General features: G+C 67.0%; 48 protein-coding genes, 1 other RNA gene, 1 pseudogene and 1 riboswitch. Of the genes and pseudogenes, 22 read left to right on the top strand and 28 right to left on the bottom strand.

Annotation, left to right across the window (positions count from 1 at the left end):
• The 5 genes from O1Q03_RS22020 to O1Q03_RS22000 all read right to left on the bottom strand — a co-directional run.
• Positions 1–822: DUF6708 domain-containing protein (locus O1Q03_RS22020; RefSeq protein WP_269506087.1), on the bottom strand; the 822-nt coding region annotated here is incomplete at its 3' end.
• Positions 823–826: 4 nt separating this feature from the next.
• The gene (locus tag O1Q03_RS22015; RefSeq protein ID WP_269506086.1) at positions 827–1690 is read right to left on the bottom strand and encodes a hypothetical protein; all 864 of its coding nucleotides are present in this window, start codon (positions 1688–1690) and stop codon (positions 827–829) included.
• A gap of 4 nt (positions 1691–1694) precedes the next feature.
• A complete protein-coding gene (locus tag O1Q03_RS22010; RefSeq protein ID WP_269506085.1) occupies positions 1695–4727 on the bottom strand; it encodes a T6SS effector BTH_I2691 family protein in 3033 nt (1010 codons plus the stop codon).
• 1 nt (position 4728) lies between these two features.
• Positions 4729–5673 (bottom strand): DUF4123 domain-containing protein, encoded by a 945-nt coding sequence (locus tag O1Q03_RS22005; RefSeq protein WP_269506084.1) that lies wholly within the window; start codon positions 5671–5673, stop codon positions 4729–4731.
• Positions 5670–7796: a type VI secretion system Vgr family protein gene (locus O1Q03_RS22000; RefSeq protein ID WP_269506083.1), complete on the bottom strand. Its 2127-nt coding sequence runs from the start codon at positions 7794–7796 to the stop codon at positions 5670–5672. The genes O1Q03_RS22005 and O1Q03_RS22000 overlap by 4 nt, the downstream gene beginning before the upstream one ends.
• A gap of 182 nt (positions 7797–7978) precedes the next feature.
• On the opposite strand from O1Q03_RS22000, the pseudogene O1Q03_RS21995 reads away from it, so the two are divergent.
• Positions 7979–8173 (top strand): annotated as a pseudogene (locus O1Q03_RS21995) (IS5/IS1182 family transposase); the annotation flags it as partial.
• A 268-nt stretch (positions 8174–8441) separates the two neighbouring features.
• Here O1Q03_RS21995 and O1Q03_RS21990 read toward each other — a convergent pair.
• The 5 genes from O1Q03_RS21990 to apbC form a co-directional block, all read right to left on the bottom strand.
• A complete protein-coding gene (locus tag O1Q03_RS21990) occupies positions 8442–9272 on the bottom strand; it encodes a lysozyme inhibitor LprI family protein (protein ID WP_269506082.1) in 831 nt (276 codons plus the stop codon).
• Positions 9272–11551: an arginine/lysine/ornithine decarboxylase gene (locus tag O1Q03_RS21985; protein WP_269506081.1), complete on the bottom strand. Its 2280-nt coding sequence runs from the start codon at positions 11549–11551 to the stop codon at positions 9272–9274. Before O1Q03_RS21985 ends, O1Q03_RS21990 begins: the two co-directional genes overlap by 1 nt.
• A gap of 81 nt (positions 11552–11632) precedes the next feature.
• Positions 11633–12202, bottom strand: coding sequence for a dCTP deaminase (gene dcd / locus O1Q03_RS21980; RefSeq protein WP_006398615.1), 570 nt, complete (start codon positions 12200–12202; stop codon positions 11633–11635).
• Between the two features lie 268 nt (positions 12203–12470).
• Positions 12471–13007 (bottom strand): superoxide dismutase [Cu-Zn], encoded by a 537-nt coding sequence (gene sodC / locus O1Q03_RS21975; RefSeq protein ID WP_269506080.1) that lies wholly within the window; start codon positions 13005–13007, stop codon positions 12471–12473.
• Positions 13008–13140: 133 nt separating this feature from the next.
• Positions 13141–14232 carry an iron-sulfur cluster carrier protein ApbC gene (gene apbC / locus O1Q03_RS21970; protein ID WP_269506079.1) on the bottom strand — a complete coding sequence of 364 codons (1092 nt, stop codon included), beginning with the start codon at positions 14230–14232 and terminating at the stop codon, positions 13141–13143.
• 355 nt (positions 14233–14587) lie between these two features.
• Here apbC and O1Q03_RS21965 point away from each other — a divergent pair, with 355 nt between their 5' ends.
• Positions 14588–15229 (top strand): OmpA family protein, encoded by a 642-nt coding sequence (locus O1Q03_RS21965; protein ID WP_014896346.1) that lies wholly within the window; start codon positions 14588–14590, stop codon positions 15227–15229.
• Between the two features lie 374 nt (positions 15230–15603).
• Positions 15604–17766 carry a methionine--tRNA ligase gene (metG, locus tag O1Q03_RS21960; protein ID WP_269506076.1) on the top strand — a complete coding sequence of 721 codons (2163 nt, stop codon included), beginning with the start codon at positions 15604–15606 and terminating at the stop codon, positions 17764–17766.
• Positions 17767–17960: 194 nt separating this feature from the next.
• Here the strand turns inward: metG and O1Q03_RS21955 are convergent, their stop codons facing one another.
• Together O1Q03_RS21955 and O1Q03_RS21950 are read right to left on the bottom strand one after the other, a co-directional pair.
• The gene (locus O1Q03_RS21955; RefSeq protein WP_269506074.1) at positions 17961–22040 is read right to left on the bottom strand and encodes a translocation/assembly module TamB domain-containing protein; all 4080 of its coding nucleotides are present in this window, start codon (positions 22038–22040) and stop codon (positions 17961–17963) included.
• 28 nt (positions 22041–22068) lie between these two features.
• Positions 22069–23898 carry an autotransporter assembly complex protein TamA gene (locus O1Q03_RS21950; RefSeq protein WP_269506072.1) on the bottom strand — a complete coding sequence of 610 codons (1830 nt, stop codon included), beginning with the start codon at positions 23896–23898 and terminating at the stop codon, positions 22069–22071.
• Between the two features lie 245 nt (positions 23899–24143).
• Between O1Q03_RS21950 and O1Q03_RS21945 the strand changes: the two genes are divergently transcribed.
• The 4 genes from O1Q03_RS21945 (at position 24144) to panD (ending at position 26712) form a co-directional block, all read left to right on the top strand.
• Entirely contained in the window at positions 24144–24332 is a 189-nt protein-coding gene (locus O1Q03_RS21945) for a DUF3460 family protein (RefSeq protein WP_044849219.1), read from the top strand.
• 4 nt (positions 24333–24336) lie between these two features.
• The gene (locus O1Q03_RS21940) at positions 24337–25209 is read left to right on the top strand and encodes a segregation and condensation protein A (RefSeq protein ID WP_269506071.1); all 873 of its coding nucleotides are present in this window, start codon (positions 24337–24339) and stop codon (positions 25207–25209) included.
• 235 nt (positions 25210–25444) lie between these two features.
• A complete protein-coding gene (gene panC, locus O1Q03_RS21935; protein ID WP_269506070.1) occupies positions 25445–26284 on the top strand; it encodes a pantoate--beta-alanine ligase in 840 nt (279 codons plus the stop codon).
• 41 nt (positions 26285–26325) lie between these two features.
• Entirely contained in the window at positions 26326–26712 is a 387-nt protein-coding gene (gene panD / locus O1Q03_RS21930; RefSeq protein ID WP_040141426.1) for an aspartate 1-decarboxylase, read from the top strand.
• A gap of 197 nt (positions 26713–26909) precedes the next feature.
• Here the strand turns inward: panD and O1Q03_RS21925 are convergent, their stop codons facing one another.
• From O1Q03_RS21925 to O1Q03_RS21910, 4 genes are all read right to left on the bottom strand, one after another.
• Positions 26910–27569: a ParA family protein gene (locus O1Q03_RS21925; protein ID WP_269506094.1), complete on the bottom strand. Its 660-nt coding sequence runs from the start codon at positions 27567–27569 to the stop codon at positions 26910–26912.
• Positions 27570–27694: 125 nt separating this feature from the next.
• Positions 27695–28108 (bottom strand): DoxX family protein, encoded by a 414-nt coding sequence (locus tag O1Q03_RS21920; protein WP_269506068.1) that lies wholly within the window; start codon positions 28106–28108, stop codon positions 27695–27697.
• A 163-nt stretch (positions 28109–28271) separates the two neighbouring features.
• On the bottom strand, positions 28272–28412 hold the full coding sequence (locus O1Q03_RS21915) for a hypothetical protein (protein ID WP_269506067.1): 141 nt from the start codon (positions 28410–28412) through the stop codon (positions 28272–28274).
• Positions 28413–28495: 83 nt separating this feature from the next.
• Positions 28496–30004, bottom strand: a complete 1509-nt coding sequence (locus O1Q03_RS21910) for a cobyric acid synthase (protein WP_269506066.1) — start codon at positions 30002–30004, stop codon at positions 28496–28498.
• Between the two features lie 75 nt (positions 30005–30079).
• Here O1Q03_RS21910 and cobU point away from each other — a divergent pair, with 75 nt between their 5' ends.
• Genes cobU through O1Q03_RS21890 form a run of 4 tightly spaced genes read left to right on the top strand, consistent with a single transcriptional unit; the run spans position 30080 to position 33504 of the window.
• Positions 30080–30640: a bifunctional adenosylcobinamide kinase/adenosylcobinamide-phosphate guanylyltransferase gene (cobU, locus tag O1Q03_RS21905; RefSeq protein WP_269506064.1), complete on the top strand. Its 561-nt coding sequence runs from the start codon at positions 30080–30082 to the stop codon at positions 30638–30640.
• Positions 30634–31578, top strand: coding sequence for an adenosylcobinamide-phosphate synthase CbiB (gene cbiB, locus O1Q03_RS21900; protein WP_269506063.1), 945 nt, complete (start codon positions 30634–30636; stop codon positions 31576–31578). Before cobU ends, cbiB begins: the two co-directional genes overlap by 7 nt.
• Positions 31571–32590: a threonine-phosphate decarboxylase CobD gene (cobD, locus tag O1Q03_RS21895; protein ID WP_269506062.1), complete on the top strand. Its 1020-nt coding sequence runs from the start codon at positions 31571–31573 to the stop codon at positions 32588–32590. The genes cbiB and cobD overlap by 8 nt, the downstream gene beginning before the upstream one ends.
• Positions 32587–33504, top strand: coding sequence for a cobalamin-binding protein (locus O1Q03_RS21890; RefSeq protein WP_269506061.1), 918 nt, complete (start codon positions 32587–32589; stop codon positions 33502–33504). Before cobD ends, O1Q03_RS21890 begins: the two co-directional genes overlap by 4 nt.
• A gap of 78 nt (positions 33505–33582) precedes the next feature.
• On the opposite strand, the gene cobC is transcribed toward O1Q03_RS21890, so the two are convergent.
• The 6 genes from cobC to O1Q03_RS21860 are packed head-to-tail and all read right to left on the bottom strand — an operon-like array spanning position 33583 to position 38027.
• Positions 33583–34167: an alpha-ribazole phosphatase gene (cobC, locus tag O1Q03_RS21885; RefSeq protein ID WP_269506060.1), complete on the bottom strand. Its 585-nt coding sequence runs from the start codon at positions 34165–34167 to the stop codon at positions 33583–33585.
• Positions 34152–34928 (bottom strand): adenosylcobinamide-GDP ribazoletransferase, encoded by a 777-nt coding sequence (locus O1Q03_RS21880; RefSeq protein ID WP_269506059.1) that lies wholly within the window; start codon positions 34926–34928, stop codon positions 34152–34154. The genes cobC and O1Q03_RS21880 overlap by 16 nt, the downstream gene beginning before the upstream one ends.
• Entirely contained in the window at positions 34918–35973 is a 1056-nt protein-coding gene (gene cobT / locus O1Q03_RS21875) for a nicotinate-nucleotide--dimethylbenzimidazole phosphoribosyltransferase (protein ID WP_269506058.1), read from the bottom strand. The genes O1Q03_RS21880 and cobT overlap by 11 nt, the downstream gene beginning before the upstream one ends.
• Positions 35974–36025: 52 nt before the next feature.
• A complete protein-coding gene (locus O1Q03_RS21870; protein WP_269506056.1) occupies positions 36026–36838 on the bottom strand; it encodes an ABC transporter ATP-binding protein in 813 nt (270 codons plus the stop codon).
• A complete protein-coding gene (locus O1Q03_RS21865; protein WP_269506054.1) occupies positions 36835–37833 on the bottom strand; it encodes a FecCD family ABC transporter permease in 999 nt (332 codons plus the stop codon). Before O1Q03_RS21865 ends, O1Q03_RS21870 begins: the two co-directional genes overlap by 4 nt.
• The gene (locus O1Q03_RS21860; RefSeq protein ID WP_269506053.1) at positions 37830–38027 is read right to left on the bottom strand and encodes a hypothetical protein; all 198 of its coding nucleotides are present in this window, start codon (positions 38025–38027) and stop codon (positions 37830–37832) included. Before O1Q03_RS21860 ends, O1Q03_RS21865 begins: the two co-directional genes overlap by 4 nt.
• 220 nt (positions 38028–38247) lie before the next feature.
• Between O1Q03_RS21860 and O1Q03_RS21855 the strand changes: the two genes are divergently transcribed.
• From O1Q03_RS21855 to O1Q03_RS21830, 6 genes are all read left to right on the top strand, one after another.
• Positions 38248–38472: a hypothetical protein gene (locus tag O1Q03_RS21855; RefSeq protein WP_269506051.1), complete on the top strand. Its 225-nt coding sequence runs from the start codon at positions 38248–38250 to the stop codon at positions 38470–38472.
• Positions 38473–38519: 47 nt separating this feature from the next.
• Positions 38520–38772: riboswitch (cobalamin riboswitch) on the bottom strand.
• A gap of 165 nt (positions 38773–38937) precedes the next feature.
• Positions 38938–39288 carry an ATPase gene (locus O1Q03_RS21850; protein ID WP_269506050.1) on the top strand — a complete coding sequence of 117 codons (351 nt, stop codon included), beginning with the start codon at positions 38938–38940 and terminating at the stop codon, positions 39286–39288.
• Positions 39285–39599: a cell division protein ZapA gene (locus O1Q03_RS21845; RefSeq protein ID WP_011885730.1), complete on the top strand. Its 315-nt coding sequence runs from the start codon at positions 39285–39287 to the stop codon at positions 39597–39599. The genes O1Q03_RS21850 and O1Q03_RS21845 overlap by 4 nt, the downstream gene beginning before the upstream one ends.
• An 80-nt stretch (positions 39600–39679) precedes the next feature.
• Positions 39680–39861: non-coding RNA, 6S RNA (gene ssrS, locus O1Q03_RS21840), on the top strand.
• Positions 39862–40211: 350 nt separating this feature from the next.
• Positions 40212–40673, top strand: a complete 462-nt coding sequence (locus O1Q03_RS21835) for an EVE domain-containing protein (protein ID WP_269506049.1) — start codon at positions 40212–40214, stop codon at positions 40671–40673.
• A gap of 180 nt (positions 40674–40853) precedes the next feature.
• Positions 40854–41594 carry an SIMPL domain-containing protein gene (locus O1Q03_RS21830; protein WP_269506048.1) on the top strand — a complete coding sequence of 247 codons (741 nt, stop codon included), beginning with the start codon at positions 40854–40856 and terminating at the stop codon, positions 41592–41594.
• 139 nt (positions 41595–41733) lie between these two features.
• On the opposite strand, the gene lgt is transcribed toward O1Q03_RS21830, so the two are convergent.
• Together lgt and O1Q03_RS21820 are read right to left on the bottom strand one after the other, a co-directional pair.
• Positions 41734–42624 carry a prolipoprotein diacylglyceryl transferase gene (gene lgt / locus O1Q03_RS21825; protein WP_269506047.1) on the bottom strand — a complete coding sequence of 297 codons (891 nt, stop codon included), beginning with the start codon at positions 42622–42624 and terminating at the stop codon, positions 41734–41736.
• 89 nt (positions 42625–42713) lie between these two features.
• Positions 42714–43631 carry a LysR substrate-binding domain-containing protein gene (locus O1Q03_RS21820; RefSeq protein ID WP_269506045.1) on the bottom strand — a complete coding sequence of 306 codons (918 nt, stop codon included), beginning with the start codon at positions 43629–43631 and terminating at the stop codon, positions 42714–42716.
• A 135-nt stretch (positions 43632–43766) separates the two neighbouring features.
• Between O1Q03_RS21820 and ilvD the strand changes: the two genes are divergently transcribed.
• Both ilvD and O1Q03_RS21810 read left to right on the top strand, forming a co-directional pair.
• Positions 43767–45440 carry a dihydroxy-acid dehydratase gene (gene ilvD, locus O1Q03_RS21815; RefSeq protein WP_269506043.1) on the top strand — a complete coding sequence of 558 codons (1674 nt, stop codon included), beginning with the start codon at positions 43767–43769 and terminating at the stop codon, positions 45438–45440.
• Positions 45441–45565: 125 nt separating this feature from the next.
• On the top strand, positions 45566–45895 hold the full coding sequence (locus O1Q03_RS21810) for a c-type cytochrome (RefSeq protein WP_269506042.1): 330 nt from the start codon (positions 45566–45568) through the stop codon (positions 45893–45895).
• 123 nt (positions 45896–46018) lie between these two features.
• Here the strand turns inward: O1Q03_RS21810 and O1Q03_RS21805 are convergent, their stop codons facing one another.
• From O1Q03_RS21805 to O1Q03_RS21795, 3 genes are read right to left on the bottom strand one after another with little or no spacing between them, the layout of a single operon-like run.
• The gene (locus tag O1Q03_RS21805; protein WP_269506041.1) at positions 46019–46777 is read right to left on the bottom strand and encodes a DUF2486 family protein; all 759 of its coding nucleotides are present in this window, start codon (positions 46775–46777) and stop codon (positions 46019–46021) included.
• Between the two features lie 25 nt (positions 46778–46802).
• Positions 46803–47219 carry a DNA polymerase III subunit chi gene (locus O1Q03_RS21800; RefSeq protein WP_269506040.1) on the bottom strand — a complete coding sequence of 139 codons (417 nt, stop codon included), beginning with the start codon at positions 47217–47219 and terminating at the stop codon, positions 46803–46805.
• 34 nt (positions 47220–47253) lie between these two features.
• Complete coding sequence (locus tag O1Q03_RS21795) at positions 47254–48765, bottom strand: leucyl aminopeptidase (RefSeq protein ID WP_269506039.1); 1512 nt, start codon at positions 48763–48765, stop codon at positions 47254–47256.
• Positions 48766–48887: 122 nt separating this feature from the next.
• On the opposite strand from O1Q03_RS21795, the gene lptF reads away from it, so the two are divergent.
• From lptF to O1Q03_RS21780, 3 genes are read left to right on the top strand one after another with little or no spacing between them, the layout of a single operon-like run.
• A complete protein-coding gene (gene lptF / locus O1Q03_RS21790; RefSeq protein WP_269506038.1) occupies positions 48888–49979 on the top strand; it encodes an LPS export ABC transporter permease LptF in 1092 nt (363 codons plus the stop codon).
• Positions 49980–49982: 3 nt separating this feature from the next.
• Complete coding sequence (gene lptG / locus O1Q03_RS21785) at positions 49983–51131, top strand: LPS export ABC transporter permease LptG (protein ID WP_269506037.1); 1149 nt, start codon at positions 49983–49985, stop codon at positions 51129–51131.
• Positions 51132–51156: 25 nt separating this feature from the next.
• Positions 51157–51540, top strand: coding sequence for a sirohydrochlorin chelatase (locus O1Q03_RS21780; protein WP_269506036.1), 384 nt, complete (start codon positions 51157–51159; stop codon positions 51538–51540).
• A gap of 137 nt (positions 51541–51677) precedes the next feature.
• On the opposite strand, the gene cobA is transcribed toward O1Q03_RS21780, so the two are convergent.
• A complete protein-coding gene (gene cobA, locus O1Q03_RS21775) occupies positions 51678–52427 on the bottom strand; it encodes a uroporphyrinogen-III C-methyltransferase (RefSeq protein WP_269506035.1) in 750 nt (249 codons plus the stop codon).
• Positions 52428–52540: the final 113 nt, after the last annotated feature.

The following is a 52540-nucleotide window of genomic DNA, read 5'->3' as shown; positions in this document are numbered from 1 at the left end:
GCTCCGCACGTTGAACAGCCGGCAAACGGCGTACCAACACAAGGCCGAGAACAGGTTGTAAGGGAAGAGAATCAGCCACATCGGCAGCAGCCAGTTCTTCTTGCCCTGCCACTCGCCAAGCTCACCGCTGCGCCACGGCGCGTAGTGGCGCCAGGCTTCGGCCGGGGTCAGGCAAATGCGGTGCAACGGCACGTACCACCAGTTGCGTTCGCCAGGCGGCGGCAACTGGTCCGGTCCCTGCTCCATGAACTGACGGATGTATTCCCACACCTGGGCGATGTAGCGCGGATCCGGATCGTTAGGCGCGTTACTGTCGACCCACAGGACGGTGCGATTCTTCTCTTCGCCGGGTGCCGGGCGTGGGCCAAAGGCCAACGCATAGCTCGTGCTGAAGGAGCGGCCGCCAAATTCCGTGCGTGAAAATACACCACCCTCGGTCTGCGCCCAGTCAAAGGTGATCAGGGTCTTGTTGCGCTGATAATAAATCTTTCGGGTCGTGCGATTAAAATAGAAGTTCGACAGTCGTTTGATTAAAAAAATACGATACCCGGTAAAAGCAGCCGTGAAAATACTGAAAATCATGGCGCAAGCCAGAAGTGTCCAAAACAGAATATCGAAAGTCTTTTGCTCCATTAGGACCCGACAAAGATACCCGAGCATCGGGATGTTAAGGGATGTATACATTTTGCCCGCGAACACCGAATCTGCTATCCAAGGGTTGCGCAGGCACAGCTCATCCCGGTCGACACTGACCAATTGATCTCGGATATTCGGGACCAAGCCAGTACGTACCCGACTCGAAAACTGCCAGTCAATCGCCATGAGTTCAGCCCCTCGCCGCCTGCAGCGCTTCCGCTGGCGGTGGTGTGCTCCGCACGTTGAACAGCCGGCAAACGGCGTACCAACACAAGGCCGAGAACAGGTTGTAAGGGAAGAGAATCAGCCACATCGGCAGCAGCCAGTTCTTCTTGCCCTGCCACTCACCAAGCTCACCGCTGCGCCACGGCGCGTAGTGGCGCCAGGCTTCGGCCGGGGTCAGGCAAATGCGGTGCAACGGCACGTACCACCAGTTGCGTTCGCCAGGCGGCGGCAACTGGTCCGGTCCCTGCTCCATGAACTGACGGATGTATTCCCACACCTGGGCGATGTAGCGCGGATCCGGATCGTTAGGCGCGTTACTGTCGACCCACAGGACGGTGCGATTCTTCTCTTCGCCGGGTGCCGGGCGTGGGCCAAAGGCCAACGCATAGCTCGTGCTGAAGGAGCGGCCGCCAAATTCCGTGCGTGAAAATACACCACCCTCGGTCTGCGCCCAGTCAAAGTTGATCAGGATCTTGTTGCGCTGATAATAAATCTTTCGGGCCGTACGATTAAAGTAAAAATCGGATATTCTTTTGATGAGAAAAATTCTACGCCAAACGATGAAGCCCACAAACACTGGAAAAGTAAAAATTATTGCGTAGATCAACAACAAGAACTCATCAATATCACCATTCAATAATAAAATCAATGTAATCATAAAAACGAAGATAGAAGTCATGGAAATATACATCTTCGCCATAAACACCGAATCAGCGACCCACGGATTACGCAGACATAATATGACTCGATCAACGCTTATCAGTTGGTCACGGATGGCCGAAGCTTCGCCGCTTTTTGCCTGACGGAAAAACTTCCATACAATCGCCATTAGGTCAGCGCTCCAGTTCGAATTGGGCGGCGGCATCTGCACCTTCGTCCAATCCTTGATTGGGCTTGTAATCGACATTCAAGGCCAGCTTGTAGATCTCCGTCGTGACTTCTCGCTTGAAATTAAGCACTAGGCCACCAGCAACAAGGTAACAGGTTGGCGTGCCGGCGATTCGTTCGCCATTTTTTCCAGAGCCATGCTTATTATTTAGGAACGCGGACCAGTTGCTTTGCCCCATGATGTACCCGCGCAACAGCACGGTGAACTCTACTTCAGTTGCGAGCATCGGAGTCTGGTTCGAGGTAATCGCCCCCCAGATCGGGGGCGACCAAGCCAACAAGTTGCGGTGCCACGTACTGTCGAGGCCTTTCAGGCCGAGAGACTTCGCATCACTGTCGGTCAACAGCACCGGGGCATAGTAGCTGGCATACCACGCTTTGATTTCTTCGTTGACGCCACCGAGATATGGCGGCAGCCTCTTATCAGGTCCCAACACAATGCCGGGGCGTTGTTCGCCATCGTTCTCGCGCTTGCCAAAGATACCCCGCGCCGCCCAGAGTTCAATGGGGCTATGAATGCGAGCGTATGCTTTGGATTGGAGGTAAGCGCCAGTGGAAAGCACACCGGCACCAACAAGCACAACGGCCGCGGCGGCCCAGCCAGCAACGGGAATTACCGACGTTGTGCCTGCAATCGCCATCCCACCCTCTAGAATTGCAGCGCTTCCAAGCATAACAAGCAAACCGCCTCCGGCTGTGTAGGCGGCGGCTATTTCATCCCCGTTTCTGGATTGCCTTTGAACCTTACCTATATCCGACGCAAATCCTGCCAAAATCGCCGGATATCCCACCAACCTACTAAACAAATTACCGGTGACGAATCTCGTCACTCCGTTACCGAATGCGATGCCGGGCGCGCTGGCGGTATAGCGCAGCACAAGGATCTTATAGACTGACCTCGCGCTCGCTCCCGTTGCGACCACGGCCCCGATCACAGCAAAAATCGCGGAAACAAAGGCCGCCGCATACTCAAACGACGGGTCGCTACGCAAGCTGGCGTAAGCGCTTTTGAGCGCGATCACGTTGAAGTAAAGCATGGCGACGTTCAACGCACCGCCAACGCTCGTGGTCAACAGCGAAGCGACGTTGGGACGCACCCGCCTCATCAACGTCGCTTCGACAGTCACCTTGCGGCTACCACTGACACGCACGCGCTTGATCTCTTCGAAGTCCGCCATACCAGACTTCACGAACTGCTCGATCTCCTTGGTGAGAGGATCAGCGAGAGACTTGGTATTGGTAACGTTATAGCGCGCACCTAGCAACCCGAGGGCCTTCTCAGCGTTGGCCTCACTCGCTGCGGCAAGCACCTGCTGGCGCAGATTGCGGCTGGCGTCCCAACGCGCCTTGCCCTTCATGCGTTTGAGCGTCACGGTAGTCACCGCTTCAGCCGTAAGATCGGTGATGCCGGCAGCAGCCGGAAAGCGCCCGGCCAGGCCCTCGATGACGCCGTCGCCAGCGCCCAGCAACACGCCCACGGCGTCCGCCTTGTCCTTGAAGGGATTGAAGGGAGCCAGCGCGAGGTACAACGGACTGTCGTGCTTGTCCAGCCATGCACTGAGGCGCTTGAAGCGCGGGTCGTCATCCTCGGTACCCGGCAGGCTCTGGCCCATCGGGTGAATCATGAGCGCCAACGAGGCTTCCAACCCACCCGCAGAAGATTGCTCGTTTCGATCATAGGATGCCAACGCGGCGGCCAAGCTGGTAGGCTCATCGCGATGCTCCGGCTCGGCCGTCGCCAACCAGTTATCGTGATCGGTGCAGGCCTGCAACGCAGTATTCAGATGGCTACGCAACTGCGCTGCGTGCTGGTCACGCTCGGCCAGAAAGGCTTGGTACTTGACGGTGTCGATGCGCTTGCCCAAGCGTCCGCCGACCGGTGACACGCCTTCATCGGTAAGCACTTCATACCGTCGTTGCGATGGACTGAGCTGGCGTGGTGGGCCCCCGCGTTGTTTGCGCTGTTGCTCGTCACGTAGTTTGGCCAAGGTATCCGGCGCAGGTTTGTTTGCGGGATACATGCTTTGCAGCGTCTGCTCAAGCAACGTCGCGATCAAATTCTTGTGGTGATAATCCTTGCTCTTGGCGCTCAAGTTCTCCACGTCGAGACGGAAGCAAGCCGGAATGCTGTACGCGTGGCCCTGATCCGTCTCATTGCCTTGGTTCGTTGCACTTCCGCCCCGGGGTACGGGCGAAATATCGCGCAGTTGATGCTGATACGCGGCAACGGATAAACCGAGATCCAGACTGATGCCTTCGGCGTCGTTGAGCACCACCACGACCGGCACGCGTGGCCGGGTAAAGCGGTAGTTGTTGGCTTGTGCCAAAAAGGTGCTCAGGCTCAGGTTGTCCTTGCTGTGATGGCTACTCCAGTCGAGGGGAAGGCGCTGGTCGCGCGGCTTGAAGTCTTCCACCCAGGAACTCACGGCGGTGGCAGGCAGCACATGCTGCTGACGCGAAGGCGACTGCTCTCCCGACGTCAGTTCGGCCATGTCTAGCTGGCGCATGTGGCGCTTACGCATCGCCAGGTCGCTCGTAATGTGGGTGGTCATGGCATTGGTCCACAAGTGTGGGCTATAGCCGATCCAGACTTCCTTGGCGGTGTCAGGGCTGGTATCAGCCCAGACCCAGCCCATACTGCTCCCGGTTTTGTAGCGATCCCTGCGATGGTACTGCTCCAGGCCGCGATATTTCAGTTCCTTGTAGTGACCCTCGCCGTCATATTCGTGGATAACCAGTTGTTGGCCACGCCCCCCTTTCATGAAAATGTAGACGTAGCCCGGACGCAATGCACGCAGGGTATAGGCAGAACGCGCGAGCGGCTTGAAGCCTTTTTCCAATGCAAATCCGGCGTCGGTATAACGATAGAGTGGCGCCTTGTCGTCGCGCGGCACGATGGCGTAACGAATTGGCAAGATAGGTACACGCGAACTGCATGAGGGGGCAGAAACCGCGCTGCCGGCAGCGGGATTCGTCATCTCAAGATTCCTTATCTTTCACTAAGGCCGCGAGCAGATGCAGACGCGCCTGCGGCGATTCGGTAAGGTCATTCAGGATTGCACTGGCTTGCCTGCTCTCGAGCAACCAGGGATGACGTGCCACCAGATCGACATAGTGCGTGGCAACCTCGTCATCCGTGATGTAAAGCCGTTCAGCCACCTCCAACAACTGAGTGGTCCACGTGCGGATTTCGTCGAGTGAGCGATGTGCGTGCTGCGGCAGTGCCTGTACGTCGTAGCTGCGGCTAAGCAGAAAGTGCTCGCAGGTGTTGGCATCGAAGCGGTCCAGTTCATGCGAACGCAAGACGAACGGCTCAGCAGTGCTATCGCGAGCGGCTGTAGCTTCGTGATCCATGCGCATCCACGCCCGAACCGGGCCCCAATGGGTGCACCAAAGCAGGCTCGCCATGGGACCGAGCCAATCATCGCGCTGGTCCTGGTCCAGAGCATCAAGCCACCCGATGAGGTGATGAGGTTCAATGTCGAGATGCGCCCGGCTCCCGTCCGGCAGGCTGATCTGCACGAGACTGCGGAGATGATCGGCGAGCGAGTCCAGGTCCGCCTCAGCGCCGATCACAACGGCACCGCCAATGGGTGCCCATTCCGCCAGCGCATGCTGTAGCAGAGTCGGCTGATGGGTGGCGTCCACCAGCAGGGGGCCCTGGTCATAAATGTCATCAAGCGAGCCGCGCTGCCAGATCCAGGCACGATGCGGCAGGGAATCCCATTCCTGGACCAAATCCAGTACCCCCGGTGCATACGCAGGGCGCCATACCCCCTCTTGCGGCGGCGGGCGGAAAGCCCAGTTCTGCAACGTAATAGTGAAGAGCAAAAGATGACGAAAGGAGCTATCGGGTAACGCTTCATCCGCACGAAGATTTTGGCGCTGCCACGTGAGCAACGGCGACACCGGTACGTCGATCATTTCGCTCGACCTCGCAGGCAGGTGCAATCGGCCAGCGGGCAAGTACCATCCGGGCGGCGACCGCACAGCCGATCAACCGGCTTGCCCGAGGCCGGAGCGCCTTTAAGAGCAAACGGATTGCTGGCTCCCCCGCTTTGCTGGGTCATCGGCCCTTTGATGCGAATCGCGACGCCATCCAGCGTGATGCCTCCTTGGTCGATGCGCACAGTACCGCCCGGCCCCTTGACGACGACCTTCTCGGATGCACGGATTTCGTAGATCTTGGTGCGATGCTGAATGGCTTGTCCCGCTTCGACTTCTACTCGCCCTTGCACCCGCTGTTCATAGTGGCCGCCGATATCCACCGTGTGGTTGGCGACGGTCTTGTCTCGGCGGTGGTTGCCCACCTCTTCGGTGCGATCCTTGCCCGTCGTGATGGTGTGATTGCGACCGATCGTCAGGAAGTCGTCCTGGCCAATGTCATGCCGACGGTCCTGACCGATCGTGACCTGCTCGTCGTGGCCCACCGTTTCCTTCCGATCGTTGCCGATGACGATTGTTTCGTCGTGCTCGATCTGTTCACTGCGGTCATTGCCGACGAACGTGGTTTCGTCGTGGTTGACGTGGATGTTCTGGTCGCGCTGCGCGTGAACATAGATTTCCTCCTGCCCGGCCTCATCCTCGAAGCGCAGTTCGTTGAACCCGTCTCCCTTGTGCGTCTGACTTTTGATCGTCATCCGCGTCTTGTGCCTGGGCAACTCGTACGGCGGTAATTGCAGGCGGTTGTATGCCCTCCCCAGGATGAACGGCTGGTCCACGTCGCCATCCAGGTAGCCGACGATGACTTCCTGTCCGATGCGCGGGATCGCCATATGGCCCCACAGCGCACCCGCCCAGTTCTGCGCGACCTGAATCCAGCACGAACTGTGTTCGTCGTATCGGCCCTGACGATCCCATGGGAACTGCACCTTCACCCGGCCATATTCATCGGTGTAAATCTCTTCGCCTTCCGGCCCGACCACGGTGGCCGGCTGCGGACCGTCGATACGTGGGCGCGGCAACGGCTCGGCCCGCCATTCGGTGTCGTCCGGCACCAGCACCGCCTCGTAGCGGTAGTGGGTGCCCTGTTGCGCGTCGGCACTGTCCTCGGCCTGGCTCGTGAACTGCTTGCCGTGATGGACCATATTGACCGGGCGCCAACTTCGGTTCATGTCTTCGCGCGGGTGGCCGGTGAGTTCGAAGGCGATGCCCGGTTGCAGGCGGGCGTCGTCGCCGCTCACCCGTGCGATACGCGCATCGCGCCGGTGGCCGCGCAAACGGTCCTGGGTGAACGCGTTGCCGCTGCCTTCGTGCTTGTAGCGGCCCGGGTAGTCGTAGCGCGTGTAGCCGCGACCTTGATGATCGAGATCGGTGCCGTCGCGCGGATACTCGTGATTGAAACGAGGATTCTTGAACGTGTAGTCGCGCTGCACCTGACGCGCGGTGCGCACGTTTTCCGTGTAGGCGAAGGCATGCAGGCTGGGCTGCGGCTGATCACCACCCGGCGTCGGGTTGTACAGCACCGGCTCGCCCGTCTGCCGCTCCAGGATGAACAAGCGGTCGCTATGAATCAGGCGATGACCGTCGACGCGATGCTGGAACGCATAGAGGAAACCTTCCTCGCGCAAGATGCGTTCGACAAAATCGTAGTCGGTGTCACCGGCCTGTACGCAATACTCGCGCGGCAAGTGTTCGTTGGTGATGCGCTGCTCATAGTCCAACGTCAGGCCGTGCGCCTTGAGCACCGCGCTCGCGATCTCGGTGACGTTGAGCGTCTGGAAGATGCGCCAGTCCGACGACAGCTTCAGGCGCGCCAGACGCGGTTCCATCACGGCCGAGTAACGCGTGCGCCGGAAGCCGGTGTCCCCCTGCTCGAACGACGACACCGTGCCATGCACGTAGCGCACCGGCCGGGCGCCTTGCCAGATCGTCAGCAGGCCGTTGTGGTCGAGCACCTGAGCGAAGTCGATCGCGGCGTTGCGGCTGGCCAGTTCGACCTCCAACAGGAAGGTCTCGGACAACCCCTCATGCAGCGTGAACTCGACGACCTCGAACGACTCGTCGCCAACGGTGAAGGTAAAGCGCAGATCGGATTGGATAGCCATAGTCGGGCTGCTCGCTGAATGCCAAGCAGCAACGATTGACTATTGCGAAATCGATGTCTATTGGACGAATCCGAAAGTAGAGTGCCTTGGCGACTGCTTTCGGATGAAACGTTGCCGGGTATTCACGTTTGAGGCCGGAGCACCGGATTCCCATCCGAGAATCTGCGCGAGATTGCGATCGTTGGCGCAGGTCAGCATTCGACGGTTTTTCAGGCGGCGTGCGGGATTGCTTGTGCGAGTTACTGCTTGCAGAGTTGCGCGCAGCGAATCAGATCGACTTCGCACGCGCCGCCGTCGATTCATCATCGATTCGTGCGTTAGGCCAGCCCAAAAACCGGGCCAATCCTGCCGATCGCGCGGCCGCAGGTTCCAAGCATCTTCGGCGAGCCCGCTAGTCTTTTTGAAGCTGTCTCTAAGAGAGGGAGAGGTTGATCATTCACTGAATGATCAACGATTTGACCGAGCCCGAGCCGCATCGTCGGGCGGGCACATGCCATTCCGGGCACATGCCATTCCGAGCGCCGTCCAATAGCACGGGCCTGCCAGCAAAATAGCGCATGTCCAGCCAAGGGGCTACCGCACGTCTATCAAGACGCACGCACGATACCGACGGCAATCCGCAGCCTGAACCGCGCCGTTGCGCCGCTACTTGTTCCCACCCGTCTCCGACAACCGCTTCATCGTCGCGATGCGCGCGCCGATCAGGTCGACGCGCCCGTCCTCGCCGACGAGCGGCGCCGTCGCATCGCGGAACGCCACCCACGCGCGCTGCGCGCGCACGAGCGTTGCGGCCGAATGCGCGGGCATCTTGCGACGCAGCTTCTGGTAATACCGATTCAGGTCGAATACCGCGTGCTCGCACGCAGCATCCTGCACGCACGGCCGCACACGCTGGATCGCGGGATCGCGCGCGGCGTTCGCCGGCTTGCCGCCGGCTGCCGCCGCAGCGCCTTGCACCACGCCCGTGCCGCCCTGCGTACCGCTCGTCGCCGCGACCGGCACAGCAGCCGGCGGCGGCGCATACCGGTCGGCCGCCGCGCGCAACGCAAGCGCGCGATCGCGTACCGGCTGCAACTGCATGTCGGCGCTCGACATCGCATACGACGTGCCGCGCGTCGTGTCGTACACGGCCGTCAGCAGCTGCAGTTCATCCTTGCGCCACGTGACCCATCGGCGCTGACTGTCCTGCCAGCCGCGCTTCGCGTCGGCCGGCGCATCAGTCGACAGGCGCTGGTATGCGCCGTCCATCACGGCCTGCCACTGCTGCTGCGCTTCGCCCATGCACTGGATCTGGCCGGCCGTCGACGACCGGTCGCGCCGCGCGAGACACTGCCGCATCGCGACGTCGATCGGGTCGGCAGCGGCGACTTCGGCATGCGCGACCGTCACGCCCGCTGGCCCCGCCGACCACGCCGCCCAGGCAACGAGCGCGGTCGCCGCCGCGCGCATCGTCCGGATTCGTCCACGCGTCGCCATCAGTCGCGCACGCAGTCGACGAAGTATTCGACGCGGCCGTTCACCTCTTCCGCGACGAGGCCGTGGATGTCGGTGTGGAAGCCCGGGAAACGCTCGTTGAAGTCGCGCGCGAACCGCAGGTAGTTCACGATCGTCTTGTTGAAGCGCTCGCCCGGGATCAGCAGCGGGATGCCCGGCGGGTACGGCGTGAGCAGGATGCTCGTCACGCGGCCTTCGAGCTCGTCGAGCGGCACGCGGTCGATCTTGCGGTGCGCGAGCTTCGCGAACGCATCCGACGGCTTCATCGCCGGTTCCATGTCCGACAGGTACATCTCGGTCGTCAGGCGGGCGATGTCGTTCGCGCGGTACACGTCGTGGATCTGCGTGCACAGGTCGCGCAGGCCGACGCGCTCGTAGCGCGGATGCTGCGCGACGAATTCCGGCAGCACGCGCCACAGCGGCTGATTGTTGTCGTAGTCGTCCTTGAACTGCTGCAGCTCGGTCACCATCGAGTTCCAGCGGCCCTTCGTGATGCCGATCGTGAACATGATGAAGAATGAGTACAGGCCGGTCTTCTCGACGATGATCCCGTGCTCGGCCAGGTACTTCGTGACGATCGCGGCCGGAATGCCCGTCTCGCCGAACTCGCCGTCGACGTCGAGCCCCGGCGTGATGATCGTCGCCTTGATCGGGTCGAGCATGTTGAAGCCTTCCGCGAGCGGGCCGAAGCCGTGCCAGTGGTCGTTCGGCTTCAGCATCCAGTCTTCGCGCGAACCGATGCCTTCTTCCGACAGCTGATCCGGGCCCCACACGCTGAAGAACCAGTCGTCGCCGTATTCGGCGTCGACCTTGCGCATCGCGCGGCGGAAGTCGATCGCCTCGGCGATCGATTCCTCGACGAGCGCGGTGCCGCCCGGCGGCTCCATCATCGCGGCCGCGACGTCGCACGACGCGATGATCGCGTACTGCGGGCTCGTCGACGTGTGCATCAGGTACGCCTCGTTGAAGCGGTGCTTGTCGAACGTGCGGTTCTCCGAATCCTGCACGACGATCTGCGACGCCTGCGAGATGCCCGCGAGCAGCTTGTGCGTCGAGTGCGTCGCGAACACGAGCGCGCCCGTGCGCGGACGGCCGTCGCCGATCGCGTGCATGTCGCGGTAGAACGGGTGGAACGTGGCGTGCGGCAGCCACGCTTCGTCGAAGTGCAGCGTGTCGAGCAGGTCGCCGAGCAGGTCCTTGATCATCTCGACGTTGTAGACGACGCCGTCGTACGTGCTCTGCGTGATCGTCAGGATGCGCGGCTTCAGGTCCGGGTTCTGGCGCATCGCCTCGCGCGCGAACGGGTTCGCCTCGATCTTCTTGCGAATGTTCTCCGGCTTGAATTCGTCGCGCGGGATCGGCCCGATGATGCCGAAGTGGTTGCGCGTCGGCGTGAGGAACACGGGGATCGCGCCCGTCATCGTGATCGCGTGCAGGATCGACTTGTGGCAGTTGCGGTCGACCAGCACGATGTCACCGGGCGCAACCGTCGCGTGCCAGACGATCTTGTTCGACGTCGACGTGCCGTTGGTCACGAAGAACAGGTGATCGGCGCTGAAGATGCGCGCCGCGTTGCGCTCGGACGCCGCGACCGGCCCCGTGTGATCGAGCAGCTGGCCGAGTTCATCGACCGCGTTGCACACGTCCGCGCGCAGCATGTTCTCGCCGAAGAACTGGTGGAACATCTGGCCCAGCGGGTTCTTCAGGAACGCGACGCCGCCCGAGTGGCCCGGGCAGTGCCACGAGTACGAGCCTTCGTCCGCGTACTTGACGAGTTCCTTGAAGAACGGCGGCGCGAGCGAGTCGAGATAGACCTTCGCCTCGCGGATGATGTGGCGCGCGACGAACTCCGGCGTGTCCTCGAACATGTGGATGAAGCCGTGCAACTCGCGCAGGATGTCGTTCGGCAGATGGCGCGACGTGCGCGTCTCGCCGTACAGGAAGATCGGGATGTCCGCGTTGCGGCGGCGCACTTCGGTGACGAACGCGCGCAGCTCGATGATCGCGGTCGCGAGTTCCGGCAGCTCGCCGTCCGGGCCGGTTTCGCCGAGCATGAGTTCGTCGTCGTCGATCGACAGGATGAAGCACGACGCGCGGCTCGATTGCTGCGCGAACGACGTCAGATCGCCGTAGCTCGTGAGACCGAGGACTTCGACGCCCTCCTTCTCGATCGCTTCGGCCAACGCCCGGATGCCGGAGCCCGAGATGTTCTCGGAGCGGAAATCTTCGTCGATGATGACGACGGGAAAACGAAACTTCATGGGCGATTCTCCAAAAAGAACGACCGCGGCGCGTCACGCGCAGCGGTCACCCGGAAACTGGTGAGACGTTATGCAACCAGATCAGGTTTTCGGCAGCGTGACACCGCGCTGACCCTGATACTTGCCGCCGCGATCGGCGTACGACACGTCGCACACCTCGTCGCTTTCGAAGAAGAGCACCTGCGCGACGCCTTCGTTCGCGTAGATCTTCGCGGGCAACGGCGTGGTGTTCGAGAATTCCAGCGTGACGTAGCCTTCCCACTCGGGTTCGAACGGCGTCACGTTGACGATGATCCCGCAGCGCGCGTAGGTCGACTTGCCGAGGCAGACGGTCAGCACGGTGCGCGGGATGCGGAAATATTCGACGGTGCGGGCCAGCGCGAACGAGTTCGGCGGGATGATGCACACGTCGCCCTTGAAATCGACAAACGAACCCTCGTCGAAGTTCTTCGGATCGACGATCGTCGAATTGATGTTCGTGAAGATCTTGAATTCGTCCGCGCAGCGGATGTCGTAGCCGTAGCTCGACGTGCCGTAGCTGACGATCCTGCGACCGTCCTCGGACGCGCGAACCTGATCGGGCACGAACGGCTCGATCATCTTGTGCTCTTCGGCCATGCGCCGAATCCACTTGTCGGACTTGATGCTCATGCCTGCCTCCGCCGGGCCGTCCCAAGGGCGTAGCAGGGAATTCGCAGAGCATCGCTCTGCGCCTGCGCAGCCGGCCGGCTTTGCAAAGCCGGCCGTGGGCGGCAGGCCGTCCCCTCGGGGGACAGCGAACGAAGTGAGCGTTGGGGTCGTTTCATAACAGGGCGCCTGGAAACGCTGCGTGACAGTCGGGTGGGGGCCGCTCCCGCGAGGTAGCGACCCAGAAAGGCGCACATTTTACGCGATCATCGGCTCGCGCACGCAGCAGCCGTCAACGGATCACGCCGCACGCGAGCGCAGGCCCCGCGCCATGCTGCGGAAACGCGGGATCGCTCGACTCGCGATGGACCAGCACCGCACGGCTCAGCGCGGAGCGCACGCCATCGAGGGCCAGATCCGGAGCCACAATGAAACCGGCCGCGACGCCGTTCGCATCCGCATGGATGTTGCCGAGATCGCCGGCGACGCGCGCGCCCGCGCGCAGCCGGTCGGCGGCCGGCGCGAACACCTGGCCGGCGCTCGAGCCGTCGCCCGCGTTGCAGTCGCCGCGTTCGTGCACCTGCAGCGCGTGATCGCTGTTCGGCGGCAGGCCGACCAGGTTGTAGGTGACCTGGACGCCGTCCGGGCGCTCGACGAACGTCACCGCGCCGCGCGTCTGCGAGCCGACGGTCGGCTGCAACTGCGCGTCGGCACGCTTTTCGTGCGACGAGGAAAAAGAGGTACAGCCGGCCAGCAGGCCCAGCGCGGCGGCGGCCAGCAGCGCGCGCCGCGCGCGGCCGGCGCGCACGCCGTGATGTCGTTGGTTCATTCGATCCTCATGCCGGCTGGCGGCCGTTCGACACGGCGGCCATGCCGGGCGGGTAAAGGGACCCGGTAAAAGTCGCCATGATACCGCGCCTCGCGGCGCCGTAAACAGCGTGAGGCCCCGCCCCGCAAGGGTTTTACGTATTTTGAACAACGATCGACGGGAACTTCGACGTCATGTCGCGCGAGCGCTCGGCGATCGCGAGCGCCACGCCGCGCGCGATGTCGCGGTAACGCCGCGCCAGCGCACCGTCGGGTTCGGCCGCGACCGTCGGCGTGCCACTGTCCGCACGCTCGCGGATCGCGATGTCGAGCGGCAGGCTGCCGAGCACGTTCACATCGTAGTCCTTCGCCATCCGCTCGGCGCCGCCGGCGCCGAAGATGTGCTCTTCGTGGCCGCAGTTCGAGCAGATGTGGATGCTCATGTTCTCGACGATCCCGAGGATCGGAATCCCGACCTTCTCGAACATCTTCAAGCCCTTCTTCGCATCGAGCAACGCGATGTCCTGCGGCGTCGTCACGATCACGGCGCCCGTCACCGGCACGCGCTGCGCGAGCGTGAGCTGGATGTCGCCGGTGCCCGGCGGCATGTCGACGATCAGGTAGTCGAGCTCGCGCCAGTTGGTCTGGCGCAGCAGCTGCTCGAGCGCGGACGTCGCCATCGGGCCGCGCCACACCATCGGGTTGTCTTCCTCGATCAGGAACCCGATCGAGTTCGCCTGCAGGCCGTGGCCGACGAGCGGGTTCATCGACTGATTATCGGGCGACTCGGGGCGCTGGCCGTGAATGCCGAGCATCGTCGGCAGCGACGGGCCGTAGATGTCGGCGTCGAGAATGCCGACCGATGCGCCTTCCGCGGCGAGCGCGAGCGCCAGGTTCACGGCCGTCGTGCTCTTGCCGACGCCGCCCTTGCCCGATGCGACCGCGACGATGTTCTTCACGTTCGGCAGCAGCTTCACGCCGCGCTGCACCGTGTGCGCGACGATCTCCTGCGACACGGCGACGCGCGCATCGCGCACGCCCGCCACGCCCTTCAGCGCAGCGGCGATGCGCGCGCGCACGTCGTCGTGCTGGCTGCGTGCGGGATAGCCGAGCACCACGTCGACCGCCACGGCGTCGCCGTCGATCGCGACGTTGCGCACGCCCTTGTTCGCCGCGTACGGACGGCCGGTATTGGGGTCGACGACAGCCGCCAGTGCGGCGTCGACTTGTGCCCGGTCAATGCTCATCGAAACTCCGTGAAATCGTTTTTTCCCCGCGCAAACGTCAAGAAATATCAAATAACGCTGCGAAAAGCGGGAAAAGTGAAAGAATCTGTTGCACGCCATTGCGCGAACGCGCGCGGCGGAGCAATCTTCGCGTGCGGCATGCTATGGGGCCAAATCGGCCGCCAACCGCCTATATTGTAGAGGCTGACGCGTCGCCCTGTCCGAACAGCCACGCTGGCGAACAGGGCATGCGGCCGCCTCCGCGGCTGCCGCGCGCGCGGGCCCGCCCACCTTTTTCGGGCGGTCCGTGCAGGGAGCCGTAACTGTTGTTTGTCATTGTTGTCGACTCGTTCAAACCAAGAGAGAGGAATCCAAGATGAACATGAAAATCGCGACTCGCCTGTCCGTCTTCGCACTCGCCGGCGCACTGCTCGCAGGCTGCGCCACGCAGCAAGGCAACAACGCGGCCGTCGGCACCGGCACGGGTGCGGCGCTGGGCGCGGGCATCGGCGCACTGGCCGGTGGCGGCAAGGGCGCGGCGATCGGCGCGGGCGTCGGCGCACTGGTCGGCGGCGTGACGGGTTACAACTGGCAGGCGATCAAGAACAAGCTCGCGCCGTCGGCAGCCAAGACGGGCACGCAGGTGACCGAGCAGCCGGACGGCTCGCTGAAGCTGAACGTGCCGAGCTCGGTCACGTTCGCGACCAACCAGTACGCGATCACGCCGGCCTTCACGCCGCTGCTGAACGACCTGGCGACGACGCTGAACCAGAACCCGCAGGTGACGGCTTCGGTCGTCGGCTACACCGACAGCACGGGTTCGCAGCAGCTGAACCAGACGCTGTCGCAGAACCGTGCGCAGAGCGTCGTGAACGCGCTGGTGCAGCGCGGCGTCGCCGGCGGCCGCCTGGCGGCACAGGGCATGGGCCCGTCGAACCCGATCGCGGACAACGCGACCGAAGCCGGCCGCGCGCAAAACCGCCGCGTCGAAATCTACCTGCGCGCCGCGCAGCAGTAAGCATCGCGACGAGGGGAAACGGGGCCGCGCATCGCGCACAGCCCCGCCCCGCAAGGCTTTCCGCGGGATCCGTAACAAATCGAAAAAAATTTCGAACTTCTGTCGCGACCCGCGGTCTGTCTTTACGGTACGCGGCTGGCGCTGCCGGCGCGTCACCATTCTCCTCTTGTCGTTGTTGCTCCGGGGCCGTATCCGCCCCGGTTTTTTTTGCCCGAAAAACGCGTGCGGCACCGCAGCATAACGCCGCCGCGCACGTCCGCCCGACGCTCCCGCCCGTTGCGCCGCCCCGTCCGCGGCACCGCCCCCGACTGACCTGCGCGCGCCCCTGCTAGAATCGCAGTTTCCGTCGTTTCCGCCGTTCTTCTACCGATCCTATGTCCGCATCCGACCTCACCTCCGTGCAGGCTGCGGCGCCGCAAGGCAGCCGCCAGATCCTCGTTACGTCCGCACTGCCCTATGCCAACGGGCAGATCCACATCGGCCACCTGGTCGAGTACATCCAGACCGACATCTGGGTGCGGACGCTGCGAATGCACGGCCACGAGGTCTACTACATCGGCGCCGACGACACGCACGGCACGCCGGTCATGCTGCGCGCGGAGAAGGAAGGCCTCACGCCGAAGCAGCTGATCGACCGCGTCTGGGCCGAGCACAAGCGCGACTTCGACAGCTTCGGCGTGTCGTTCGACAACTTCTACTCGACCGATTCGGACGAGAACCGCGTGCTGAGCGAGAAGATCTACCTCGCGCTGAAGGAAAACGACCTGATCGCCGAGCGCGAGATCGAGCAGGCGTACGACCCGGTCAAGGAAATGTTCCTGCCGGACCGCTTCATCAAGGGCGAGTGCCCGAAGTGCCACGCGAAGGACCAGTACGGCGACAACTGCGAAGTGTGCGGCTCGACCTACCTGCCGACCGAACTGCTGAACCCGTACTCGGTCGTGTCCGGCGCGACGCCGGTGCGCAAGAAGTCGACGCACTACTTCTTCCGCCTGTCCGACCCGCGCTGCGAGTCGTTCCTGCGCGAATGGGTGAGCGGCCTCGCGCAGCCCGAAGCCACCAACAAGATGCGCGAATGGCTCGGCGACGCCGGCGAAGCCAAGCTCGCCGACTGGGACATCTCGCGCGACGCGCCGTACTTCGGCTTCGAGATTCCGGGCGCGCCCGGCAAGTACTTCTACGTGTGGCTCGACGCGCCGGTCGGCTACTACGCGAGCTTCAAGAACCTGTGCGACCGCAAGGGCATCGACTTCGACGCGTGGATCCGCGCGGGCTCGACCGCCGAGCAGTACCACTTCATCGGCAAGGACATCCTGTATTTCCACACGCTGTTCTGGCCGGCGATGCTCGAGTTCTCGGGCCATCGCACGCCGACCAACGTGTTCGCGCACGGCTTCCTGACGGTCGACGGCGCGAAGATGTCGAAGTCGCGCGGCACGTTCATCACCGCGCAGAGCTACATCGACACGGGCCTGAACCCCGAATGGCTGCGCTACTACTTCGCCGCGAAGCTGAACGCGACGATGGAAGACCTCGACCTGAACCTCGAAGACTTCCAGGCCCGCGTGAACAGCGACCTGGTCGGCAAGTACGTGAACATCGCGAGCCGCGCGGCGGGCTTCCTGATCAAGCGTTTCGACGGCCGCGTGCAGGACAGCGCGATGAATCATCCGCTCGTCGCGAAGCTGCGCGACGCGATTCCGGGCATCGCCGCGCACTACGAAGCGCGCGAATACGGCCGCGCGCTGCGCCACACGATGGAGCTCGCGGACGAAGTGAACGCGTACGTCGACGGCGCGAAGCCGTGGGAACTCGCGAAGGATCCGGCCAATGCGGTCGCGCTGCACGAAACCTGCAGCGTGAGCCTGGAGGCGTTCCGCCTGCTGTCGCTCGCACTGAAGCCGGTGATGCCGCGTGTCGCCGAATCGGTCGAGGCGTTCTTCGGGATCGCGCCGCTCACGTGGGCCGATGCCGCGAAGCCGCTGTCGTCGGCACAGCCGATCAAGGCGTACCAGCACCTGATGACGCGCGTCGACGCGAAGCAGATCGACGCGCTCCTCGCCGCGAACCGCGATTCGCTGCAGGCCGACGCCGCCGGCGCCGCTGCTGCGGGTGCCAACGCCGCCAAGGACGCCAAGGACGCGAAAAACGCCAAGGCGAACGCCAAGCCGGCGGCCGCGAACGGCGCCGACGACGGCCCGATCTCGATCGACGATTTCGCGAAGGTCGACCTGCGCATCGCGAAGATCGTCGCGTGCCAGGCCGTCGAAGGGTCGGACAAGCTGCTGCAGCTCACGCTCGACATCGGCGAGGAAAAGACCCGCAACGTGTTCTCGGGCATCAAATCCGCATACCAGCCCGAGCAGCTCGTCGGCAAGCTGACGGTGATGGTCGCGAACCTCGCGCCGCGCAAGATGAAGTTCGGGCTGTCCGAAGGGATGGTGCTCGCCGCGTCGGCAGCCGACGAGAAGGCAGAACCGGGCCTGTACATCCTCGAGCCGCACAGCGGCGCGAAGCCCGGCATGCGCGTGAAGTAAGCGCACGCGGCTGCCTGCCAGACCAAACCCCGCACGTTTCGTGCGGGGTTTTTTTCATGCCGCGGCGCGGAGATGCTCTGCCCGGCGTGGCGGGCGTGGCCCGCGCCGCGACGCAGACTGCCGCGCGCGACGCGGGCGGCCCATTCACGCCATGCGTGACGAGCGTGCCCTACTTCGGCTGCGCCGGCCCTGCGTCAACGCTGCCCGAACCAGCGATCGAAACGCCGCGTGTAGTTCAGGTCGACGCCCTCGAACGTGCCGCCATACGCGGACACCGACCAGAAGCGCGTCAGGTTGATCGTCGCCTTGAACGCGTTGCTGGCCGATTGCAGCCCTTGCTCGTAGCCGAGCACGAAGCGCTCGTTGATCGCCTTCGAAATCTGCACGACCTGCGAATCGGTCAGGCCGACGTCGCTGCGGCCGATCGAGAATTCGTCGAGACCGATGCTCTGCGCGACGCGCTTGCCGGTTGCACTGCCGAGCAGCGCGAGCGCAGCCGTCATCGCGTTCTGCTGGCCGACGTTGTTGCCCTGGTCGGTGCCGTGGCCGAACAGCAGCCACGACAGCTTCTCGTTGTCGGTCACGTTAGGCTCGGACACGAGCTTGACCGTCGGCGACTGGATCGTGCCGACGACCTGCACGCCGGCCTCGACCTCCTGGTTGCGCCGCATCGCGAGGATGTTGATGCCCGGATTCGACACCGGGCCGTTGAACGTGAAGAAGCCGTTCTCGACCGCGAGCTTGCGGCCGAACGACGTATACGTCGACCCTTCCGTCACGCGTACGTTGCCGACGGCGCGCAGCGGCACGCCCGGCGCGCTCATCACGGTGATCGTGCCGCGCAGCCCGAGATCCGCGCCGTGACCCTTGAAGCGGAAGTCGTTGCCGAGGCCGATGTCGATGTTCGCGCGCGGCGCGAGCGACGGCGCCGGCTTGTCGGCGACCTTCTGCGGCTTCGCGGCCGCGGTACCCGTCTGCACGTCGCCGCGCACCGTGCCGTCCGGGCGCACGATCACGACGTCGTCGGACAGATGCGGCGCCGACTGCTCGGGCAGGTCGAACAGCGCGCGATCGACGACGAACTTGCCGTCGATCGACAGCGCACCGCGCGGCCCGTCGTTCGCGACGGTCGCCTTGCCCGACAGCGACAGCTTGCGGTCCGGCGCCGCGAACAGCTCGAGCTTGTCCGCGACGATGCTCGCGGTCAGGTCCGGCGCCTCGCCATCCAGCCGCACGCGCCCGATCGCGCGCAGCGTGCCGTCGCCGCCGTGGAATTCGACCTGCTGGAATTCGACGAGGTTCTCCGCGAGCTTCACGCGCACGATGCCGTCCTTCAGCTGCACGCCCTGGTCGACCAGCGTCGCCGACAGGTCGTCGCCCGTCAGCATCCCGGACACGTTCGGCTTGACCGGCGTCCCCGCGATCGTCAGGTTCAGCGCCGCGCGTCCGCCGAGCAGATAGCTCGGCCCGAACAGGTTGCCGGTCGCCTTCAGCGACGGGATGTCGGCGTCGATGCGGCCCGACAGCGGGCCGTCGTCGACGACGCCGAACACGCCGTCGCGCAGCGCGAACGGCACGAGCACGTTGGCGTCGAGCTTGCCGATCCGGTTCGCCTTCGCGAGCGCCACCACGTTGAGCCGATTGCCGGGGACGAAGCTCGCGCGCGCGGACAGGTCGGTCAGCCCGAGCGACGCGATCCCGCGCCCGGTCTCGATCGTCACGTCGCCGCCGCGCCGCTTCACCTGCACGTAGCCGGTCGCGTTCGCGCCGAGCGAGAAGTCCCAGTCGGCATCGAGCACGACGTCGGTGCGCACCGGCGGCCGCTGGCCCGTGAGTTCCTGGCGGATCTCGAGGAAACGCGCGACCGATGCATCGCGCACGGTGCCGGCCGAGCGCATCTGGCCGTGATCGAACACGAACGACTTCAGGTCGATCGCCGCGCCTTCGAGCGTGAGCCGGGTCGCGCCGAGCGTCACGCGGCCGGTGCCGGCCGACACCGCGAGCGGCGACTGCAGGGCGACCGACGGCGTGCCGCGATTCGCGAGACGCGTGACGGTGCCGTCCCAGCGCATCCCGTCGCGGCTCTCGACCACGCCGCCGTTCGCCGCGAGCGTCAGGTCGATCACGCGGCCGCCGGCCATCCCGAGCGCCGACGCATCGAGCGTGTGTTTCGCGCGCGTGCCGTCGAGGTTCGCGCGCAGCGATTTCAACTGCAGCGAGCCGAGCGCGATGTCGGTGGCATCGGCCGTGAACACGAGCGCGCCGTTCGCGCCGTCGCGGATGTCGGCGCGGCCCTGTGCGACGCCGATGCGGTTCGAACCGATCACGACGTGCTGCGCCTTGTAGGTAGCCGTCACGTTCGGATGCGCGAAGCTGCCGGTCAGGTCGCCCTGCGCCTGCACGAGCCCCTGCATGCCGAAGCCGAGCCGGTCGAGCTCCGGCGCGTCGACGACGAAGCGAAGCCGGTCGCCGGGTGCGCCGAAACTGCCGCGCAGATCGAGGTGGTTGCCCGCGATCGACAGCGTCGCATTGCTCGGCAGGATCCGCGTGCCGGCGAGCTGCACGACGCCGGCGCCGGTCAGCGGCACGCCGTCGTACAGACTGTCGCCGAGCTTGAAGGTCGCCTTCGTCGACAGCTGCGGCGCGAACGCGCCCGATGCCGTCAGCGTGCCCGACACGCGCGTCTCGCCGTGCTTGGCCGGTGTCTTCACCGGCTTTGCAGCCGGCGTTGCAGCCGGTCCGGCAGCGACTTTCGCAGCCGGCTTGCCGCCAGCGGCCTTCGGTGCGCTCATCGTGGCGAGCAGCAGCGGATCGAACGCGGTCAGCGTCGCCTTCGCGTCGTAGCTCGAGTGCGCATCGTGACGGAACACGCCGGTCAGGTCGATCCGGCCCTTGCCCGCCGTCACGCGCGCGTCGCTCAGCACCGTCTGCTCGTGCGTCAGCGCGACCTTCGCGCGTGCGCCGAGCGCGAGCTTCGGGTCGTTCACGTTGAAGTCGACGGTCGTCACGTCGCCCGCGAGCGTCACGCCGAGCGGGCCGCCCAGGCGCATCGGCCGCAATGCGGCGACGAACGCATTGAGGTCGAGGTTCGCGACCTTCAGGTCGAAGCGCCCCTTGCCGCCGGTCAGCGTGCCGCTGCCGGCCACGCTGCCGTCGCGGATCAGTTTGAGCGTGAGGCCATCGATCCGCTGCGCGTGCGCGTCGAGGTTCACGGTCGCATGCGCGTCGACGACCGGCAGCAGATGCTCGCCAAGCGTACCGGGTTTCGCGTTGACGATCGACACCGGCCCGGTCACGGCAAAGCCCTTCGCCGGTACGGCGCCGGCCGGCGCGGTCGCGGGCGCGAGTTCCGCGCGCACCGCGAGATCGGCGGCCGGCGCGCCGGGCGAGATCGCCTGCGGATTCACGTGATCGAACACGAGCGATGCGCGCGTGAGCGGCACCGCGCCGAACGGCGCGGCCTCGACGTGCGCGCGCCCGTTCAGCTTCATCCCGCTCGCGATGACGTCCGCGACGAGCGCTTCGAGCGAACCCGACACGTTCGCGCTTGCGTTCACCGGTTCGTTGGAGAATTTGCCCGCATAGGTCGCATCGCCCTTCAGCGCGAACGGCTTCACGCCGTCGAGCTTCACGCGTGCGGTCAGCGCGCCGTATGGCGTGTCGACGCCATCGAGCAGGAGTTCGTGGTGACGGCCGTCGCTGCGGCCGTTCAGCGCGAGATGATCGAGCTGCGTCGTCGACGCGCCTTCGTGGATCGCCAGATGATCGACGCGCAGGTCGTCGATCCGCAATTGCAGCGGCAGGCTCAGGTCCTGCGGCGCCGTGGCCGGCTTCGACGGCCCCGGCACGATGCGCACGTCGATCGTGCCCGCGCGCAGGTACGCGACCGACAGCCGCCACGGCGCGCGGGTCAGCGCCCAGCGGCCGTCGAGCCGGTCGATCCGCACTTCGGTACCGGCGCCGCCGGGGCTCGTCCACGCGAAACCGCGCAGCCGCACGCCGGTCGCGAGCGCGCCGCCTTCCAGCGTGCCGGTGAGCCGCCCGCCCAGCACGCGCACGGCCGTCTGCCACGCGAGCCGCGTGCCGCGCTCGGAGGTCGCGGCGGCCAGCAGGAGCCCGACGGCCAGCACCGCGAGCAGCACGACCGTCACGAGCGTCCACGCGACGATCCGGCCCGCTCGGCCGCGCCGCCGCGCGCGCGGCGGCACGTCCGGTGCGCGTTCGGGCGAGTCCGGATCGTCTGGCGGCGGCGTGTCGTTCGGGTCCTTCGTCATGCGGTTCGTCGTGGGTCGGGCAACAAGGTCAGAAAGCGATGCCGAGCGTCAGGTACGGCCGCACGGTGCGGTTGCGCAGCCCGTACGCGACGTCGACGTTGATCGGGCCGACGGGGCTGCGCCAGCGCGCGCCAATGCCGACGCCCGGGTAGAACACCCGCTCGCCCCACGCATCGGTCGCGGTGCCGATGTCGAAGAACGTCGCGGCGCCCCAGTCGTGATTGAACCAGTGCTGGTATTCGGCGGTGCCGGTCATCAGGTACTTGGTCGGCAGCACGGAGCCGTCGACGTTGTTGCCGATGCTCTGGTAGCCGTAGCCGCGCACCGAGTTGGAGCCGCCCGCGCGGAACAGCAGCGACGCCGGCACGCCGGTCGAGCTGCCGCTCGTGAACACGCCTCCCAGCTCCGCGCGGAACACGAACAGGTCGCGCCGGCCGATCGGCACGTACTGCTGGCCGCGCGCGTAACCGCGGATGAAGGTCTGGTCGGTCAGCACGCCCCTGATCGCGAAGCCGGCTTCCGCGTGGATCAGGTTGCCGGAGCGCGGGAACAGCGGATCGTCGACGTTGCGGCGCGTCCACGACCACTGCGGCACCAGCGCGCGGCTCGTGGTGGGGCCGGCGCCGTTCTGGTCGAGCCGGTCCTGGTAGTACATCAGCGAATACGCATAGTCGATGAACTGACCGGTTCGCGTGCGCTGCACGCCGACCCGCGCGCTGTAGATGCGCGTGTCCGACACGTTGGTGTTCGTGTACGACGCGAGCACGCTGTTGGTCCAGCCTTTCTGGCCCGGTGGCATCGACAGCTGGATCTGGCCGTACTGCTGGATCTGGTCGATCCGGCCCGACACGGTGAGCGGCCACGCCGCGCCGAACGTATTGAGGTACGTGTACGAGCCCTGCACGTGCGGGCCGGTGTCGGTCGCATAGCCGACGCCGCCGCGAATGCTGTTGTACGGAAACTCGCTGACCTTCACGTGCACGGGCGTGCGCTCGGGCTTCGACGTATCGTCGCCGACGTCGATCGCGACGCTCGCGTAGTACGGCGTGTTCTGCAGCTGCCGTTGCAGTTCGGTAATCCGCCGCGCGTCGTAGATCTCGCCTTCCGACAGCGGATTGACGTTGGTGACGATCTTCTCGGGATAGCGGCGCACGCCGTCGACGTCGACCTTGCCGATCGTAAACGTCGGGCCGCTGTCGAACGTGACGGCCAGCGTCGCGCGCTGCGTGCGCGGATCGATGCGCGCCTCCGACGACGTGATCTTCGCGCCCAGGTAGCGGCGCGACTGCAGTTGCTTGAGCGCCGCGCCCTTCGCGCCGTCCCAGTCGGACTGCGTGAACGGGTCGCCGGGCTTCAGCGAGAACGCGAACCGGGTCGCGGCCTCCTGCTTCGGATCCTCGGTATCCACCGGCCCCTTGAACGTCAGGTCGACCGTCGACACGATGGTCTGCGGCCCCGGATCGACCGCGACGCGCACGTCGCGCCTGCCGTTGTGCGTGCGCACGTCGGTGCGCACGATCGGCGAGAAATAGCCGGCGGTCGCGGTCAGGTCGCGCACCTGCTGCGGCGTGGCGGTCACGAGGAAGTCGAACTGGTCGTCGCTGATGTCGTCGCGCTTCGCGAAGCGCGCAATATCGAGATGGGCCTTCAGCAGCTTGCGGATCGAGCGCGGCGCGTCGATGTCGACGTCGTACTTCGCGTAGGCCGGCAGCGCGACGAACGCGGCGACGCAACCGACGAGGGCCGCCCGCGCCGCGGCCAGGGCCACGGCCGCTTCGCGGCGTCGTCCGCGCGGGCGCGCGGTGCGCCGCCCCGCGTCATGCGCCGTGTGTGCTTGCTGGTTCGCCTGACCCGCCAAATATGACCTCGCCCTCGGTTGTCGTGTTTTCGTGGAAAACCCTGTATTTGACCACAGGGCGACGGCCATGCCAGCGCGGGCGCCGCTTTGACGCATCAGCGCAACGCGGCCCGTGCCCGGGCCCGCCGGGCGCCGACCCGCGGATTCGACGCGCGATTGGCGCCGGCTGTTCCCCGCGATGCGGTAAAATCCTGCATTCGCAGAATCCGGCGCCTCCTGCGCCGCCCGAAACGGAAAGCCAAGCCATGCCGTATCAGTCCGACGTCACGCAGTTCCTGAACCAGCTCAAGCAGCAGAAGCCGACGCTCGAGGAAGAGCAGCGCAAGGGCCGTTCCCTGCTGTGGGACAAGCAGCCGATCGACCTCGACGAGCGCGCCGAGCAGCAGGAATCGCGCGTGAAGCAAACGTCCTACGTCTACTACCAGAACTTCTGACGACGTGAGCGCCGCCGACGAGGCCAGCGCCGCCCGGCAGGACGACGCGATTGCCGCGCCCGCGGGCGCCGATTCGACGCCCGACACGGTCGACGGTGTCGCGGCGTTCGCTCGCCTGTACGGCGAGCCGCTCTTCAAGCTGCCGCAGGATCTGTACATCCCGCCCGATGCGCTCGAGGTGTTCCTCGAGACGTTCGAAGGCCCGCTCGACCTGTTGCTGTACCTGATCCGCAAGCAGAACTTCAACGTGCTCGACATCCCGATGGCGCAGGTCACCGCGCAATATCTGGGCTACGTCGACCAGATCCGCACGTCGAACCTCGAGCTGGCCGCCGAATACCTGCTGATGGCCGCGATGCTCATCGAGATCAAGTCGCGGATGCTGCTGCCGGTCAAGAAGGCCGACACCGGCGAGGAAGCCGAGGATCCGCGCGCGGAACTCGTGCGCCGCCTGCTCGAATACGAGCAGATGAAGCTCGCCGCGCAACGCCTCGATCAATTGCCGCAACTCGGGCGCGACTTCCTGCGCGCCGAAGTCTACATCGAGCAGAGCATCACGCCGCGCTTTCCCGACGTCGATGCCGACGACCTGCGCGCCGCGTGGGCCGACGTGCTCAAGCGCGCGAAGCTCGTCCAGCACCACAAGATCTCCCGCGAGGAGCTGTCGGTGCGCGAACACATGAGCCTGATCCTGCGCAAGCTGCAGAACGCGCGCTTCATGGAGTTCGCCGATCTGTTCGACACGTCGCGCGGCGTGCCGGTCGTCGTCGTGAACTTCATCGCGATGCTCGAGCTCGCGCGCGAATCGCTCGTCGAGATCACGCAGCCCGAACCGTTCGCACCGATCTACGTGCGCCTCGCGTACCTGCCCGCTTAAAGCCCCACCACGCCACCTGATTCCGCCGTGTGCGCGCTGCTGCTGCGCGCGCCGCCGGCGGTGCGCCCGATTAAAAAGTGAACGATCGTTCTTTTTTCGATGCGTCCGGCGGCCAAATCCTCTACAATCCGCCGACGCCCGATGCGCGGCCCGCGCGCCGGCGTTCTCCGCTTCGACCCCGACGCCGCAGCCGCGGCGCCAACGCGCGCATGCGCGAGGAACCCGCTACCCGATCATGAAAGTCATCAGCTCGATCCAGGAACTGCGCGACCAGTTGCGCGGACAGAACCGCACGGCGTTCGTGCCGACGATGGGCAACCTGCACGAAGGGCACCTGTCGCTGATGCGCCTCGCGCGCCAGCACGGCGACCCTGTCGTGGCGAGCATCTTCGTCAACCGGCTGCAGTTCGGCCCGAACGAGGATTTCGACAAATATCCGCGCACGCTGCAGGACGATATCGAGAAGCTGCAGAAGGAAAACGTCTACGTGCTGTTCGCGCCGACCGAGCGCGACATGTATCCGGAGCCGCAGGAGTACCGCGTGCTGCCGCCGGACGACCTCGGCGGGATTCTCGAGGGCGAGTTCCGTCCCGGTTTCTTCACCGGCGTGTGCACGGTCGTCACGAAGCTGATGTCGTGCGTGCAGCCGCGCGTCGCGGTGTTCGGCAAGAAGGATTACCAGCAGCTGATGATCGTGCGCCGCATGTGCCAGCAGCTCGCGCTGCCGGTCGAGATCATCGCGGCCGAAACGGTGCGCGACGAGGACGGCCTCGCGCTGTCGTCACGCAACCGCTACCTGACGCCCGACGAGCGCCGGGAAGCGCCCGAACTCGCGAAGACGCTGCAGCGGATGCGCGACAGCGTGCTCGGCGGCGAACGCGACCTCGGCAAGCTCGAGCAGAGCGCGCACACGCACCTGGCCGAGCGCGGCTGGGCGCCCGACTACATCTCGATCCGCCGGCGCGCGAACCTGATCGCGCCGAGCGCCGCCGAACTCGAAGGCGGCGAGCCGCTCGTCGTGCTCGCGGCCGCCAAGCTCGGCGCGACGCGCCTCATCGACAACCTGGAAATCTGACGGCCGCCCGGCCGCGCCTCTCACGCATCACGGAGACACCCATGCAGCGCCACATGCTCAAATCGAAGATCCACCGCGCGGCCGTCACGCACTGCGAGCTGCATTACGAAGGCTCGTGCGCGATCGACGAAGACCTGCTCGAAGCGGCGGGCCTCATCGAAAACGAACGGATCGACATCTGGAACATCAACAACGGCGAGCGCTTCTCGACGTACGCGATCAAGGGCGAACGCGGCAGCGGGATGATCTCGCTGAACGGCTCGGCCGCGCGCCGCGCGCAACTCGGCGACCTCGTGATCATCGCGGCGTTCGCGATGGTCGACGAAGCCGAGCTGCAGGCCGGCTGGAAACCGAAGCTCGTGTTCATCGACGAAGGCAACAAGATCAAGGGCCACCGCGATCACGTGCCGACGCAGAGCTGGAGCTGACGCCCGCGGCCGCCGGCGGGTCATGACCCGCCGGAGTGCTGTCGCGATTGCTGTCGCGATGCCTCGCGCGCGTCGGTGGCCGACGCAGCGCAGCCGCTTACGTACGAAGGGCCTGGTCCGGCGCGATGCCGGACCAGGCCCTTTCCGTTGACGCGCTTCGCAGCGCGTTCGCCGTCCCGGCTCGGCCGTCGCGCGGATCAGGACGCCTTCGCGGCCTTCTCCGCCTTCGGCGCACGCCGCTCGGCCCACTCGACGATCGGCCGCCATTGTTCGAGATCCTTGTCGACGCGGCTCTTCGCGACGTCCCACAGCGTCAGGCCGTGCGCGGCGATCTGCACGTAGTTCTGCGTGTCGCGCACGTAGCCGAGCACCGGCAGGCCGAGCCCTTCGACGAACCGGTGCAGCTGGTCGGACGAACGCGTGCGCGCGTCGACGCGCATCCCGACGATCCCGACCTCGACGCTGCCCTTGCGCACGGCCTTCTCGCCGGCGAGGCGCTCCAGAAACTGCTGCGTCGCGAGGATATCGAACATCGATGGCTGCAGCGGCACGATCACCTTGTCCGCGAGCTGCAGCGCGACGTTGAGCCGGTTGCCGTGCAGGCCGGCCGGCGTGTCGATCACCGCATATTCGAGGCCGCGCGGCGGCTTCGACGGCGCATCCGGATCGAGCTCCCATGCCTCGATCGCCGGCAGCCCGGCCGGGCGCAAGTCGAGCCACGCATGCGCGGACTGCTGCCGGTCGAGATCGGCGAGCGCGACCCATGCGCCCTGCGCCGCGAAATAGCCGGCAAGATTGGTGGACAGCGTGCTCTTCCCCACGCCGCCCTTCGGATTCGCCACCACGATCACCGTCATGAATTCCCCCGAAAAAGCCGCGCGGCGCGTGCCGTGTGCCACGCGCCGCTCGAATGCGGATACAGGGAGCGATGATATCGGCAAACCGGGGGTCACCGGAACGGGTTGCGCCGATGTCGCCCCGTTTATGCGGCGCGCGTCGCGGCCCGCGGTGCGCCGAGCGCGAACGCGCCGCCGCCCAGCAGCGCCTGCACGGCCAGCGTGACCGCCCAGAACGCCGGGTATTCCCAGCCGCCGTTCGGCGACGCGAAGCTCCAGCCGTTCGGCAGGTGCGCGGACACCGCGCCGAGCATGAACGGCAGCAGCACGAGCGCCGCGCTGCGCACGCGGAAGCCCGCGAGCAGCGCGAGGCCGCCGGCCAGCTCGACGAAGGTCGTCACGTACGCGAGCCAGCCCGGCAGGCCGATCGACGCGAAGAACTGCGCGGTGCCGGGCAACGTGAAGACGAACACCTTCTGCGCGACGTGGGCGAGGTACAGCACGCCGAGGGCCACGCGCAGCAGCGTCGCGCCGAGATCGTTCAGGCGATTGGGGTTCATGGCGAATTCCTTCGTAAATGGATGAGAATGGATCGCACTGTATTCCAACCCATTCGGCCAATAAATGCGCCACTTGGCTTTAACTGATTCCTTACAGGAACGAATTGGGCAACAAAAAAGGGCATGACCGATCATGCCCCGCCAGCCAATCCCTGAAGCGACCTCAGCCGCCACTTTTGCCTTGCGTCGCGTCGCCCGAGCCGGCCGGGCCACCGCCCGGCCCGTAGCCGTCGCAAGCGTGCGCCATCGCCGACGCGCCCAGCAGCGCCGCGAGCAGCATGCTCCACCACCATCGAGCCTTCATCGTCACCCTCCTCCGGGCGGACCACCGCCCACCTGAGTTGTATGCGATCCGGCGGAAAAAGCCAGGCACGCTGCGTGCGCGCGTCAGCGGAATTCCGCGTACAGCGCGCGCAGGTCGAGATGCGCGGCGAACGCGTCGGCCAGACGCTCCAGCGACGCCTCCCGCAGCGCCGGGTAGTCGATCCGCTCCGCGCCGTCGAGCCCGGCCCACGCGAGCAGCGCCGAACACGCGTCGGGCGCGTCGAACAGGCCGTGCACGTAGGTCGCGAGAAGCTGCCCGTCGGCCGACACCGCGCCGTCCGTGCGCGCGCCGCCCGGTGCGTCGCCGTCGGCCAGCTCCAGCGCAGGGGCCGCCAGCGCGGGCCCGCGCGTGTCGCCCATGTGGATCTCGTAGCCGTGCACGGCGGCCGCGGCCGCGCCCGGCAGCGCGAGACGCCCTGTCACGTTCTTCAGCGTCTTGTCCGGCTGCAGCGTCGTGTCGAAGTCGAGCAACCCGAGCCCCGGCACGCTGCCGGGCGCGCCTTCGAGGCCGAGCGGATCGTCGAGCGTGCGGCCGAGCATCTGCATCCCGCCGCAGATGCCGATCACCTTGCCACCATAGCGCAGATGGCGGCGAATCAGCGCGTCCCAGCCCGCGTCGCGCAGCCACGCGAGATCGCGCTGCACGCTCTTCGAGCCGGGCAGGATCAGCAGGTCGGCATCCGGCACCGGCCCGCTCTTCCAGTACGTGAATTCGACCTGCGGATGCGCGCGCAGTGGATCGAAATCGGTGTGGTTACTGATGCGCGGCAGCGCAGGCACCACCACGCGCAGCACGCCGGCGTCGCCGCGCGCGGCGGCGCTGCGCGCCTGCGACGGCAGCATGTCCTCGGCATCGAGCAGCAGCCCGTGCAGGTACGGCAGCACGCCGAACACCGGCTTGCCCGTCTGCGCGCGCAGCCAGTCGAGGCCCGGTTCGAGCAGCTTGAAATCGCCGCGAAAGCGATTGATCACGAAGCCGCGCACACGCGCGCGCTCGCTGTCCGACAGGCACGCGAGCGTGCCGACCAGGTGCGCGAACACGCCGCCGCGATCGATGTCGGCCACCAGCACGACCGGGCAGTCCACGCGCTCGGCAAAGCCCATGTTCGCGATGTCGCCGTCGCGCAGGTTGATCTCGGCCGGGCTGCCCGCGCCTTCGACGAGCACCGTGTCGTAGCCGGCGCGCAGCCGTGCGTACGATTCCAGCACCGCGTCGAACGCGACCGGCTTGTAGTCGTGGTACGCGCGCGCATTGAGGTTCGCGCGCGCCTTGCCGTGAATGATCACCTGCGCGCCGCGGTCGCTCGTCGGCTTCAGCAGCACCGGGTTGAAATCGGTGTGCGGCGCGACACCCGCGGCGAGTGCCTGCAGCGCCTGCGCGCGGCCGATTTCGCCGCCGTCGGCCGTCACCGCGCTGTTGAGCGCCATGTTCTGCGGCTTGAACGGCGCGACACGCGCGCCCGCGCGGCGCGCGAGGCGGCACAGGCCGGCGACGAGCGTGCTCTTGCCCGCGTCGGACGTCGTGCCCTGGATCATCAACGTGCCGCGCGGCAGCGGTTCGGGTGCGTTCATCGTGTGCAAAGTCGTGGCGAAGCGAAGGCCGCATTATCGCCCGCGCCGGCACGCGCGCGCCGTTACAATCACGCGATGATTCCGCCCGACCTCACCTTCGTCCTCGGCGGCGCGCGCTCGGGCAAGAGCGCGCATGCCGAGCGGCTCGCCGCCGACAGCGGCCGCCCCGTCACCTATATCGCGACCGCGGCCGCGACGGCCGCCGATGCCGAATTCGAACAGCGCATCGCGCATCATCGCGCACGCCGGCCGGCCGACTGGGGCTTCGCCGACGCGCCCGTCGATCTCGCCGGCACGCTCGCACGGCTCGACGATCCGCGCGCGTGCCTGCTCGTCGACTGCCTGACGCTGTGGCTCACGAACCTGCTGTGCCCGCTCGACGGCGAACCGCTCGACGATGCGCAGTACGCGGCGCAGGTCGCGCAGCTCGAACGCGCGTTGCGCGGTGCCCGCGCGAAGGTGATCGTCGTCAGCAACGAAATCGGGCTCGGCGTCGTGCCGCTCGGCTCGGTCACGCGCCGCTACGTCGACGAACTCGGACGCCTGAACCAGCGCGTCGCCGCACTGGCGACGCGCGTGACGCTGCTGGTCGCCGGACTGCCGCTCGAGCTCAAGGCCGGAGCGCCGTCATGCTGATGCTGTCGCTGCCAATCGTCGCGATGCTGGCGGTCGCGGCCGCGATCGTCGATCGGATGTTCGGCGAACCGGCCGGCTGGCATCCGCTCGTCGCGTTCGGCCGGCTCGCGGCGCGCATCGAAGCCGCGATGAACACGGGCCGGCGCGGCCGCGTGGCCGGCGTCGCCGCATGGGGCGCGGCCGTGCTGCCGCCGGTGGCCGTCGCGGCGTGGCTCGCTGCCGTGCTGCCCTGGCCGCTCGCAGCGGCGCTGCACGTCGCACTGCTGTGGTTCGCGCTCGGCGCGAAGAGCCTCGCCGACCACGTCGCGCCGATCGCCGCCGCGCTGCTGCGGCACGACCTCGACGCCGCGCGCGCGCTGACCGCACGCATCGTATCGCGCGACACGAGCGAAGCCGACGAAGGCGCGCTGTCGCGCGCGGCCGTCGAATCGGCGCTCGAGAACGGCAACGATGCGATCTTCGGCGCGCTCTTCTGGTTCGTCGTCGCGGGCGGTCCCGGCGCGCTGCTGTTCCGGCTCGCGAACACGCTCGATGCGATGTGGGGCTATCGCACGCCGCGCTTCCTGACCTTCGGCTGGGCCGCCGCCCGCTTGGACGACGCACTGAACTGGATTCCCGCGCGTCTCACGGCCGCGAGCTATGCGCTGCTCGGCGACACCGCCGCCGCGTGGCGCTGCTGGCGCACGCAGGCGCGTCACTGGGACAGCCCGAACGCGGGCCCCGTGATGGCCGCGGGCGCCGGCAGCCTGAACGTGCAGCTCGGCGGCCCGGCCGTCTATCACGGCGAAATCGAGGACCGTCCCGCGCTCGGCACCGGCGCGCCCGCGACGGCCACGCACGTCGTCGCCGCGCTGTCGCTCGTCACGCGCACACTCGCGCTGTGGCTCGCGCTGCTCGTCGCGAGCGGCGCCCTCATCCTCGCTACCCATCATGTCTGACGCACGCATCCCGCACGGCGGCAACCTGCACGAAGCCGCACGCCGCCACGGCATCCCATACGACGCCTGGCTCGACCTGTCGACCGGCATCAATCCGCTCGGCTATCCGGTGCCGCCCGTGCCGGCCGACGCATGGCGGCGCTTGCCCGACGACGGCGACGCGCTCGCCGCCTGCGCGGCCCGCTACTACGGCGCGCCCGACGCCGCGCACGTGCTGCCGGTCGCCGGCAGCCAGGCCGCGATCCGCGCATTGCCCGCGCTGCTGCCGGCCGGCGACGCCGGTGTCGCGACGCTCGCGTATGGCGAATACGCGCCGGCATTCGCGCGTCACGGCCATCGCGTCGTGCCGCTCGACATCGGCGCGGACGTGCTGCCCGCGACGCTGCGTCACGTCATCATCGGGAATCCGAATAATCCGACGGCCGATGTCGTTCCGGCCGAACGCCTGCTTGGCTGGCACGCGCAGTTGTCGGCGCGCGGCGGCACGCTGATCGTCGACGAAGCGTTCGCGGATACCGGCGCCACGCCGTCGCTCGCGCAATACGCGGATCGCGCGGGCCTCGTCGTACTGCGCTCGGTCGGCAAGTTCTTCGGTCTCGCCGGCATCCGCGCGGGCTTCGTGCTCGGCTGCCCGCAGCATATCGCCGCGTTGCGCGACCTGCTCGGCGCATGGACCGTGAGCGGCCCCGCCCGTCATGCGGTCGTCGCCGCGTTCGGCGATTACGCGTGGCAGGCCGCCGCTCGCGAGCGGCTCGCCGCGCACGGCGAACGGCTCGCCGCGCTGTTGCGCGCGCACGGCTTCGCGGTGCGCGCGACACCGCTCTTCAGCTGGACCGACGACCCGCGCGCGACCGCTCTGCATGCGGCGCTCGCTGCGCACGGGATCTGGACGCGACACTTCCCGCAGCCGTCGAGCGTGCGCATCGGCCTGCCGGGCAGCGAAGCCGAATGGCAGCGCGTGATCGAGGCGCTCGCGCAGTGCGTGCCGACGTTGCAACAGCAATCGGCATGAACGCCCGCATGCTCCGCCGGCTGCCGCCGCTCGCGATGGTGGTCGCGCTCGCGCATGCGCCCCTCGCTCGCGCCGACGTCACGACGCGCGACGACGCCGGCAATACCGTCACGCTGCCGGCTCCCGCGCGGCGCGTGATCAGTCTCGCGCCGCACGCGACCGAGCTGGTCTACGCGGCCGGCGGCGGCGCGAAGCTCGTCGGCACCGTCACGTACAGCGACTATCCGCCCGCCGCGCAGGCCGTGCCGCGCGTCGGCGACAACAAGGCGCTCGACCTCGAGCGCATTGCCGCGCTGAAGCCGGACCTGATCGTCGTCTGGCGGCACGGCAACGCCGAACGCCAGATCGACGCGCTGCGTGCGCTGCACATTCCGCTGTTCTTCAGCGAGCCGAAGCATCTCGACGACGTGACGTCGTCGCTGCTGCGGCTCGGTACGCTGCTCGGCACGGAACCGGCGGCCGCTGCAACCGCCGCATCGTTCTCGCGCGACATCGCGGCGCTGCGCGCGCGTTACGCGACGCGTGCGCCCGTCACGATGTTCTTCCAGGTATGGGACCGGCCGCTGATGACGCTCAACGGCGATCATCTGATCAACGACGTGATCACGCTGTGCGGCGGCCGCAACGTGTTCGCCGCGCTGAAGCCGCTCGTGCCGACCGTCACCGACGAAGCCGTCCTCGCCGCCAATCCGGAGGCGATCGTGACGACGAGCCCCGGCGCGACACGCTCGGACGCACCGCTGCCGAGCCTCGCGCGCTGGCGCACATGGCCCGCGATGACGGCGGTGGCGCGCAGCAACCTGTTCGCGATCGACGGCGATCTGCTGACGCGACCGTCGCCGCGGATCGCTCAGGGCGCGGCTGCGTTGTGCGAGGATCTCGATACCGCGCGCGCACGGCGGCCGGCACACTGATTTCGGCATGCCATTGGGCTCATTGGGCGGCCGATGCATGCATGATCGCGAACCGGCGACACACCGGTGCGCGATCGCCTACTCATCCCAGTGCACGACTTCCCAAGTGCGCGCCGCATCGTCGCCACGCAGCCAGACGACACCGCCCGTCGGCACCGAGCGCGACAGCAGCGTATCGAGCGGCACGCGCAACACGTGCGACGCGAACGCGCGTATCACGCCTGCGTGCGTGAACACCCAGTGCGGTGCGTCGACCTGCGTGAGCGTGTCGGCCGCTCGCTCGATACGCGCGGCGAACCGCGCGACGCTCTCGCCGCCGTGCGCGCACGCGTGCATCAGGTCGGCCGCCCACGCATCGAGCGCCGCGCGGTCGATATCGTCCCAGCGCTGCATTTCCCACGCGCCGAAATCCATTTCCTGCCAGTCCGCATCGCGCCGCAGCGGCACGTCGAGCGCCTTCGCGAGCCGATTGGCGACCGATGCGCAGCGCGTCAGCGGGCTCGTCCAGACCTGTGCGGGCGACGGCGCGCCAAGCGCCAGCAGATGATCGCGCACGGCATGCGCGCCACGCTCGGCCGGTGCGGCGAGCGGCACGTCGCTGCATCCGTAACAGACACCGGGTTCGACGGCGACGGCCGGATGGCGAATCAGGACGACATCCATCCGAGCACCACCAGGTAGATTGCAAGCTCGCTCAGTTGCTGGGTGAAGCCGAGACAGTCGCCCGTATACCCGCCGATCCGCTTCACGAAATAGCGGGCCGCCCATGCGCGCACGAGCACGAGCGCGGCGAGCGCGGCGACGCCCGCGCGCCAGTCCGGCCAGAACAGCCACGGCAGCCCGAACACGGCCGCGACCCATGCCGCGCGCGCGCCCATGCGCTGCGCAACCGGCTTCGCCTTGCCCTCCGGACGAACGTAGTCGAGCGATATCAGCAGGCTGACGGCCGCCGCGCGGCTCGCCGCGTGCGCGGCGATCATCGTCCATGCGGCGCGCAGCGGCGGCATCGCTGCAAGCGCCTGCCACTTCAGCCCAAGCGCGATCACGAGCGCGACCGCGCCGAACGTGCCGATCCGCGAATCGTGCATGATCCGCAGCACGTCGTCGCGCGCGTAACCGCCGCCGAACGCATCGCAGCTGTCGGCGAGGCCGTCCTCGTGAAACGCGCCGGTCGCGAGCAGCGTCGCGGCCATCGACAGGCCAACTGCAATCGACGCCGGCAGCACGCGCAGCGCGGCGAGATAGACGAGCGCGCCCCACGCGCCGACGCACGCGCCGATCAGCGGGAAATAGCGCGCCGCCTGGTCGAGATCGCCCGCCTCGTAGCCGATCGCGCGCGGCACCGGCACGCGCGTGAAATAGCCGAGCGCGACGAAGAAGTAGCGCAGTTCGGCGCGTGCGCCGCGCGCGCGTTCAGGCGTCACGGTTGTCGACGCCGGCGGACTCGAAGCTCGCCATCTCGGCGAGGAAGGCGGCCGCCGCGCGCACGAGCGGCAGTGCGAGTGCCGCGCCCGTGCCTTCGCCGAGCCGCAGGTCGAGCGCGAGCAGCGGTTTCGCGCCGAAATGCTCGAGCATGCGCCGGTGCCCGGCCTCGTGCGATGCATGCGAGAACACGCAGTAGTCGCGCACGCCGGGCGCGATGCGTTCCGCGACGAGCAGCGCGGACGTCGCGATGAAGCCGTCGACTAGGATCGTCATCCGTTCGCTCGCGGCCGCGAGATACGCACCCGTCATCATCGCGATCTCGAAGCCGCCGAACGTCGCGAGCACGTCGATCGGCGCGATCGCATGCGAATGCCTGACGAGCGCGCGGCCGAGCACCGCGCGCTTGTGCGCGAGCCCCTGGTCGTCGAGCCCCGTGCCGCGGCCGACGCACGCGTCGATCGGCACGTCGAGCAGCCGGCTCATCATGCACGCGGCGGACGACGTGTTTGCGATCCCCATTTCGCCGAAGCCGATCACGTTCGTGCCGAGCGATGCATGCAGCCGCACGCGTGCGGCGCCGGCCGCGAGCGCGGTGTTCGCCTCGTCGCGCGTCATCGCGGGCTCGACCGCGAAGTTGCGCGTGCCGCGCGCGATCGGCAACGACACGAGCCGGTCGGATACCGGCAGCGGCGACGCAACGCCGGCATCGACGATCTCGAGTGCGCTCTGCGCGACGCCGGAGAACGCGTTGATCGCCGCGCCGCCCGCGAGGAAGTTCGCGACCATCTGCGCGGTGACCGATTGCGGATACGGGCTCACGCCTTCGGCCGCGATCCCGTGGTCGCCGGCGAACACGATCGTCACGGGACGCTGCACGTGCGGCCGCTCGGTGCGCTGAATGAGCCCGATCTGCAACGCAAGCGCCTCGAGCTGGCCGAGGCTGCCGGGCGGCTTGGTCTTGTGATCGATCACATGCTGCAGGCGCTTGCGCAGCGCGTCGTCGAGCGGTGCGATCGCGGGCGGGAAGTCGGTCGGGTTCGTCATCGGAAGGTTGCCTCGTTGGCGCGGCCGGTGCCGCGCATCGATAGAAGGAAGATCATCGCCGCTCGGGCCACGCGGGCAGCAGCGCGTCGCGGCCGTTCTCGCGGATCAGCACGAGCGGATAGCCGAAGGCCTCGCTCGCACGCGCCGGCGTCAGCACGTCGTGCACGGGGCCGGCCCATGCATGGCCACGACCGTCGAGCAACAGCGCGTGCGTCGCGAAACGCCGCGCGAGATTGAGGTCGTGGCACGAGAACAGCACCGTGCGCGGGCCCGCGTCGAGCCATGCGGCGAGCGCGCTCAGGCAATCGATCTGGTGATGCAGGTCCAGATGCGCGAGCGGCTCGTCGAGCAGCATCAGCGGCGCATCCTGGCACAGCGTCGCGGCCAGCGCGACGCGCTGACGCTCGCCGCCGGACAGCGACAGCACATCGCGCGATGCGAGCGCGGTCAGCCCGAACGTCGCGAGCGCATCGCGCGCGGCCGCGCGGTCGCCGTCACGCTCCCAACCCCAGCCGCCCAGATACGGAAAGCGGTTCAGCAGCACTGTATCGAATACCGTCGCGCTGAATGCGTCGTGCAGTTGCTGCGGCATCAACGCGCGCCGTTGCGCGAGCTGCTCCGGCGGCCATCCCGCAAGCGGCCGCCCGTCGATCTCGACGTGGCCGCCGGCCGGCGGCTGCAGCCCCGCGAGCGTCGCGAGCAGCGTCGTCTTGCCGGCGCCGTTCGGCCCGGCGACACACCAGATCTCGCCCGGCCGGAACGTCTGCGTGAAGCCGTCGAGCAGCGTACGGTCGCCGGCCTTCAGCGTCACGCCGGCCGCCGTGTACGTCATGTCACCCGCGCTGCGCGTTGCGGTCAGCGTCATCGCATCGGTCTCCTCAGCAACATCCACAGGAACACCGGCACGCCGATCAACGCGGTCATCACGCCGACCGGCAATTGCGCGGGCGCGATCGCGGTGCGCGCGAGCAGATCGGCCGCCATCACGCCGCCGCCGCCCGCCAGCATCGCCGCGGGCAGCAGCATGCGCTGGTCGTTGCCGAACGCGAGCCGCAGCGCATGCGGGACGACGAGACCGACGAAGCCGATCGTGCCGGCCGTCGTCACCGCCGCCGCGGCGGCCAGCGACGCGACGAGATAGATCCGCACCCGCAGCCGCGCGACCGGCACGCCGAGCGCGAGCGCGGTTGCATCGCCGCGCAGCAGCACGTTCAGTTGCGGCGCGGCCGGCAGCGCGATGCAGGCGGCCACGAGCAGCGCGCCCCATGCGAACCACGGCGCGCTTACGCCGTTCAGGTCGCCCGTCAGCCAGAACAGGATGCCGCGCAACCGGCCGTCGGGCGCGAGCGACAGCAGCAGCGTGACGAGCGCGCCCCATCCAGCCGCGATCACGACACCGGTGAGCAGCAGCCGCGGCGACGCATCGCGCGATTCGCCGCGCCACAGTTCGCGACGCGCGAGCCCGAGCACCAACGCGACCGACACGAGCGAGCCCGCGAACGCCGACGCATCGACGAGCCACCATGCGGCGCCCGCGATCATCGCGACGAGCGCGAAGCCCGCCGCGCCGCCCGACACGCCGAGCACGTACGGCTCCGCGAGCGGATTGCGCAGCAGCACCTGCAGCAGCGCACCGGCCAGCGCGAGCAGCGCGCCGCATGCGAAGCCGGCGAGTGCGCGCGGCAGCCGCAGCGTGCGCACGATGTCGGCGAACAGCGCATCGCCGCCGTGGGGAACGAGCGATGCGAGCGCTTGCCACGGCGACATCGGCACGCTGCCGATCGACAGCGACGCGACGAACAGCATGGCGACCACGGCCGCCAGTACGGCCCAGATCGTGGCGGCCCGGACGGCGCTCATGCGCTGCGCGGCATCGCGCACCACGCGCGACGCATCCGCTGACCGCCGGTGCCGGTCGAACGCGACACGGTCGCGGCGCTTCGGCGTGTTGTGGGAATACGCAAGCTCGTCATCCTCGTGGAACAGGGGTTGTTGAAGCGTTCACGGACGTATCGCGACGCGGCAATGTCGTCGTGCACCGCGACGTCGGCCATTTCGTGATCGCCGAGCCGCATCCCGCGACATCGCGACCCGCGGCCAGCCGCGCGTCGGCCGTGGCGCGTTGGTGCTGCGACGATCCGGCGAGGCGCGCCACCTTTCTGCGGCGTACGTTCTGCGCAATATAGTGGAAGCCGCCACATCGGGTCAGTGTCCGTGCGTGCGGCGCGGTCCGGCGTATCGAATCCGGTGCACTGCGCGTCGGCATTCGCGAGCGTGCGCGGCACGCGCGATACGATCGTCGCGGGCCACGCCACATTGGCGCTCGACGCGCTCGACGCGATCGACGCGGCACGCACGGTCGCCACGACGGCGCACGTCGCCGTGAATCGCGCCGGATCGCCGTGTGCGGTAGTCCGCCCGACGGCGGCGAGCGGCAATCCGCGTTGCGCGCCGAGCGTCGAGCGAACGATTGGGGTCAGCATCGAAGAAGTCCCGTGAAGCACTGCGCGCCCCGCTTCCCCGCAGGCCACGCGTCACGAAGCCCGTGCGGGCCCCTCGCCTCGGCCGGTATCCGGGCTGCAGCGTACCGGCTCGCCTTCCCGCGCGTGTCGCGCGCAGTGGCCCGTGCCCGCGTGCGAAACCTGCACGCAGACACGCCCGAGCCGGCCTGCGTCTTGCGACGCGGCCGCTTACCGTTGCGGGGGCAGCGCAGGTTGGCGAGGTCCTGGCGGAGTACGCGCCCTGCTTCCCGTTTAACCGCGCGACGCACGCGCGAGCACCGAGGCGGCGCCAGTTTAGGAGCGGGCCGCACGAGCGTCAAGAAAGCGGCAAGCGCGCGTTTCGGAGCACGCTCGGCACGCATATTCGAGGCAAGAAGCGGGGGTGTTACGACTGGAAACGTTACAGATGTCGGAATGTGCGTTATTCCGCGCTAAAATGCTGGGTCTTTAGAGGACGCAGCAGATGCTCAACGAACTCGAAACCTTATCTCAAAATATTGGCCGTCTGATTTCGCTGAACAAGCGCTATCACACGGAACGGCTCGCGCTCGAGGAGCAGGTCGCGCAATTGCGCACGGAAGCGGACACGGTCCGAGCGGAACTCGCGCAACTGCGCGAGGAACGCAATGCGCTCGCGGCCGAGCGCGACACCCTGTCGGCAAAGATCGACGACGCGCAGGTCAAACTGAACGCGATTCTCGAAAAGCTGCCGCGCTCGAAGAGCGCGGAGCAGGCCGACAATCAGCTCGATCTGCTGGACGCGCAGGCGCGTACGGATAGCGATGACGCGGCCAGCCACGGAGAACATGCATGAGCACCAAGCAGATCGAAGTCTCGATTCTCGGTCAGCCGTATCGGCTCGCCTGTTCGGCCGAAACCGAAGCGGCGCTGCTCGAGGCCGTCGCGCGCGTCGACGCCGAAATGTCGAAAATCCGCGCGAACAGTTCGGTGCGCGGCACCGATCGCATCGCCGTGATGGCCGCATTGTCGCTCGCATCCGAATTGCTGCGACTGCAAACCAGCGTGCGGCACGGTGAAGCATTTCCGGCGGAAGAAATCCGTCGTACAATGCACCAGATGAACGAACAGCTCGGCGCGGTGCTCGCACAGCACGAGACGCAGTAAGGTTTGATCGATGCGTCGATTCCCCTTGATCTCGGCGATCAACGGTGGTCAAATTGGCGCAACGAAACACAGTTCAGTCAGCTTCCCTGCCTGGTTCGCCAAGGTCATATATTCCTTGAACCAATGCCATGTGCACGGTTGCGGAAATTTGTAGCACGGGCGCGCGCGTCACTCTGTCTGATGTACCCGAAGTGCTGCTAACTGCGACCAATTCTGAACCCCAGGTTCAGGATGCCGGCCTAGCGGCCAAGGCGGGGGCCTATTCAACGGCATCGGGAACTCCCGATGCCGTTTCCTTTTTCAGGGTCTGTTTGCATGCGGAACGCGCGTGCGAATGCCCGACATCACTCGCACGGCAAGCAGTGACGCGTGCCGTTTGGCAAGTCAAACACGCGACGAACGACGCCGCCATGCCGGCGATGTCGCGCATTCCCACGACATGCTTTTTTTATCTCGAGTTGCCACGGGAACGACCGCTCGCCGCGTTGCACTCGCTGCGAATGCGCTAGTATTGGCAGCGCCGCGCGCCTGGCGAGCCGCCGCTCTCGTGGCAACGCATGCGCGTTCCGCATGCAAACAACCCTCGTGCCCTTTCTGCGTCGATTACGATCCATGCAATACTGGCTGATGAAGTCCGAACCGGACGAAGCAAGCATCGACGATCTCGCGAACGCACCGCAGCGTTCGTTGCCATGGACTGGCGTGCGCAACTATCAGGCGCGCAACTTCATGCGCGACACGATGAAGATCGGCGACGGTGTGCTGTTCTATCACTCGAGCTGCCCCGAGCCGGGCATCGCGGGGCTTGCCGAAGTGTCGTCCACGCCCTACCCTGATCCGACCCAGTTCGATCCGAAAAGTCCGTACTACGACCCGAAGTCGACGCAGGAAACGCCGCGCTGGCTGCTCGTCGACGTGCGCTTCGTGAAGAAGTCGCCGCTCGTGCCGCTCGCGGCGCTGCGCGAACACGAGGAGCTCGCCGACATGCGCGTGCTCGCGCGCGGCAACCGGTTGTCGATCACGCCCGTCACGCGTGCTGAATGGCGCTTCATCACCGAAAAGCTGATGAAGTAGGCGTGCGCGAAACGTCAAATCCGGTCAACCCGCGCCGCCGCCACGGAACTCGCTGCGCGTTCGCGCAGCCTAAGCAACCGCCGTCCGCCGATCTGGCCGACGGCGGTTTTTTCGTCGCGCGGTACGCGCGCGTCGCGCACGCGTGATCCGCGTGCGCGCCCTCGCACAAGGAGTCCAACAATGACCAAGAAATCCGCACTCGCGCTGTCGCTCGTGCTTGCCGCGGCCGTGCCCGTCGCGCTGACGCTTGCAGCGCCGGCCGCGCATGCACAAACCGCGAACCCGCACTTTCCCGAGCCGGCGGGCGTGCTGTCGCTGTCGTCGCAGGCCAGCGCCGACGTGCCGCAGGACATCATCCACATCACGCTGTTCTACGAGCAGCAGGCGAAGGATCCGGGCAGCCTGACGTCGGCGCTGAACCAGCGCGCCGACGCAGCGCTCGCGCAGGCGAAGGGCGTGTCGGGCGTCACCGCGCATACCGGCGCGTTCTCCGTGTATCCGAGCACCGATCGCGACGGGAAGATTTCCGCATGGCGCGGCCGCACCGAGGTCGTGCTCGAGTCGCGCGATTTCGCGGCGGCGTCCAAACTCGCGGGCCAGCTGTCGAACCAGATGCAGGTCGCGAACGTCGAGTTCTCGCTGTCGCCGGAAGCTCAGCGCGCAGCCGAGCAGAAGCTCACCACCGACGCGATCAAGTCGTTCCGCGCACGCGCGGACGAAGCCGCAAAGGCGTTCGGCTACAGCAGCTATTCGATCCGCGACGTGAACGTCGGCGGCAGCCGCAACGTTCAACCGTATCCGCGCATGATGGCGATGGCCGCGGCGCCGATGGACAGCGCGAAGATGAGCGCGCCGATCTCGGTCGAAGGCGGCAAGGCGACCGTCTCGGTGACGGTCAACGGATCCGTGCAGATGAAGTAACGCGCATCGCGCCGCTGCACGCAGATGCGAAAACGCCGGCCCTCGGGCCGGCGTTTCCATTGGTGACCGTGCGTTCGATGCGATGCGATGCCGATGGTACGTATCGGCATTGCACCGGCTGCATCACCGGTATCGACCGTTACGCAGCCGCATACTTCGCGTGACGGCGATACGCCCACACCATCAACGCGATGCCCGCGATGATCATCGGCAGCGACAGCCACTGCCCCATCGACAGGCCGAGTGCGAGCAGGCCGAGGAAATCGTCCGGTTCGCGCGCGAATTCGACGGTGAAGCGCGCGAGGCCGTAACCGATCAGGAACAGCGCGGACACGGCGCCCATCGGCCGCGGCTTGCGCGCGAAGAAGAACAGCACGAAGAACAGCGCAATGCCCTCGAGCGCGATTTCGTAGAGCTGCGAAGGATGACGCGGCAACATCTGGTACTGCATGAACACGTCGGCGAGATGCCACTGCTCGACGAGCGCCGGATGCTTCGGCAGCCATGCCGCGTCGTCGCGCATCGCACCGGGGAACATCATCGCCCACGGCGCGCTCGGATCGGTCACGCGGCCCCACAGCTCGCCGTTGATGAAGTTGCCGAGCCGCCCGGCCGCGAGCCCCGTCGGCACCATCGGCGCGACGAAATCCGTGACCTGCAGCCAATTGCGCTTGCGTTGCCACGCAAACAGCACCATCGCGAGCGTCACGCCGAGGAAGCCGCCGTGGAACGACATCCCGCCTTCCCACACCTTGAAGATGTCGAGCGGATGCGCGAAGTAGAAGTCGGCCTTGTAGAACAGCACGTAGCCGAGCCGGCCGCCCAGCACGGTGCCGAGCACGCCGTAGAACATCATGTCGTCGATGTCCTTCGCGGTCCAGCCCTGCGCCGCGACGTGCGGCAGCTTCAGGCGGATCCGGCCGACGACGATCGCCGCGATGAAGCCGACGAGATACATGAGACCGTACCAGCGCACGGCGAGCGGCCCGAGGTGAATCGCTACGGGGTCGAAATTCGGGTGAATGATCATGGGTTAGCGATGAAGTTTTCGAATGCGGTACGGCACTCGCACAGGTGCCGCACCGCGCATTGGACGGCGCCGGCGCGCCATCGTTCGCATCAGGTGGCAAGACCGTGCGCGCGCACGACGTCGATGAAGCCGGCGAGCACCGGGCTCACGTCGCCCGTGCGCCACACGAGGCCCGTCTCGACGACGGGTGCGTCGCCGGCAAGCGGCCGGTAGACCACGCCGGTACGCCGCAGGTTACGCAACGACTGCGGCACCAGTGCGACGCCCATGCCGGCCGATACCAGGCTGACGATCGTCTGCATCTGGATCGCCTCCTGGCCGATGCGCGGGGTTTCCCCCGCCGCGCCGTAGCAGCCCGTAATGATGTCATAAAAGCCGGGCGCCAAACGACGCGGGAAGATCACCAGCGGCAGCGCGGCCACCTCGGCCAGACGCACTGGCTCGTCCTCGCCGGCATCCGGCGCGGCGGTCGCCGGCATCGCGACCACCAGCGGCTCGCGCACGACCGGCAGATACGACAGCCCGGCCGCGTGACGCGGCGGCACCGGCGGAATCACGAGCCCGGCATCGATGCGCCCCGCGACGAGTTCGTCGATCTGCACGTCGCTCGTCGCTTCCGCGAGTTGCAGCCGCACCTGCGGATAGCGCGCGCCGAACGCGCGCAGCAGCGCCGGCAGCAGCCCGTAATCGGCGGTCGACACGAACGCGAGCGACAGCGAACCGGCCTCGCCGCGCGCAAGGCGCTGCGCGAGCGGCGGCAGCGCATCGGCCGACGCGAGCAGCCGGCGCACGTCGGGCAGCAGCGCGGCGCCGACCGCGGTCAGCGCAACCGAGCGCTTGGTGCGCACGAACAGCGCGACGCCGAGCGCGTCCTCGAGCGCGCGGATCGCCTGCGACAGCGGCGGCTGCGTCATCGACAGCCGCTCGGCCGCGCGGCCGAAATGGCGCTCGTCGGCAACGGTCACGAAATAGCGCCACTGGCGCAGGTCGGGCGTCGGATCGGCCATGCTTCACTCATTCACAAAATGACTTAATAGGCCACAAATAATATATTGGACATCCCAAACCAGACACTCCATTCTTGTTTCATCCGAACCGGCACGCCGTTCGCGGGCGTCGCCACAACAACGATGGAGCCCCCCATGTCGTACAACCGCCGCTCAAAGCACATCACGCAAGGCGTGGCCCGTTCGCCGAATCGCTCGATGTATTACGCGCTCGGCTACCAGAAGGACGATTTCGACAAGCCGATGATCGGCATCGCGAACGGTCACTCGACGATCACGCCGTGCAATTCGGGCCTGCAGCGCCTGTCGGACGCGGCTGTCGCGGCGGTGAAGGCGGCCGACGCGAACCCGCAGATCTTCGGCACGCCGACGATCTCCGACGGCATGTCGATGGGCACGGAGGGGATGAAGTACTCGCTCGTGTCGCGCGAAGTGATCGCCGACTGCATCGAAACCTGCGTGCAGGGCCAGTGGATGGACGGCGTGGTGGTGGTCGGCGGCTGCGACAAGAACATGCCGGGCGGCATGATCGCGCTGGCGCGCCTGAACGTGCCGGGCATCTACGTGTACGGCGGCACGATCCGCCCCGGCCACTGGAAGGGCAAGGATCTGACGATCGTGTCGTCGTTCGAGGCGGTCGGCGAATTCACCGCGGGCCGGATGTCGCAGGAGGATTTCGAAGGGGTCGAGAAGAACGCGTGTCCGACGTCGGGCTCGTGCGGCGGCATGTACACCGCAAACACGATGAGTTCGTCGTTCGAGGCGCTCGGCATGTCGCTGCTGTACTCGTCGACGATGGCCAACCCCGACCAGGAGAAGGTCGACTCGGCCGCCGAATCGGCGCGCGTGCTGGTCGAGGCCGTGAAGCGCGACCTGAAGCCGCGCGACATCATCACGCGCGAATCGATCGAGAACGCGGTGTCGCTGATCATGGCGACCGGCGGCTCGACCAACGCGGTGCTCCACTATCTGGCGATCGCGCACGCGGCCGAGATCGACTGGACGATCGACGACTTCGAGCGCATCCGCAAACGCGTGCCGGTGATCTGCGACCTGAAGCCGTCGGGCCAGTACGTCGCGACCGACCTGCACAAGGCGGGCGGCATCCCGCAGGTGCTGCGGCTCCTGCTCGATGCGGGGCTGCTGCACGGCGACTGCATCACGATCACCGGCCGCACGATCGCCGAGGAACTGAAGGACGTGCCGCGCGTGCCGCGCGCGGACCAGCACGTGATCTTCCCGCTCGAGCGCGCGCTGTACAAGGAAGGCCATCTCGCGATCCTGAAGGGCAATCTCGCGGAAGACGGCGCGGTCGCGAAGATCACCGGCCTGAAGAACCCGGTGATCACCGGCCCGGCACGCGTGTTCGACGACGAGCAAAGCGCGATGGATGCGATCCTCGCCGACCGGATCCGCGCGGGCGACGTGCTCGTGCTGCGCTATCTCGGCCCGCAAGGCGGCCCCGGCATGCCGGAAATGCTCGCGCCGACGTCGGCGATCATCGGCAAGGGGCTTGGCGAGTCGGTCGGCTTCATCACGGACGGCCGCTTTTCCGGCGGCACCTGGGGCATGGTGGTCGGCCACGTCGCGCCCGAGGCGTTCGTCGGCGGCACGATCGCGCTCGTGCAGGAAGGCGACTCGATCACGATCGATGCGCACCGGCTGGCGCTGCAACTCAACGTGGACGACGCGGAACTCGCGCGCCGGCGCGCCGCATGGACGCAGCCGGCGCCGCGCTACACGCGCGGCGTGCTCGCCAAGTACGCGGCCCTCGCCCGCCCGGCGAACCAGGGGGCCGTCACCGGCTGATGCGCGTCAAGCGTGATGCGACCCTATGCAGGCGGCCGCCGCGGCAACGCGCAAAACGCGCGTTCCCTTTGCTCTTATAATGCACGCGGACCGTGAAGCCGGCCGTCCCGCCGGCGGAGAACTGCATGAAACAGACGATATTGCGCGCGCTGCTCGTGATGCTGCTGACCGGCAGCGCCGCAGCCGCGCGCGCCGACCCCGGCGCCGACGGGCTCACGCTCGCGCAGCGCAAGAACTGCCTGGCCTGCCACGCGGTCGGCAAGCCGTTGATGGGTCCGTCGTTCCGCGACATCGCCGGCCGGTACGCCGCACACGCGGACGCCGCCAATTACCTCGCGCAGTCGATCGTGAACGGCAGTGTGGGCGTGTGGGGCAACGTGCCGATGCCCGCCAATACGCAGCTGACGAGCGCCGAAGCGCACGCGCTCGCGCAGTGGGCGCTATCGCTGCACTGAAGCTGTCCTGAAACCGTCCTGAAGCCGCACTGAAGCGAATGACCCGGCGCGCGCACGCGCCGGCAGGTTCGTCGGTGGCAACCGGAACCGCCCCGCCGCTCCCGCACCGCAGCGAACGCGCGATCAGTCCGAACGACCGGCCCGGCGCCGGGCGATCTCGTCATCGACCGCGTCGCGAACCCAATCCATCACTTCCGTTTCGAGCGCCAGCGCCACTTCGCGCGTGATCTGGCCGACCAGCCACGCCGAATGGTCGTGCAGCGCGTCGCGGCAACGCGCCTCGATCACCTCGCGCCCTTCCCCGGTCAGATAATTCGTCAGACGGTTGCGCAGACGCTCGGCGATGTGCTGCGCGTCCTCCGGCGTCAGCGCGCCGGCCGCATTCGCATCCGGCTGCGGCGCGCGGGCGAGGTGCTCGGAAACTGGCGCGTCGGCGGCCGGTGCAAGCGCCTCCGGCAGCGCTGCTTCGTCGGTGTGCCCGGCCGGCTCGCGCGGCACGGCAGCGAGATCGCTTGGGTGCGAATCGTCTGGGGCGAGCGCTTGACGAAGCGGCGCCTGCATTGCCGCGGACTCGTCGGCGACGACGCGCTCCGCGGCGCGGGTTTCGGCCGGCGCATCGCTGTCGCCCGGCAGTTCGACGGCCGGTACGTACGGCGTCGGCACCGGCTCGACCACCACCGATCCGGGGTCGGTTTGCGCGTGCTGCGGCGCGCCGGGCGCTTCGGCGGCACGGGCCGGCGCAACCACGTCGGTCAGCACCGGAATCGCGGCATCGTCGCGCGGCGACGGTGCATCGGCCGCGGACGAAGGCGCCGGCACCGGCTTGCCCGGCACCAGCACGTCGGTCAGCGTCGGGATCGAGGATGAGTCGGCTTGTGTCACGGGAACGCTCCGTCGACGGGTTTGGCTAGCTGCCCTGCTTGTAATTATTCAGCGCGTAGCCGCGATCGCGGTAGAAGCGATAGCGGTCGCGGCCCGCGGCGAGTTCGTCCGGCGCGTTGCCGACCACTTCGAGCAGGCGCTCGAAGCGGGCGAACTGCGCGGGCACGACGGCACCGAGGTTCAGCAGCACGTGATGATGCGGCACCTGGTCGAGGTCGGCAGCCAGCACGATCGGCGTGCTGGCCGCGTGCGCGCTATCGACGCCGCAATGCGGGATGAAATCGAGCGGCGAGAAGGTCCAGAGCTGCTCGTCGAGCGCACGCAGGCGCGCGGGCTCGGCGAGCACGACGACCGGCTGCCCGGCCTGATAGGCCTTGCGCAGCAGCCGGCACGCGTACGCGAGCGAATCGCCGACGTTCGAATGGAAATCGATTCGCGTCATTGCCCGCTCGCCTGCATCGTCGTGTGCACCGCCATTACTGGCCGGCGCGGTCGATCAGGAACTGCGCGAGCAGCGGTACCGGACGACCGGTCGCGCCCTTCGCCGCGCCGCCCTTCCATGCAGTGCCCGCGATGTCGAGGTGCGCCCACGGATAGCTGTCGGTGAAGCGCGACAGGAAGCACGCGGCCGTCACGGCACCGGCCGGACGTCCGCCGATGTTCGCGATGTCCGCGAAATTCGACTTCAGCTGATCCTGGTACTCGTCGTCGAGCGGCATGCGCCACGCCGGGTCGTTCGCCTCGCGCGACGCGTCGAGCAGTTCGCCCGCGAGCGCGTCGTCCTTCGAGAACAGGCCGCTGTTGTGGCCGCCGAGCGCGATCACGCAAGCGCCCGTCAGCGTCGCCACGTCGATCACCGCGGCCGGCTTGAAGCGCTCCGCGTAGGTCAGCGCGTCGCACAGGATCAGGCGGCCTTCGGCGTCGGTGTTCAGCACTTCGATCGTCAGCCCCTTCATGCTGGTGACGATGTCGCCCGGCTTCGTCGCATTGCCGCCCGGCATGTTCTCGCAGGTCGGCACGATCGCGACGACGTTGATCTTCAGGCCCATCTCGGCGACCGCACGCATCGTGCCGAGCACGGAGCCCGCGCCGCACATGTCGTACTTCATCTCGTCCATGCCTTCGCCCGGCTTCAGCGAGATGCCGCCGGTGTCGAACGTGATGCCCTTGCCGACCAGCACGACCGGCGCGGCCTTCGCGGCGGCGCCCTGGTAATGCAGCACGATGAACTGCGGCGGTTCGACCGAGGCGCGCGCGACCGACAGGAACGAGCCCATCTTCAGCGCCTGGATCTGCTTCAGGCCGAGCACTTCGGCCTTCAGGCCCCAATCCTTCGCGATCTTCTTCGCGGTGTTGCCGAGGTAGGTCGGCGTGCACACGTTGCCCGGCAGGTTGCCCAGATCGCGGGTCAGGTCCATCCCGTTCGCGAGCGCGACGGCCTGCTTGATCGCCAGCTTCGCGGCCTTCTCGTCGGCCGGATCGACGCTGAACACGACACGCTTGAGCGTGTGCGATGCCGGTTCCGGCTTGCTCTTCATCTGCGTGAAGCGGTACGTCTCGTTGCGCAGCGCGAGAATCGCCGCGCGCACGCCCCAGTCCGAGCCGCGCTCGTCGACCGGCAGTTGCGCGAGCGAGAACGTGACCTGCACGACCTTCGTCGCGAGCAGCGCGCGCCATGCGGCCGTCACTGCGTCGTTGTAGGCTTTCTGATTGAAAGCATCCTGCTTGCCGAGGCCGACGAGCAGCACGCGCGATGCGCCGATGCCGGATACTTCGTGCAGGAACAGCGTCCGGCCGCGCTTGCCGTCCATGTCGCCGGCCTTCACCACGCGCGAAATCAGTCCCTTGGTGGCCGTGTCGATGTCGAGCGCCGCGCCCGAAAGCGTCTGTGCCTCGAAGATGCCGAGCACGATGCAGTCGGACTTCCCGGTCAGGAACCCCTTGGCCTCGCCTTTGCTCCAATCACAGCCTTTTATGCTAAAGTCCATCGCGCTTGTCCTCGGATAAAATCTGGGCTAAGGATGAAAGCCGCAATTATCCGCTATTTTTCCCGTGGCGGCGCGAGCGCTCCACCACGCGTGCGCAGCCTCCCGCCCTCTTCTCATCAAGAATGATCTTCGAACGCTCCCTCCAGCGCGAGCTTGCGTATACGGCTGGCGCCGTGTTCATGGTGCTGCTCACGATCATGCTCACGACGATGATGATCCGCATCGTCGGCTACGCCGCGTCCGGCGAAATCGATCCGCGCGACGTGCTCGTGCTGATCGGCCTGACCGTGATCGGCTATCTCGCCGTGATGCTCGTCGTCACGCTGTTCGTGTCGATCCTGTTCGTGCTGACCCGGTGGTACCGGGACTCCGAAATGGTGGTCTGGCTCGCGTCCGGCGTGAGCCTCACGCGCCTCATCAAGCCGATCGGCGTGTTCGCGACGCCGATCATCGTGCTGATCGCGTTCTTCGCGTTCGTCGGCTGGCCGTGGTCGAACCAGCAGAGCAAGATGATCAAGGCGCGCTTCCAGCAGCGCGACGAAATCTCGCTGCTCGCGCCGGGCCAGTTCCGCGAATCGGCGACGAACCATCGCGTGTTCTTCATCGAGAAGATGTCGCCGGACCAGAGCAAGGTGCAGAACGTGTTCGTCACGTCGACGGAGAACGGCAAGGTCAACGTCGTCGTGTCGCACACGGGCCATACGGAAACGAAGGACGGCGATCGCTTCGTCGTGCTGGAAGACGGCCGCCGCTACGACGGCACGCCCGGCCAGCCGAACTTCAAGATCATGGAGTTCGAGCGCTACGGCGTGAAGATCACGAGCACGCCGGTCAGCAACGTGCCGACCACCAACAGCACGCCGACGCTGGACCTGCTGCGCAACCCGACGCGCGACAACCTCGCGGAATTCGCGTGGCGCGCGGGGCTGCCGCTGATCGCGATCAACCTGCTGGTGCTCGGCATCCCGCTGTCGTACCAGAACCCGCGCCGCAGCCGCACGATCAACCTCGTGATGGCCGTGCTGATCTACCTCACGTACTCGAACCTGCTGAACGTCGTCCAGTCGCAGATCGAACAGGGCAAGATGTCGTTCGGCGTCGGCCTCGTCGGGCTGCATGCGATCGTCGCGGTGATCGTCGCGTTCATCTTCTGGTTGCGCGTGCGCAATCGTCCGCTGTTTACACGCGCGCTGTTCGGCCGCTCGGGAGCATGATCGATGCGGCTCTATGAAAAATACTTCGCGCGGCAGATCTACGTCACGTTCGTCTTCATCCTGTTCGCGTTCTCGGGTCTGTTCTTCTTCTTCGACCTGATCAGCGAGCTGAACTCGGTCGGGCACGGCAACTACAAGTTCGGCTACGCGGTGCTGCGCGTCGCGCTGCAGACGCCGTCGCGCTTCTACGAGATCATCCCGGTCGCCGCGCTGATCAGCGCGATCTACGTGTTCGCGCAGATGGCCGCGAACTCCGAATTCACGATCTTCCGCGTGTCGGGCCTCGCGACCAACCAGGCGCTGCGCTCGCTGCTGAAGATCGGCGTGCCGCTCGTGATCGTCACCTACCTGATCGGCGAATTCGTCGGCCCGTACGCCGACCAGCTGTCCGAACGCGTGCGGCTGCAGGCGCTCGGCGCGTCGGTGTCGTCGAACTTCCAGTCGGGCGTGTGGGTGAAGGACACGCTCGCAGCGCGCGAGAACGGCGAGCAGGTCACGCGCTTCGTGAACGTCGGCAGCCTGTCGCCGGACTCGACGATCAGCAACGTGCGCATCTACGAGTTCGACTCGAAATTCCAGTTGCAGAACGTGCGGATCGCGCAGACGGGCCGCTACGAGCCGCCCGGCCACTGGCTGCTCAAGGGCGTCACGGAAACGGTCCTGACGCCGATCAAGCCGATCAGCGGCCAGCCGGCCGACGCGCTGAACCCCGTGTACCGGTCGCAGCAGGTCACGCTGCCCGAATACCGGCTGCGCTCGGACCTGACGCCGCAGATCCTGTCGGTGCTGCTCGTGTCGCCGGAACGCATGTCGATCATCAACCTGTTCCGCTACATCCAGCATTTGCGCGAGAACCAGCAGGACACGCAGCGCTACGACATCGCGCTGTGGCGCAAGCTGCTGTATCCGTTCGCGGTGTTCGTGATGCTCGTGCTGTCGCTGCCGTTCGCGTACCTGCATACGCGCGCGGGCGTGGTCGGCGTGAAGGTGTTCGGCGGCATCATGCTCGGCATGAGCTTCCAGCTGCTCAACACGCTGTTCTCGCACATCGGCACGTTGAATACGTGGCCCGCGCCGCTCACTGCCGCGACGCCCGGCCTCATCTATCTCGCGCTCGGCCTGTTCGCGCTGAAGTGGGTCGACCGGCACTGAGCGCCGTCACGACGGAGGCTTCGACATGAGTTCGCAAGGTATCGTCCTGTTCGGCCACGGCGCCCGCGATCCGCGCTGGGCCGAGCCGTTCGAGCGGCTCGCCGCGCGGCTGCGCGGCGCCGGCTCCCCTGCCGCGCAGGTGTCGCTCGCGTTCCTCGAACTGATGACGCCGTCGCTCGATGCGGCCGTCGCCGCGCAGGTCGCGGCCGGCTGCACGCGCATCACCGTGGTGCCGGTGTTCTTTGGCCAGGGCGGCCATGTGCGCCGCGACCTGCCGCAGCTCGTCGATGCCTGCCGCGCCGCGCATCCGGGTGTCGAGATCCGCTGCGCGACGGCGGTCGGAGAAGACGACGGCGTGCTCGATGCGATCGCGCGCTACTGCGTCGACCAGGTCGGTCGCGACGCGTAAGCGAATCCGCGGCCCGCGGGCGGCAAGCGGCGAGCCCAAACAAAAAAGCGCCGGCCTCGGAAGCCAGCGCTTTTTTTTCGCCCACGAACGGGCGGCAGTCTTGCGGCAATCGCTACGTCGCCTGCCGCATGCAACACTCAAGCGGCATTGCGCAACGCATCGCCCGCTTTCGCGAGCCGCGCACGTTCGGCGAACGCATCGCCGATCATCAGCAGGCTCGGTTCCGCCGGATCGAGCCACGCCTGCGCATCTCCCGCCGCCATCTGCGCGAGCGTCAGCGTCAGCGTGCGTTCGCGCGCGGTGCTGCAGGCCTCGACGATCGCCACCGGCGTCGCCGGCGCACGGCCGGCGTCGATCAGTTCCTGCGCAATGCCGGGCGCGCTGTCGCGGCCCATGTAGTAGACGATCGAATCGGCACGCGCGGCTTCGCGAATCTCGTCGCTGCCCGGCGCGCGACTGTGCGTCGCGAACGCGACGCTGCGCGACACGCCGCGCAACGTCAGCGAGCGCTTCAGCGTCGCGGCGCCCGCGAGCGCCGCGGTGATGCCCGGCACCACCTCGTAGTCGATGCCGGCCGCCTCGAGCGCGCGCATTTCCTCTTCCGCACGGCCGAACAGCATCGGATCGCCGCCCTTCAGCCGCACGACGCACGCATGCTCGCGCGCGGCATCGACGATCTGCTTGTTGATGAAGTGCTGCGCGGTCGAGCGCTGCCCGCAGCGCTTGCCGACCGCGATCTTGCGCGCGTTCGGCGCGTAGTCCAGCATCGCCGGCTCGACCAGCGCGTCGTGCAGCACGACGTCGGCCTGCGCGAGCAACCGCGCGCCACGCACCGTGATGAGATCCGCTGCGCCCGGCCCTGCTCCGATCAGATATACCTTGCCCATGTTTGTCGCTTCGCTTGTGTCGCCCGTGCGGACGGCGACCGGCGCGGGGCGCCCCGCGGGGGGCGCGCCCCCCCCGGGATGTCCCGCAACCCCCCCCCAAGACCCCCCCGCCC

The sequence above is a fragment of the Burkholderia sp. IMCC1007 genome (assembly GCF_027257875.1).
GTDB lineage: Bacteria > Pseudomonadota > Gammaproteobacteria > Burkholderiales > Burkholderiaceae > Burkholderia.
Note: the sequence above shows the minus strand (reverse complement) of the source record. Positions and strands in the feature narration are given on the sequence as shown.

Excerpts from the sequence above, each read along its gene's own strand:
- O1Q03_RS22015 (WP_269506086.1), bottom strand. The coding sequence starts at position 1,690 with ATGGCGATTGTATGGAAGTTTTTCCGTCAGGCAAAAAGCGGCGAAGCT.
- O1Q03_RS22010 (WP_269506085.1), bottom strand. The coding sequence starts at position 4,727 with ATGACGAATCCCGCTGCCGGCAGCGCGGTTTCTGCCCCCTCATGCAGT.
- O1Q03_RS22005 (WP_269506084.1), bottom strand. The coding sequence starts at position 5,673 with ATGATCGACGTACCGGTGTCGCCGTTGCTCACGTGGCAGCGCCAAAAT.
- O1Q03_RS22000 (WP_269506083.1), bottom strand. The coding sequence starts at position 7,796 with ATGGCTATCCAATCCGATCTGCGCTTTACCTTCACCGTTGGCGACGAG.
- O1Q03_RS21990 (WP_269506082.1), bottom strand. The coding sequence starts at position 9,272 with ATGGCGACGCGTGGACGAATCCGGACGATGCGCGCGGCGGCGACCGCG.
- O1Q03_RS21985 (WP_269506081.1), bottom strand. The coding sequence starts at position 11,551 with ATGAAGTTTCGTTTTCCCGTCGTCATCATCGACGAAGATTTCCGCTCC.
- dcd (WP_006398615.1), bottom strand. The coding sequence starts at position 12,202 with ATGAGCATCAAGTCCGACAAGTGGATTCGGCGCATGGCCGAAGAGCAC.
- sodC (WP_269506080.1), bottom strand. The coding sequence starts at position 13,007 with ATGAACCAACGACATCACGGCGTGCGCGCCGGCCGCGCGCGGCGCGCG.
- apbC (WP_269506079.1), bottom strand. The coding sequence starts at position 14,232 with ATGAGCATTGACCGGGCACAAGTCGACGCCGCACTGGCGGCTGTCGTC.
- O1Q03_RS21965 (WP_014896346.1), top strand. The coding sequence starts at position 14,588 with ATGAACATGAAAATCGCGACTCGCCTGTCCGTCTTCGCACTCGCCGGC.
- metG (WP_269506076.1), top strand. The coding sequence starts at position 15,604 with ATGTCCGCATCCGACCTCACCTCCGTGCAGGCTGCGGCGCCGCAAGGC.
- O1Q03_RS21955 (WP_269506074.1), bottom strand. The coding sequence starts at position 22,040 with ATGACGAAGGACCCGAACGACACGCCGCCGCCAGACGATCCGGACTCG.
- O1Q03_RS21945 (WP_044849219.1), top strand. The coding sequence starts at position 24,144 with ATGCCGTATCAGTCCGACGTCACGCAGTTCCTGAACCAGCTCAAGCAG.
- panC (WP_269506070.1), top strand. The coding sequence starts at position 25,445 with ATGAAAGTCATCAGCTCGATCCAGGAACTGCGCGACCAGTTGCGCGGA.
- panD (WP_040141426.1), top strand. The coding sequence starts at position 26,326 with ATGCAGCGCCACATGCTCAAATCGAAGATCCACCGCGCGGCCGTCACG.
- O1Q03_RS21925 (WP_269506094.1), bottom strand. The coding sequence starts at position 27,569 with ATGACGGTGATCGTGGTGGCGAATCCGAAGGGCGGCGTGGGGAAGAGC.
- O1Q03_RS21920 (WP_269506068.1), bottom strand. The coding sequence starts at position 28,108 with ATGAACCCCAATCGCCTGAACGATCTCGGCGCGACGCTGCTGCGCGTG.
- O1Q03_RS21915 (WP_269506067.1), bottom strand. The coding sequence starts at position 28,412 with ATGAAGGCTCGATGGTGGTGGAGCATGCTGCTCGCGGCGCTGCTGGGC.
- O1Q03_RS21910 (WP_269506066.1), bottom strand. The coding sequence starts at position 30,004 with ATGAACGCACCCGAACCGCTGCCGCGCGGCACGTTGATGATCCAGGGC.
- cobU (WP_269506064.1), top strand. The coding sequence starts at position 30,080 with ATGATTCCGCCCGACCTCACCTTCGTCCTCGGCGGCGCGCGCTCGGGC.
- cbiB (WP_269506063.1), top strand. The coding sequence starts at position 30,634 with ATGCTGATGCTGTCGCTGCCAATCGTCGCGATGCTGGCGGTCGCGGCC.
- cobD (WP_269506062.1), top strand. The coding sequence starts at position 31,571 with ATGTCTGACGCACGCATCCCGCACGGCGGCAACCTGCACGAAGCCGCA.
- O1Q03_RS21890 (WP_269506061.1), top strand. The coding sequence starts at position 32,587 with ATGAACGCCCGCATGCTCCGCCGGCTGCCGCCGCTCGCGATGGTGGTC.
- cobC (WP_269506060.1), bottom strand. The coding sequence starts at position 34,167 with ATGGATGTCGTCCTGATTCGCCATCCGGCCGTCGCCGTCGAACCCGGT.
- cobT (WP_269506058.1), bottom strand. The coding sequence starts at position 35,973 with ATGACGAACCCGACCGACTTCCCGCCCGCGATCGCACCGCTCGACGAC.
- O1Q03_RS21870 (WP_269506056.1), bottom strand. The coding sequence starts at position 36,838 with ATGACGCTGACCGCAACGCGCAGCGCGGGTGACATGACGTACACGGCG.
- O1Q03_RS21865 (WP_269506054.1), bottom strand. The coding sequence starts at position 37,833 with ATGAGCGCCGTCCGGGCCGCCACGATCTGGGCCGTACTGGCGGCCGTG.
- O1Q03_RS21860 (WP_269506053.1), bottom strand. The coding sequence starts at position 38,027 with ATGGCCGACGTCGCGGTGCACGACGACATTGCCGCGTCGCGATACGTC.
- O1Q03_RS21850 (WP_269506050.1), top strand. The coding sequence starts at position 38,938 with ATGCTCAACGAACTCGAAACCTTATCTCAAAATATTGGCCGTCTGATT.
- O1Q03_RS21845 (WP_011885730.1), top strand. The coding sequence starts at position 39,285 with ATGAGCACCAAGCAGATCGAAGTCTCGATTCTCGGTCAGCCGTATCGG.
- O1Q03_RS21835 (WP_269506049.1), top strand. The coding sequence starts at position 40,212 with ATGCAATACTGGCTGATGAAGTCCGAACCGGACGAAGCAAGCATCGAC.
- O1Q03_RS21830 (WP_269506048.1), top strand. The coding sequence starts at position 40,854 with ATGACCAAGAAATCCGCACTCGCGCTGTCGCTCGTGCTTGCCGCGGCC.
- lgt (WP_269506047.1), bottom strand. The coding sequence starts at position 42,624 with ATGATCATTCACCCGAATTTCGACCCCGTAGCGATTCACCTCGGGCCG.
- O1Q03_RS21820 (WP_269506045.1), bottom strand. The coding sequence starts at position 43,631 with ATGGCCGATCCGACGCCCGACCTGCGCCAGTGGCGCTATTTCGTGACC.
- ilvD (WP_269506043.1), top strand. The coding sequence starts at position 43,767 with ATGTCGTACAACCGCCGCTCAAAGCACATCACGCAAGGCGTGGCCCGT.
- O1Q03_RS21810 (WP_269506042.1), top strand. The coding sequence starts at position 45,566 with ATGAAACAGACGATATTGCGCGCGCTGCTCGTGATGCTGCTGACCGGC.
- O1Q03_RS21800 (WP_269506040.1), bottom strand. The coding sequence starts at position 47,219 with ATGACGCGAATCGATTTCCATTCGAACGTCGGCGATTCGCTCGCGTAC.
- O1Q03_RS21795 (WP_269506039.1), bottom strand. The coding sequence starts at position 48,765 with ATGGACTTTAGCATAAAAGGCTGTGATTGGAGCAAAGGCGAGGCCAAG.
- lptF (WP_269506038.1), top strand. The coding sequence starts at position 48,888 with ATGATCTTCGAACGCTCCCTCCAGCGCGAGCTTGCGTATACGGCTGGC.
- lptG (WP_269506037.1), top strand. The coding sequence starts at position 49,983 with ATGCGGCTCTATGAAAAATACTTCGCGCGGCAGATCTACGTCACGTTC.
- O1Q03_RS21780 (WP_269506036.1), top strand. The coding sequence starts at position 51,157 with ATGAGTTCGCAAGGTATCGTCCTGTTCGGCCACGGCGCCCGCGATCCG.
- cobA (WP_269506035.1), bottom strand. The coding sequence starts at position 52,427 with ATGGGCAAGGTATATCTGATCGGAGCAGGGCCGGGCGCAGCGGATCTC.